The 56136-nt window shown below is 70.6% G+C and carries 49 protein-coding genes and 5 pseudogenes (1 of these 54 only partly in view); 25 read left to right on the top strand and 29 right to left on the bottom strand.

Annotation, left to right across the window (positions count from 1 at the left end; all coding sequences use genetic code 11):
• The 6 genes from ACFVXA_RS02745 to ACFVXA_RS02720 all read left to right on the top strand — a co-directional run.
• Positions 1-569: the 3' portion of a class I SAM-dependent DNA methyltransferase gene (locus tag ACFVXA_RS02745; protein ID WP_390023584.1), read on the top strand. It extends 85 nt beyond the left edge of the window; 569 of the gene's 654 nt are visible here — the last part of the coding sequence; its start codon lies beyond the left edge, outside the window; the stop codon is at positions 567-569.
• Between the two features lie 147 nt (positions 570-716).
• The gene (locus tag ACFVXA_RS02740; RefSeq protein WP_390023582.1) at positions 717-1919 is read left to right on the top strand and encodes an abortive phage infection protein; all 1203 of its coding nucleotides are present in this window, start codon (positions 717-719) and stop codon (positions 1917-1919) included.
• A 61-nt stretch (positions 1920-1980) separates the two neighbouring features.
• A complete protein-coding gene (locus tag ACFVXA_RS02735; protein ID WP_384019921.1) occupies positions 1981-2460 on the top strand; it encodes a nucleoside deaminase in 480 nt (159 codons plus the stop codon).
• Positions 2453-3436: an isopenicillin N synthase family dioxygenase gene (locus ACFVXA_RS02730; protein WP_390023580.1), complete on the top strand. Its 984-nt coding sequence runs from the start codon at positions 2453-2455 to the stop codon at positions 3434-3436. The genes ACFVXA_RS02735 and ACFVXA_RS02730 overlap by 8 nt, the downstream gene beginning before the upstream one ends.
• Before the next feature lie 133 nt (positions 3437-3569).
• Positions 3570-5660, top strand: a complete 2091-nt coding sequence (locus ACFVXA_RS02725) for a hypothetical protein (RefSeq protein ID WP_389934429.1) — start codon at positions 3570-3572, stop codon at positions 5658-5660.
• Between the two features lie 22 nt (positions 5661-5682).
• Positions 5683-7227, top strand: coding sequence for an ABC transporter substrate-binding protein (locus ACFVXA_RS02720; protein WP_390023578.1), 1545 nt, complete (start codon positions 5683-5685; stop codon positions 7225-7227).
• Here ACFVXA_RS02720 and ACFVXA_RS02715 read toward each other — a convergent pair.
• From ACFVXA_RS02715 to hemL, 9 genes are all read right to left on the bottom strand, one after another.
• A complete protein-coding gene (locus ACFVXA_RS02715) occupies positions 7224-7709 on the bottom strand; it encodes an SRPBCC domain-containing protein (protein ID WP_390023576.1) in 486 nt (161 codons plus the stop codon). The genes ACFVXA_RS02720 and ACFVXA_RS02715 overlap by 4 nt on opposite strands.
• A 38-nt stretch (positions 7710-7747) precedes the next feature.
• On the bottom strand, positions 7748-7936 hold the full coding sequence (locus ACFVXA_RS02710) for a hypothetical protein (RefSeq protein WP_390023574.1): 189 nt from the start codon (positions 7934-7936) through the stop codon (positions 7748-7750).
• Between the two features lie 156 nt (positions 7937-8092).
• The gene (gene ccsB, locus ACFVXA_RS02705; protein ID WP_362018513.1) at positions 8093-9187 is read right to left on the bottom strand and encodes a c-type cytochrome biogenesis protein CcsB; all 1095 of its coding nucleotides are present in this window, start codon (positions 9185-9187) and stop codon (positions 8093-8095) included.
• Entirely contained in the window at positions 9184-11007 is a 1824-nt protein-coding gene (locus ACFVXA_RS02700) for a cytochrome c biogenesis protein ResB (RefSeq protein ID WP_390023572.1), read from the bottom strand. Before ACFVXA_RS02700 ends, ccsB begins: the two co-directional genes overlap by 4 nt.
• Before the next feature lie 3 nt (positions 11008-11010).
• Positions 11011-11772, bottom strand: a complete 762-nt coding sequence (locus ACFVXA_RS02695) for a cytochrome c biogenesis protein CcdA (RefSeq protein ID WP_362018991.1) — start codon at positions 11770-11772, stop codon at positions 11011-11013.
• Between the two features lie 21 nt (positions 11773-11793).
• The gene (locus ACFVXA_RS02690) at positions 11794-12417 is read right to left on the bottom strand and encodes a TlpA disulfide reductase family protein (protein WP_362018509.1); all 624 of its coding nucleotides are present in this window, start codon (positions 12415-12417) and stop codon (positions 11794-11796) included.
• 66 nt (positions 12418-12483) lie between these two features.
• Entirely contained in the window at positions 12484-13731 is a 1248-nt protein-coding gene (locus ACFVXA_RS02685; RefSeq protein WP_389745504.1) for a hypothetical protein, read from the bottom strand.
• A gap of 242 nt (positions 13732-13973) precedes the next feature.
• On the bottom strand, positions 13974-14669 hold the full coding sequence (locus ACFVXA_RS02680; RefSeq protein WP_362018505.1) for a histidine phosphatase family protein: 696 nt from the start codon (positions 14667-14669) through the stop codon (positions 13974-13976).
• Positions 14666-15982, bottom strand: a complete 1317-nt coding sequence (gene hemL, locus ACFVXA_RS02675) for a glutamate-1-semialdehyde 2,1-aminomutase (RefSeq protein ID WP_383736609.1) — start codon at positions 15980-15982, stop codon at positions 14666-14668. The genes ACFVXA_RS02680 and hemL overlap by 4 nt, the downstream gene beginning before the upstream one ends.
• Before the next feature lie 386 nt (positions 15983-16368).
• Between hemL and ACFVXA_RS02670 the strand changes: the two genes are divergently transcribed.
• Positions 16369-17004, top strand: coding sequence for a hypothetical protein (locus ACFVXA_RS02670; protein WP_362018501.1), 636 nt, complete (start codon positions 16369-16371; stop codon positions 17002-17004).
• Between the two features lie 67 nt (positions 17005-17071).
• On the opposite strand, the pseudogene ACFVXA_RS02665 reads toward ACFVXA_RS02670, so the two are convergent.
• Positions 17072-17602 (bottom strand): annotated as a pseudogene (locus ACFVXA_RS02665) (tyrosine-type recombinase/integrase); the annotation flags it as partial.
• On the opposite strand from ACFVXA_RS02665, the pseudogene ACFVXA_RS02660 reads away from it, so the two are divergent.
• Positions 17601-17900: pseudogene (locus tag ACFVXA_RS02660) on the top strand (mobilization protein); the annotation flags it as partial. The pseudogenes ACFVXA_RS02665 and ACFVXA_RS02660 overlap by 2 nt on opposite strands.
• Here the strand turns inward: ACFVXA_RS02660 and ACFVXA_RS02655 are convergent.
• The 4 genes and pseudogenes from ACFVXA_RS02655 to ACFVXA_RS02640 form a co-directional block, all read right to left on the bottom strand.
• Entirely contained in the window at positions 17901-18455 is a 555-nt protein-coding gene (locus tag ACFVXA_RS02655; RefSeq protein WP_390023570.1) for a flavoprotein, read from the bottom strand.
• Complete coding sequence (locus ACFVXA_RS02650; RefSeq protein ID WP_390023568.1) at positions 18452-19264, bottom strand: WbqC family protein; 813 nt, start codon at positions 19262-19264, stop codon at positions 18452-18454. Before ACFVXA_RS02650 ends, ACFVXA_RS02655 begins: the two co-directional genes overlap by 4 nt.
• On the bottom strand, positions 19206-19895 hold the full coding sequence (locus ACFVXA_RS02645) for a YdcF family protein (RefSeq protein ID WP_389934444.1): 690 nt from the start codon (positions 19893-19895) through the stop codon (positions 19206-19208). Before ACFVXA_RS02645 ends, ACFVXA_RS02650 begins: the two co-directional genes overlap by 59 nt.
• Positions 19892-20566: pseudogene (locus ACFVXA_RS02640) on the bottom strand (hypothetical protein); the annotation flags it as partial. The pseudogene ACFVXA_RS02640 and the gene ACFVXA_RS02645, both read right to left, overlap by 4 nt.
• 18 nt (positions 20567-20584) lie before the next feature.
• On the opposite strand from ACFVXA_RS02640, the pseudogene ACFVXA_RS02635 reads away from it, so the two are divergent.
• A pseudogene (locus ACFVXA_RS02635) lies at positions 20585-21007 on the top strand (SAM-dependent methyltransferase); the annotation flags it as partial.
• A 168-nt stretch (positions 21008-21175) separates the two neighbouring features.
• Here ACFVXA_RS02635 and ACFVXA_RS02630 read toward each other — a convergent pair.
• On the bottom strand, positions 21176-22990 hold the full coding sequence (locus ACFVXA_RS02630; RefSeq protein ID WP_362018492.1) for an amino acid permease: 1815 nt from the start codon (positions 22988-22990) through the stop codon (positions 21176-21178).
• Between the two features lie 416 nt (positions 22991-23406).
• On the opposite strand from ACFVXA_RS02630, the gene ACFVXA_RS02625 reads away from it, so the two are divergent.
• Together ACFVXA_RS02625 and ACFVXA_RS02620 are read left to right on the top strand one after the other, a co-directional pair.
• The gene (locus ACFVXA_RS02625) at positions 23407-24393 is read left to right on the top strand and encodes a hypothetical protein (RefSeq protein ID WP_390023566.1); all 987 of its coding nucleotides are present in this window, start codon (positions 23407-23409) and stop codon (positions 24391-24393) included.
• 146 nt (positions 24394-24539) lie between these two features.
• Positions 24540-25253 (top strand): class F sortase, encoded by a 714-nt coding sequence (locus ACFVXA_RS02620; protein WP_362018488.1) that lies wholly within the window; start codon positions 24540-24542, stop codon positions 25251-25253.
• 7 nt (positions 25254-25260) lie between these two features.
• Here ACFVXA_RS02620 and ACFVXA_RS02615 read toward each other — a convergent pair whose 3' ends face one another.
• Both ACFVXA_RS02615 and ACFVXA_RS02610 read right to left on the bottom strand, forming a co-directional pair.
• Complete coding sequence (locus tag ACFVXA_RS02615) at positions 25261-26007, bottom strand: polysaccharide deacetylase family protein (RefSeq protein WP_390023564.1); 747 nt, start codon at positions 26005-26007, stop codon at positions 25261-25263.
• A complete protein-coding gene (locus ACFVXA_RS02610) occupies positions 26004-27827 on the bottom strand; it encodes a glycosyltransferase (RefSeq protein WP_390023562.1) in 1824 nt (607 codons plus the stop codon). Before ACFVXA_RS02610 ends, ACFVXA_RS02615 begins: the two co-directional genes overlap by 4 nt.
• A gap of 350 nt (positions 27828-28177) precedes the next feature.
• Between ACFVXA_RS02610 and ACFVXA_RS02605 the strand changes: the two genes are divergently transcribed.
• The 4 genes from ACFVXA_RS02605 (at position 28178) to ACFVXA_RS02590 (ending at position 32487) form a co-directional block, all read left to right on the top strand.
• Positions 28178-28657 carry a BlaI/MecI/CopY family transcriptional regulator gene (locus tag ACFVXA_RS02605; RefSeq protein ID WP_390023560.1) on the top strand — a complete coding sequence of 160 codons (480 nt, stop codon included), beginning with the start codon at positions 28178-28180 and terminating at the stop codon, positions 28655-28657.
• 14 nt (positions 28658-28671) lie between these two features.
• Complete coding sequence (locus ACFVXA_RS02600) at positions 28672-29670, top strand: M56 family metallopeptidase (RefSeq protein WP_390023558.1); 999 nt, start codon at positions 28672-28674, stop codon at positions 29668-29670.
• 397 nt (positions 29671-30067) lie between these two features.
• Positions 30068-30817: a response regulator transcription factor gene (locus tag ACFVXA_RS02595; RefSeq protein ID WP_362018479.1), complete on the top strand. Its 750-nt coding sequence runs from the start codon at positions 30068-30070 to the stop codon at positions 30815-30817.
• 128 nt (positions 30818-30945) lie between these two features.
• Positions 30946-32487, top strand: a complete 1542-nt coding sequence (locus ACFVXA_RS02590) for a sensor histidine kinase (protein ID WP_390023831.1) — start codon at positions 30946-30948, stop codon at positions 32485-32487.
• On the opposite strand, the pseudogene ACFVXA_RS02585 reads toward ACFVXA_RS02590, so the two are convergent.
• From ACFVXA_RS02585 to kdpF, 5 genes and pseudogenes are all read right to left on the bottom strand, one after another.
• Positions 32450-33131, bottom strand: a pseudogene (locus tag ACFVXA_RS02585) (winged helix-turn-helix domain-containing protein). The gene ACFVXA_RS02590 and the pseudogene ACFVXA_RS02585 sit on opposite strands and share 38 nt — an antisense overlap.
• A gap of 130 nt (positions 33132-33261) precedes the next feature.
• On the bottom strand, positions 33262-33930 hold the full coding sequence (locus tag ACFVXA_RS02580; protein WP_389934458.1) for a potassium-transporting ATPase subunit C: 669 nt from the start codon (positions 33928-33930) through the stop codon (positions 33262-33264).
• Positions 33931-33956: 26 nt separating this feature from the next.
• Positions 33957-36050 carry a potassium-transporting ATPase subunit KdpB gene (gene kdpB, locus ACFVXA_RS02575; RefSeq protein ID WP_389934461.1) on the bottom strand — a complete coding sequence of 698 codons (2094 nt, stop codon included), beginning with the start codon at positions 36048-36050 and terminating at the stop codon, positions 33957-33959.
• 44 nt (positions 36051-36094) lie between these two features.
• Complete coding sequence (kdpA, locus tag ACFVXA_RS02570; protein WP_389934464.1) at positions 36095-37759, bottom strand: potassium-transporting ATPase subunit KdpA; 1665 nt, start codon at positions 37757-37759, stop codon at positions 36095-36097.
• Positions 37760-37767: 8 nt separating this feature from the next.
• Positions 37768-37857: a K(+)-transporting ATPase subunit F gene (gene kdpF, locus ACFVXA_RS02565; protein WP_266456782.1), complete on the bottom strand. Its 90-nt coding sequence runs from the start codon at positions 37855-37857 to the stop codon at positions 37768-37770.
• 996 nt (positions 37858-38853) lie between these two features.
• On the opposite strand from kdpF, the gene ACFVXA_RS02560 reads away from it, so the two are divergent.
• On the top strand, positions 38854-40806 hold the full coding sequence (locus ACFVXA_RS02560; RefSeq protein ID WP_383736666.1) for an amino acid transporter: 1953 nt from the start codon (positions 38854-38856) through the stop codon (positions 40804-40806).
• Positions 40807-40863: 57 nt separating this feature from the next.
• Here the strand turns inward: ACFVXA_RS02560 and ACFVXA_RS02555 are convergent, their stop codons facing one another.
• The 4 genes from ACFVXA_RS02555 to ACFVXA_RS02540 all read right to left on the bottom strand — a co-directional run bounded on the left by ACFVXA_RS02555 (position 40864) and on the right by ACFVXA_RS02540 (position 45328).
• On the bottom strand, positions 40864-42336 hold the full coding sequence (locus ACFVXA_RS02555; RefSeq protein WP_390023556.1) for an ATP-binding protein: 1473 nt from the start codon (positions 42334-42336) through the stop codon (positions 40864-40866).
• 210 nt (positions 42337-42546) lie between these two features.
• Positions 42547-43269 (bottom strand): response regulator transcription factor, encoded by a 723-nt coding sequence (locus tag ACFVXA_RS02550; protein WP_362018469.1) that lies wholly within the window; start codon positions 43267-43269, stop codon positions 42547-42549.
• Between the two features lie 245 nt (positions 43270-43514).
• Entirely contained in the window at positions 43515-44237 is a 723-nt protein-coding gene (locus tag ACFVXA_RS02545; protein WP_390023554.1) for an FMN reductase, read from the bottom strand.
• Positions 44234-45328 carry an LLM class flavin-dependent oxidoreductase gene (locus tag ACFVXA_RS02540; protein ID WP_389745450.1) on the bottom strand — a complete coding sequence of 365 codons (1095 nt, stop codon included), beginning with the start codon at positions 45326-45328 and terminating at the stop codon, positions 44234-44236. Before ACFVXA_RS02540 ends, ACFVXA_RS02545 begins: the two co-directional genes overlap by 4 nt.
• A gap of 204 nt (positions 45329-45532) precedes the next feature.
• Between ACFVXA_RS02540 and ACFVXA_RS02535 the strand changes: the two genes are divergently transcribed.
• On the top strand, positions 45533-46348 hold the full coding sequence (locus tag ACFVXA_RS02535) for a DUF6597 domain-containing transcriptional factor (RefSeq protein WP_390023552.1): 816 nt from the start codon (positions 45533-45535) through the stop codon (positions 46346-46348).
• 136 nt (positions 46349-46484) lie between these two features.
• Here the strand turns inward: ACFVXA_RS02535 and ACFVXA_RS02530 are convergent, their stop codons facing one another.
• On the bottom strand, positions 46485-47375 hold the full coding sequence (locus ACFVXA_RS02530) for a zinc-binding dehydrogenase (protein ID WP_383736680.1): 891 nt from the start codon (positions 47373-47375) through the stop codon (positions 46485-46487).
• Between the two features lie 124 nt (positions 47376-47499).
• Between ACFVXA_RS02530 and ACFVXA_RS02525 the strand changes: the two genes are divergently transcribed.
• A complete protein-coding gene (locus ACFVXA_RS02525) occupies positions 47500-47898 on the top strand; it encodes a helix-turn-helix domain-containing protein (protein ID WP_362018460.1) in 399 nt (132 codons plus the stop codon).
• A gap of 245 nt (positions 47899-48143) precedes the next feature.
• On the opposite strand, the gene ACFVXA_RS02520 is transcribed toward ACFVXA_RS02525, so the two are convergent.
• A complete protein-coding gene (locus tag ACFVXA_RS02520) occupies positions 48144-48605 on the bottom strand; it encodes a hypothetical protein (protein ID WP_362018458.1) in 462 nt (153 codons plus the stop codon).
• 187 nt (positions 48606-48792) lie between these two features.
• Here ACFVXA_RS02520 and ACFVXA_RS02515 point away from each other — a divergent pair, with 187 nt between their 5' ends.
• The 4 genes from ACFVXA_RS02515 to ACFVXA_RS02500 all read left to right on the top strand — a co-directional run bounded on the left by ACFVXA_RS02515 (position 48793) and on the right by ACFVXA_RS02500 (position 51182).
• On the top strand, positions 48793-49128 hold the full coding sequence (locus ACFVXA_RS02515; protein ID WP_362018457.1) for a YnfA family protein: 336 nt from the start codon (positions 48793-48795) through the stop codon (positions 49126-49128).
• Positions 49129-49317: 189 nt separating this feature from the next.
• The gene (locus ACFVXA_RS02510; protein WP_383736684.1) at positions 49318-50097 is read left to right on the top strand and encodes an SDR family NAD(P)-dependent oxidoreductase; all 780 of its coding nucleotides are present in this window, start codon (positions 49318-49320) and stop codon (positions 50095-50097) included.
• Complete coding sequence (locus ACFVXA_RS02505) at positions 50097-50258, top strand: hypothetical protein (protein ID WP_362018454.1); 162 nt, start codon at positions 50097-50099, stop codon at positions 50256-50258. The genes ACFVXA_RS02510 and ACFVXA_RS02505 overlap by 1 nt, the downstream gene beginning before the upstream one ends.
• Before the next feature lie 159 nt (positions 50259-50417).
• Positions 50418-51182, top strand: a complete 765-nt coding sequence (locus ACFVXA_RS02500; RefSeq protein WP_384019981.1) for an SAM-dependent methyltransferase — start codon at positions 50418-50420, stop codon at positions 51180-51182.
• A gap of 57 nt (positions 51183-51239) precedes the next feature.
• On the opposite strand, the gene ACFVXA_RS02495 is transcribed toward ACFVXA_RS02500, so the two are convergent.
• Positions 51240-52433, bottom strand: coding sequence for an RtcB family protein (locus ACFVXA_RS02495; RefSeq protein WP_362018450.1), 1194 nt, complete (start codon positions 52431-52433; stop codon positions 51240-51242).
• Between the two features lie 203 nt (positions 52434-52636).
• Between ACFVXA_RS02495 and ACFVXA_RS02490 the strand changes: the two genes are divergently transcribed.
• From ACFVXA_RS02490 to ACFVXA_RS02480, 3 genes are all read left to right on the top strand, one after another.
• Positions 52637-53458, top strand: a complete 822-nt coding sequence (locus tag ACFVXA_RS02490) for a DUF3558 domain-containing protein (RefSeq protein ID WP_390023550.1) — start codon at positions 52637-52639, stop codon at positions 53456-53458.
• Between the two features lie 147 nt (positions 53459-53605).
• Entirely contained in the window at positions 53606-54487 is an 882-nt protein-coding gene (locus ACFVXA_RS02485; RefSeq protein WP_384019984.1) for a DUF3558 family protein, read from the top strand.
• Positions 54488-54679: 192 nt separating this feature from the next.
• On the top strand, positions 54680-56017 hold the full coding sequence (locus tag ACFVXA_RS02480) for a DUF2637 domain-containing protein (protein WP_383904378.1): 1338 nt from the start codon (positions 54680-54682) through the stop codon (positions 56015-56017).
• Positions 56018-56136: the final 119 nt, after the last annotated feature.

The following is a 56136-nucleotide window of genomic DNA, read 5'->3' as shown; positions in this document are numbered from 1 at the left end:
ACAAGCCCCTGGACCGGGCCATGCTGGCCGCCTTCGCGGAGCAGGTGCGGGCCGGTGGGGGCGGGGAGGTCGCGGACCTCGGCTGCGGGCCGGGACGGGTGACCGCCCACTTGGAGGGGCTCGGCCTGGACGCGTACGGGATCGACCTTTCCCCGGAGATGGTGGCGGTGGCCCGGCGCGACCATCCGCGTCTGCGGTTCGAGGTCGGCTCGATGAACGACCTCGCCATCAAGGACGACTCGCTCGCGGGGGCCCTGGCCTGGTACTCCACCGTGCACACCCCGCTGGATGAACTCCCGCTGTTCTTCCGGGAGTTCCACCGCGTGCTGGCGCCCGGCGGTCACCTGCTGATCGCCTTCAAGGTGGGCGACGAACGGGTGCGTCTGAAGCACGCGTACGGCCATGACCTGGACCTCGACGTGCACCGCTTCCCGCCCGAGCGCGTCGCCGGACTGCTGCGCGCGGCCGGGCTCGTCGAGGTCGCCCGCCTCGTTCGCGAGGCCGACGCCCGCGAGAAGACCCCGCAGGCCTTCCTCCTCGCCCGGAAACCGGAGACGACATCGCGGTGAGCTGAACTCCGCGCGGCGGCCGTGCTCGTAGGCGCGCGGACCGCACGGACAGGTCGTGACGTAAGTCGAGGGTGTTCATACCTTCGTCGGCCGTCCGTAGACCGACGGCGGACGGCAGGCCGCGGCACCGCTTCCCAGACTGAGGTCATGACGACGACGGGAGGCGCGATGCAGGGGATCAGCCGGGCTCGGTTCCTGGGGACGGCCGCGGCGGTCGGGGGCGCGGCGCTGCTGCCCGCGGGCCGGGCGGAGGCGACGGCCCCGCGGCCCGGACCGCCGAACGCGAGCCCAGAACCGACGACCGCGAACCCAGGACCGACGAACGGGACTCCTCCCGGGCTGACGCACCGGGGTGTGGTGTACGAGGTCGGCGCCGGGGAGACGCCGGCGACGGCCTGGAGCCCACGGCGGATGCGCGCGGACCTGCGCGCCATCACGCACGACCTGCACGCCGGCGCCGTCAAGGTGACCGGTGACGGCGTGGAACGGCTCACCGCGACCGCTGCCGAAGCGGCCGGGCTCGGCCTGAACGTCTGGCTCGAACCGACCCTCGGGGACGTGCCCGAGCACGAGATCCTCGACCATCTCGCGGAGACGGGCCGGTTCGCCGAGCGGATGCGGCGGCAGGGCGCCGGGGTGCACCTCAGCGTCGGCTGCGAGTTCGTGCTGTACGTCCCCGGCATCGTGCCCGGCGCCAACGCCCAGGAGCGCGTCGAGAACCTGCTCAAGGGCAACTTCGACCCCGTACGGGTCGCCCGCGGTCTGCGCCGGTTCACCGCGAAGGCGGCGGCGGTCGGCCGGTCCGTCTTCCACGGACGGCTGACGTACGCCGCCGCGCAGGACGAGGACGTCGACTGGGGGCTCTTCGACCTGGTCGGCATCGACTACTACTCGTACTTCCGGCGGCGTGCGGACCACGTACGCGAGCTCGCCGCCTTCCGCCGGTTCGGGAAGCCGGTCGCGATCATGGAGTTCGGGTGCTGCACCTTCAAGGGCGCCCCGGAGAAGGGCGGCATGGGCTGGGACGTCGTCGACCACACGAAGGAGCCGCCCGAGATCAAGGGCGGCCTGGTGCGGAGCGAGCGCACCCAGGCCGTGTATCTGACGGACGTGCTGTCGGTGTTCGAGTCGATGGGGCTGTACTCGGCGATGGCGTACACCTTCGTCACCCCCGACGCCCCGCACCGTCCCCGCGACCCGCGCCACGACCTCGACATGGCGAGCTACAGCATCGTGAAGGCGATCGAGGACCGCCGTCCCGGCGCCCCGGCCGCGTCCTCCGGCTGGCACTGGGAGCCGAAGGAGTCCTTCCACGCGCTGGCCCGGCAGTACGGTCGGGCCCGCTGCTGAGCCTGCCCGAGGGGGCTTTGCACACGTTGCCCTCGCGCTCCGGCCACTGGAGAGTGGAGTCATGGAGCGCAGGGAGCGCAGGGAGCAGGGACAGCCACCGGCACAGGCACGCGCATGGCTCGCCACCGCCGTCGCGGAGGCCCGCACCGGGCTCGCCGAGGGCGGCATCCCGATCGGGGCCGCGCTGTACGGCGCGGACGGCACCCTGCTGGGCCGCGGCCACAACCGCCGCGTCCAGGACGGCGACCCGTCGACGCACGCCGAGACGGCCGCCTTCCGCGCCGCCGGACGGCAGCGCACCTACCGGGGCACGACCATGGTGACCACCCTCTCCCCCTGCTGGTACTGCAGCGGTCTGGTCCGCCAGTTCGGCATCTCCCGGGTCGTGATCGGGGAGGCCGAGACCTTCCACGGGGGCCACGACTGGCTGGCGGAACACGGTGTGGAGATCGTGCTCCTCGACGACCCCGAGTGCGCCACGCTGATGCGCGACTTCATCGAGAACAACCCGGCACTGTGGAACGAGGACATCGGTGAGTGAGCCCAAGACCCCGCCCGGCCCCCGCATCCCCACCGTCGACCTGCGCCCCTGGCTCTCCGGGGACCCGGAGGCCCGCGCGGACATCGCCCGTACCGTCGACCGGGCCCTTCAGAGCGCCGGCTTCCTCCTGGTGACCGGACACGGCGTGGACGCGACCCTGCGCACCCGCATCCGCGAGGCCGCCCGCGCCTTCTTCACCCTGCCCGCCGAGGCGAAGCAGCCGTACGCCGCCCGGGTCGGCGGCCGCGGCTGGCTCGGCCCGGGCGCCGAGGCCAACGGCTACTCGGAGGGTACCCAGACCCCGCCGGACCTCAAGGAGTCCCTCACCTTCGCGACGCACGAGCCCTTCACGGACCCGGAGACCAACGCGGAGTGGTACGCGCCGAACGTCTGGCCCGCCGAAGTGCCCGAGCTGCGGAAACTCTGCGAGGAGTACCTGGCGCGGATGGGCGGGCTGGAGAACCACCTCCTCGCGCTCCTGGGCGAGGCCCTCGGCCTGGAGCCGGACTTCTTCACCAAGCACATGGACCATCCGACGTACGGCTTCAACATCAACTGGTACCCGGGGACGGAGATCATCGGCGAGCCCCGGCCGGGCCAGTTCCGCATCGGCCCGCACACCGACTTCGGCACGGTCACGATCCTCGACCGGCAGGCCGGCAAGGGCGGACTGCAGGTCTTCACGGATGACGGCGGCTGGGAGGACGCGCCGTACGACCCGGCGGCGTTCACCATCAACATCGGCGATCTGATGGCCCGTTGGACCGGCGACCGCTGGCGCTCCGGCCGCCACCGCGTCCTGCCGCCGCCCGCCGACGCACCCGCCGAGGAGCTGATGTCGCTCGTCTACTTCGGCGAGTGCACACCGGGGACGGTCGTGGAGTCCGTGCCCGCGCCCGTGGGCCGGGTCGCGTACGAGCCCGTGGACTCGCATGTCTACCTGCGCCAGAAGCTGGACTCGATCACTGTGGGGTAGCACGCGGAAACTTTTCGTAACCCAACGGACACCAGGCGCTCTATCCCGAATCAAGTCCCCCTTTTTACACTGGTGTTGATAGACCTCACAGCAGCACATCGGATCAGATCGGACCGCCCCGGGGGGAGATGCGGTGCACACAGGGCTGCACGGCCGGGGGGCGCTGTTCGACACCGATCCGCCCGGTCTCGCTCCGAGGCTCGTCGGCCTGCGTCCGTACCAGCTCCGCTCGTCGGCGCCGGAGCACCCCGGGGAGCTGCCGTTCGTGGTGTTCGCGGGCGGCCGGGGCCTCGGCAAGAGCGCCGTGCTGCGCGAGCTGTACGACGCCTATCGCGGGCACACCCCGGTCGCGCTGGTCGACGGCGAGGATCCGAAGTTCGCGGTCCCGCCGCCGGAGCGGCCGGCGGAGTCCTGGTCCCCGGTGGCACAGGCGCTCACCACCGTCGCGGAGCAGCTCGCCGAGCCGGTGACGGGCGCCGGGCGGATCGGTTTTCCCCGGCTGGCGTCCGGGCTGCTGGCCGTCGCGGCGGGCGGCTGGAGCAACCGTGACGTGCCGCGCATCCGGCAGGAGGCCGAGCGGATCCTGCTGCTGAACGAGACGGGATCATGGCTGTCCGGGTTCGCGGGCCGCTGGGTCAGCAAGGTCGTGGCCAAGCTCATCGCCTCGATGAGCGGGACGGGCCCCGTCATCGCACCGATCATCGAGGCCACCCTGGAGGCGTTCGCCGAGGGGATCGGCCCCACGCACCGCCGGCTGCGCCGGGCCGCCACCTGGTACCGCGACTATCCGAACGCGGGCGGCAACCCGAAACTCGGGCTGATCCTGCTCTCCGGCCACTTCCGGGCGGGCGGCGACTCCCGCAAGCACGCCGAGCGCTATCTCGTACGGGCCCTGCTGGCCGACCTCGACGACGCGTACGCGGGGCTGATGCAGCGCTCGCACCGGCTGGGCCGCCCGGTCGTACTCATCGACAACGTGCAGGAGCCCGCGGGCCTCGGCCTCATGGAGCCGGTGCTGCGCGACCGCAACGACGGCATCGCCGACCAGGTCGTCTTCTTCACGGCTCTACGCGGGTACACCCACCCGGCGCTGCGCAACGCGGGCCGCCACGCCCTGCCCGAGCTCGCCCGGCAGACCGACTGGGAACCGGGCTCCTCGCCGTCCTCCCGCGCGCTGCTCGTCTCGCTGCCGCCGCTGACGCCGGACGACACGCTGCACCTCCTGGGCGCCGCCACCCACGGCCCGGAGGTGCCGCCGCACCTCCCGCACGCCACCCACCGGCTCACCGGGGGCAGCCCCCTCGGCATCACCCTGCTCGCCGAGTCCGCGCGGCAGAACCTTCCCCAAGGCGCGACCTCCCTGGGCAAGTTGCTCACCACCGACGTCACCGTCCACGAGGACCACGACGGCCACCCCACCTACCAGGAACTCCTCGCCCGGCTCGTGCCCGGCGGCCGTCTCGACGAGCTGACCTTGCTCGCGGCGGCCCACGACCACACGTCGGCGTGCGTGCTCGCCGAGGCCCAGCTCCCGGACGACTTCGGCGCCTCGGGCGTCCTCGGCCTGGAGGAGCGGCTCGCTCAGGAGGGCTGGGCGCCGGCCGACGGACAGTTCGTGGGCGATCCGTTCCTGCGCGCGCTGCTCCTGCTGCGGCTGCACCACGGCGACGCGGATCACGAGCGGTGGCGGGCCGCCCACCGGACGCTCATCGACCACTACGGCGACGACGGCCCACCCGAGAGCGCCCGCTACCGGCTGCATCACGAACTGGCCCTGGGGAAAGCCGATTTCGCGGTGGCGCATCTGCGCGACACCTTCCCGCGCACCGACACCCGCGCCTGGCTGTCCACGCTGGTCTTCATCGCCTCCGCGCCGTACTACCACGCGCACGACCCCGACGGACGTGACTTCGACGGTCACGACCACCGGGCGTCGGTCGCGCTCGGCCACACGGACGCGGAGCAGCGCCCGCCGGACGGCGTGGACGCCGTACTCCATCTGCGGGTGCGCCGACTCCTGCACGCGGTCTGGCAGTTGACCGATCCGCTGGTGCTGCCGGACCCGAAGGTGACCGACCGGCTGCGGTTCGAGCTGGAGCAGCTGTCGAATCTGCTGCCCGCGGGCAACGCACTGCTGTGGCGGGCCTCCCGGGACTGGCCGTCGGACGCCCTCGCGGGCCGCCCCTTCCGCATCCCGGGCGACGACGAGGACGGGGTTCAGTAATGGCGCAGGACAGGGGCTGGTGATGGCACGCTTGTGGAGATGGCTGCGTGAGGACGTCTGGGAGATACGTTTTCGCCGGTACGTCGCCGTGACGCTCGCGGCCGTCCTCGTCGCCCTCGGCGTGTGGGGCGGCATGACGGCCACCAAGGTGGACCGCTCCTGCGCACCGGGGGTGGTCCAGCCGAAGGGCAGCGACGAGTGCGTGGGCGTCTCGTGGACGACGTACGCCTTCGGACGTCCTCAGTTCGCCGAGACGGTGCAGGCCATCAACCGCGAGAACCACCACCTGCAGCCCGGGAGTTACGTCACCGTCGCGCTGCTCGAACCCTTCACCGCGACCGACGCCGACAACCTGGGCGATGTGCTGCACGAGCTCCAGGGCGCCTATCTGGCCCAGTACCAGGCCAACCACGACACCAACGGCCTGAAGCCGAAGATCCGGCTGGTGCTGGCCAACCCGGGTGCCACCGGGGCCTATTGGCAGCAGACCGTCGACCAGCTGAAGCGCATGACGAAGACACCCGACCGGCTGCGCGCGGTGACCGGGGTCGGCCTGAGCACCGACAACAACAAGAAGGCCGTCAAGGAGCTGACCCGCCGCGGGATCCCGGTGATAGGGAGCTCGATCACGGCCGACGACCTCGCCAACGGCCAGGACGGCAAGGACCCCTACCCCGGGCTCGCCCGGGTCTCCCCCACCAACACCGACGAGGCCCGCGCCCTCGCCTCCTTCGCCAAGGTGTCGGCCACCAGCGCCTTCCTGGTCTACGACCGCACGGGCGACCCGTACACACGCACCCTCCAGAAGTCCTTCGAGAAGATGCTCAAGGGGTCGCGGTACGAGGCCCAGCCGTTCACCCCGCCCGCCGACCGCAGCAAGGAGGGCAGCACCGCCAACGTCTTCGCGCAGATCACCACCATCCTGTGCACCACGCCGAAGAGCACCGACACCATCCTCTTCGCGGGCCGGCACACCCAACTGCGGCAGTTCATCAACGCGTTGGGCGCCCGTGGCTGCGTCGACCGCCGCTTCACGGTGCTCACCGGCGACGAGGGCTCGTATCTGGCCGGCGACAAGGACCTCGACCCGCGCGCCCTCAAGGACCCCTTGCTGACCGTCCGTTACACGGCGCTCGCCCACCCGGACGCCTGGCTGAGCGACACCGCGAAGACCGGCGGCAGCGCGGCCGACGCCAAGGTGCTCCAGGAGCTGCTGGACAGCGCGGGGCGGGAACCGGTCGGCCCGATCGGCAAGGCCGCCCTGTACGACGGCCAGCTGATCATCGCGTACGACGCGACGCGGCTGGCCGTGCACGGCATCCGCGGGGCGTCGCCGACCGGGCAGATCCCGGCCCTCGCGGACGTGGGGCTCCAGTGGCCGCAGGTGAAGGGCGGACAGCTGCGGGTCAACGGGGCGAGCGGCTGGATCTGCCTGGACGCCCACGGCAACCCGTACGACAAGGCCGTACCGATCGTGGAACTGACCCCCGAGAGCCGCACGCGCTTCGTGAAGATCGCCTGGCCGGAGGGAAAGCCTCCGGCACGGGAGTGCCTGCCGCCGTCCTAGCCTCCGCCTGCGCCTTCCCCTTCCCCTTCACCTGAGGCTTCGCCCTCGCCTGCCCCCTCGCCCTCGCCCTCGCCCTCGCCCTCGAGGGCCTTGAGCAGGCGCTCGAAGCGGGCGCGCCACGGGGGCTCCCGCTCTCCCTCGACCTCATGGGTGAAGCGGACCGTGGTCCCGTCCGGCGTCCCGGGCTCCAGATGGAAACGGACCCGCCCGTGCCCCTCCAGGCTGTACTCGGCGACCCGCTCCACATCCCAGGCGGTGATCCGCCCGCTGCCCAGCCCGCGCAGGGTGACGTCCCCGCCGAGCCGGGGCTCGAGGACGTCGGCGGCGGCCAGCCACCCCCGCAGGCCTTCGGGGGTGGCCAGTGCCGTCCAGACTTCCGCCACAGGCTGGGGAAGCCGCAGCAGGTAGTGGAGGACCCGCGCGTCGCCCCGGTGCTCGGTGTCGCCCTCGTCAATCGATGGCCGGTCGATGGGTCGGATCATGAGACCAGGGTGGCCCGTGGGCGCGCGTTCCGCACCCCTTAGGGCCGCTGACCTGCCTTGTCGACGACCGTGCGGTTCAGGATGGCGCTGGTGCCGGTGATCTGTCCCTTCTTGAAGCCGCTGGGCAGATCCTCGACGGCGATCACCCGCTCGCCGAGGTATTCCTTGGTCTTCGTGTCGAAGATCAGCTCCTCGCGCTCCCCACCGTCCTCACGCGCAACCCCCACCCCACGCCGCCCCGCCGCGTCCACGGCGTCCAGCGTTTCCTCATAGTTTGTGACGTGCTCGGAGTCGTATCCACACCTTCCCCCTGTCCGTACGACGGAGGCCGGTTCCCGTGACTCAGGTCACGGGAACCGGCCTCGGCCGTACGGATGGTGGCGTCAGACGCCGGCGTAGGAGTGCTTGCCGCCCACGAAGATGTTGACCCCGTAGTAGTTGAACAGCCAGCAGCCGAAGGCGATCAGCGCGATGTAGGCGGCCTTGCGGCCCTTCCAGCCGGCCGTCGCGCGGGCGTGCAGGTAGCAGGCGTAGGCGACCCAGGTGATGAACGCCCAGGTCTCCTTGGGGTCCCAGCCCCAGTAGCGGCCCCATGCGTCGCCCGCCCAGATGGCGCCCGCGATGATCGTGAAGGTCCACAGCGGGAAGACGGCGGCGTTCACGCGGTAGGAGAACTTGTCGAGCGAGGCCGAGGCGGGCAGCCGCTCCATGACGGAGGTCGCGAAGCGGCCGGGCTGACCGCCGCTCGCGAGCTTGTTCTCGTACGAGTCCTTGAAGAGGTAGAGCAGCGTGCCGACGGCGCCCACGTAGAAGACGGCACCGCAGATGATCGCGGTCGAGACGTGGATGTAGAGCCAGTACGAGTGCAGCGCGGGAACCAATTGGTCGCTCGCGGTGTACAAGACAGTGACGGCGAGACCGAGATCGAGGAGGACCGTGGTGACCAGGGGGAGGCCGAGCCAGCGGACGTTCTTCTTCAGCACGAGCAGCGTGAGGAAGACCCCGACGGCCACGGTGGAGAAGGTGATGTTGAACTCGTACATGTTGCCCCACGGCGCCCGCTGCACCGACAGAGCGCGGGCGACCACACCGGCCGCCTCCACGGCCCAGGCGAGCACGGTGAGGGACACGGCGATACGCCCGTAGAGGTCGCCCTGCTCGTCCCCGCCGTGCGCGCCGGGCCCGTCGGGCACGTCACGCGCGCCGATCGCGGACCGGGTGACGACCTGCGGCCGCTCCAGGACGCTGGTGCCGCCCGCCGACTTCACGGTGACCGCGGGAGCCGCGGACTTGGCCTTCCCGGCCTGCTCCGTCGTGGAGGTGAGCGCGGCGGCCGTGCGGGCCACCTTGCTGCGACTGCCGAAGAGCCACTCGGCGATGTACGCGAAGAAGGCCAGTGTGTAGACGGCCATCGCGGAGTAGACCAGCGTGTTGCTGATATTGGCGAGGTGTTCGTTGGTGGCGGTGGCGAGAGTCACTTCTCAGCCCCTTCGGCAGGTACGGGGGGTTCGACGTCGGGGTGCGTTTCGTCTGCTGCGTCTTCGTCCACGTCGGTCTTGGTGGGCGCCTGTTCGTGCACGAGCGCGGCCAGGTCGCCGAGTTCCTCGGGAAGCTTCGCGGACTCGCTGCGGCCCAGGCCCGCCATCTCGACGACGGTGACACCGTCGGCGCCGGTGGTGGCCCGGACCCAGACGCGACGGCGCTGGATGAACAGCGACCCGGCGAGACCGAAGATCGCGGCGAAGGCTCCGGCCAGCGCCCAGTCGCTGCCGGGCTGCTGGGTGACCTGGAAGCCGGCCCACTCCTTGATCTCCTTGTCGAAGGTGATCGAGCCGGCGCCGTTCGGCAGCGTCATGGTCTCGCCGGGCAGCAGCCTCTTCTTGAGGATGTTGCCCTTCGAATCCTTGAACTGCTTCATCTGGGAGGTGTCGAGTTGGTACACGTTCTGCGGGATGCCCGAGTTGACCCCGAGGCTGCCGTGGAAGCCGGACACCGCGAGCACGGGGAAGTCGAGCGCGGGGAACTGGGAGAACATCGTGCCCTTGCCCGCACCCGCGAAGGTCGGCACGAAGAAGGCGGAGAAGCCGAGCTGTTCGCTCCGCCCCTGCCCGTTCCGGTAGCCGTCCATGACCTTGATCGCGCCCTGCGAGGTGACGTTCGAGTCCAGCGGCAGCATCGGCACCGCCTGGTGGAAGACGACCTTGCCCTTGCCGTCCCGGACGGTGACGACGGGCGCGTAGCCGTGGCTGACCAGGTAGACCTTCGAGTCGCCGATCTTCAGCGGCTCGTTGACCCTGACAGTGGTCCTCTTCTCCTTGCCGTAGGCGCCCACGCTGTAGGTGATGTCCGCCTGGTACGTGCGCGGGGTGCCCTTGTTCGGCCCGGTCCGCTCGTACGTGCCGGTGAACTTCTTGAGGTCGAAGCTGAACGGCGTGAGGTCGTCGTTGCTGAAGAGGTTGCCCGACTTGAAGTCGTCGTACTGGAGGAGGGTGTTGGAGAACCCGTCGCCCTCGACGATCAGCTTGTTGCCCTCGGACTTGAAGAGCTGGCCCCAGGCGAAGGCGACCAGCATGACGATCAGCGCGATGTGGAAGAGCAGGTTGCCGGTCTCGCGCAGATAGCCCTTCTCGGCGGCGACCGCGTCCCCGGCGACATGCGCGCGGAACCGGCGCCGCTTGAGCACCTTGAGGGCGGCCTCGCGGACCTGCTCGGGCTCGGCCGCGGTGCGCCAGGTCGCGTACGCGGGAAGCCGGGTCAGCCGCTTCGGCGCGCCCGGCGGACGACCGCGCAGCTGCCCCACGAACTGGCAGGTGCGGGGCACGATGCAGCCGATGAGCGAGACGAAGAGCAGGATGTAGATCGCCGAGAACCACACGGAGCTGTAGACGTGGAACAGCCCGAGCCTGTCGTAGACCGGCCCCAGCAGGCTGTGCGCGTCCTTGAAGTCCGCCACCTTCTGCGCGTCGGTCCCGGACTGCGGGATGAGCGATCCGGGGATCGCCCCGAGCGACAGCAGGAAGAGCAGGATCAGCGCGACCCGCATGGACGTCAGCTGCCGCCAGAACCAGCGGGCCCAGCCGATGACCTCCCGGGCGGTCCAGGTCAGCCATCCGGCGGCCCCGGGGCCCCGCACCCCGCCGAAGGAGCCGGGCATCGCCGTCTCCACCGGGGCGGTGGACAGCTGGGACCCGGCTTCGCCGAGTTCGCCGTCGGCGGCCACGCCGATGTGGCGCTTGGCGGCCACCGGATCGGGCGTCCTGGCGGTCTCGGGCGTCTCGCCGGTGTCAGTGGTGCTCATGGGTCAGATCCCTACCGTGAAGCCGTCGGACCAGGTTTGCATCTGCTGCACGATGCTGTCCCACGCACCGGTGAGCAGCAGCAGTCCGGTCGCGATCATCATGCCGCCGCCGATCCGCATCACCCACGTGTAGTGGCGCTTGACCCAGGTGAAGGCGCCGAGCGCCTTGCGGAAAGCGACCGCGGTGAGGACGAAGGGGATGCCGAGACCGAGGCAGTACGCGACGGTCAGTATGGCGCCTCGGCCGGCGCCCGCCTGGGTCATCGCGAGGCCCTGCACGGCGGCGAGGGTCGGGCCGAGGCAGGGGGTCCAGCCGATCGCGAAGAGCGCGCCGAGTATCGGAGCGCCCACCAGACCGCTCACCGGCCGCTTGTGGAAGCGGAATTCGCGCTGGGTGAGCCAGGGCATCAGACCCATGAAGAAGACGCCCATGAGGATCATGATTCCGCCGAGCACCTTGGACAGGAGGGCCTGGTGGTCGTGCAGGGTCGCGCCGAAGTACCCGAAGAGCGCGCCGCCGGAGACGAACACGACGGTGAAACCGAGCACGAACAGGCTCGCGCCCGCGGTCATCCGTCCCCGTCTGGCGTCCGCCAGATCCGTGCCGCTGACCCCGGTGACATACGAGAGGTAGCCGGGCACCAGCGGCAGGACGCACGGCGAGAAGAAGGAGACGAGTCCGCCGAGCACGGCGATCGGCAGGGCGACCAGCAGGGCGCCGCTGTAGACCGTCTCGTTCCTGCCGGTGGTCTCGGCCAGGGTCATGGCGAGAAGGGACACGTCAGGTCACTTCTCCGCGAGGACGGGGGCGAGCATCTTGCGCAGGCTGTCTTCGCTGAGGGCCTGGAGCGTCCGGGCCGCGACCTTCCCGTCCCGGTCGATGATGAGCGTGGAGGGGATCAACTGCGGGTTGAGCGTGCCCTTCTTGAAGCGGAGCATCAGCTTGCCCGTCGGGTCGTACAGGCTCGGGTAGGTGACCCCGAATTCCTTCTCGAACGCCACGGCCGGCCCGGTGTCGCTGTCGCGGGTGTTGATCCCGACGAACTGCACGCCCTGGCCCTTGGTGTCCTGGTACACCGTCTCCAGGTTCTTGGCCTCGGCGCGGCACGGCCCGCACCAGGATCCCCAGACGTTGAGGACGACGACCTTGCCCTTGTAGTCGCGGACGTCGAGCTGCCGGCCGTCGATGGTCTTGCCCGAGAGGTCGGGGACGTCGGACCGGTGGCCCTTGGCCGCGGTGTCGACACCGTTCTTGCCGGCGACGAAGTTGGTGTTGCCCGCTCCCCCGGAGGTACCCCCGGAGCCACAGGCGGACAGGACGAGCGCCGCGACGGCGGCCCCGGCGGTGAACAGGGCGGCGCGGCTACGGGTGCGGTTCGGGCGCTGGTCGGCACGGCAGGCGGCACTCATGTGAAAAGTTTCGCATGCCCGTTTCGGGGATCTTCCGCACCCCCCTTGCGGACGGAAACCCGCATATCAGGCGGCCTGTCCACCCAGGTAGGACTTCCAGCCGCCGGCCGGCTGCTGCCCCACGTCCAGCGACTGGAGCTTGGCGAGCACCTCGGGCTTCTGCACATCCAGCCAGTCGGTGAACTGCCGGAAGGACACGAGCCGTACGTCCGCACCCTCCTCCTTCTCGCGCGCGATGTGCTTGAACGCCTCTTCCACGGCGTCCATGTAGATGCCGCCGTTCCACTCCTCGAAGTGGTTGCCTATGAAGAAGGGTGCGCGATTTGTCTTGTATGCCCGCTTGAAACCGGCGATGTAGGACTGGGCCGCCTGGGTGCGCCAGGCCGGGTAGTTGTACGAGGGCGCCCTGGTCGTGTTGACCGACTGGTTGGCGAGGATGTTGTAGTCCATCGAGAGCACCTCGAACCTGTGCCCCGGGAACGGCATCGCCTGCAACGGGAAGTCCCACAGCCCCTGGTTCTTCTGCGGCCAGCGCTGGCGGCCGCCGGGCGAGGAGGCGTCGTAACGCCAGCCGAGCTCCTTGGCGGTGGGCAGCAGGTTGTTCTGGCCGAGCAGACAGGGGGTGCGGCCGCCGACGAGTTCCTTCTCGTAGTCGAAGGGCAGCGCGGGCAGATCGGTCCAGCCCGTGTTGGTCCGCCACTCCTTGACGAAGGACTTCGCCTGATCTATCTCGCTGCGCCACTGCGCGGACGTCCAGTTGGCGACCGTGCCGGAGCCGGCGCAGAAGTGGCCGTTGAAGTGGGTGCCGATCTCGTGGCCGTCGAGCCAGGCCCGGCGGACGAGCTTCAGCGTCGACCTGATGTGCTCGTCGGTGAGATAGCCGATGTCCGAGGCGCCCCGGGGGTTGTTGGGCGGCAGGTACATGCGCTTCTTCGACTCGGGGAGCAGATACAGCCCCGAGAGAAAGAACGTCATGTGGGCGTCGTGGTCCTTGGCGAGTTCGAGAAAGCGGTCGAAGAGACCGGTCCCGACCTCTCCGGCACCGTCCCAGGAGAAGATCACGAACTGCGGAGGGGTCTCGCCCGGCTCCAGCGGCTCGGGCGACTTCGGCTGGTTCAGCTGCTTGCCGGTGAAGGATGTGGAGCCGTCACCGATGGGACGTGCGGTGGCCTTGGGCACGCCGGGCCGCCCGCTCTTGGAACCGCCGCCCCGGCTCGGCCCGTCTAGCTGTGCGGTACCGCACGCGGCAAGTCCCAGCGCGGCCGTGGCACCTGCCCCGAGGCCGATCATTCCCCTCCGGCTGATGTCCCGCATGCGGTCCCCATCTCATCGCGCCCTCTCAGCTGGCTCCCAGCTGGCACCTAGTGAGAGGGCGCGGCGAAGATAGCGGTTCCGCCAAACCGACGCATATTCATCTGATTTTGCGAAGAAGCGCTCATATGGAATGAATCCATACGCTTGGTGACGGGGCGTACGCCTTGCAGGCAGCCGTACGCACTCCCCCGAGGACCGGCCGCCAGGCCCGGCCGGTCAGCCCCAACAGCCCGTCGGAGCCGTCACGCTCCGAATGCCTTGTCCTTCCCCTTCACCGGCTTGGCGCCCGCGAGGAGATGGGCCGGGACGAGATCGCGGGCGGGCTCGGTATAGCCCACGGACACGATCTTGTCGCCGCGGTAGGTGAAGGTCGTGAGGGACGCCAGCGTGCACTGCCGCTTGCGCGGGTCGTGCCACAACCGCCGCTTCTCCACGTAGCTGCGCACGATCCAGATCGGCAACTGATGGCTGACCAGCACCGCTTCATGCCCGCGGGCGGCGTCCTTGGCGGCGTCCAGCGCCCCCATCATGCGGACGACCTGGTCGACGTACGGCTCACCCCACGACGGCTTGAAGGGGTTGACGAGGTGCTTCCAGTTCTCCGGCCGCCGCAGCGCGCCGTCGCCGACTCCGAAGGTCTTGCCCTGGAAGACGTTCTCGGCCTCGACGAGCCGCCCGTCGGTCGCCAGGTCCAGCCCGTGCGCCTTGGCGATCGGGGTGGCGGTCTCCTGCGCCCGCTCCAGCGGCGAGGCGACGACATAGGTGACGTCGCGCGAGGTGAGGTGGTCGGCGACCCGGTCGGCCATCTGCCGCCCGAGCTCGGAGAGGTGGTAGCCGGGCAACCGCCCGTACAGCACCCCGTCGGGGTTGGCGACCTCGCCGTGCCGCATCAGGTGGACGACGGTGATGTCCTGGTCGCCGTTGATGTTGTCGCTCATGCGCCGGCCTCCGCCGCTGCCCGCGCCGCCGCCGGAAGGGCGTCGGCGATCCGCTGAACCGCCTGCTCGTCATGGGCCGTGGACACGAACCACGACTCGAAGGAGGACGGCGGCAGATACACGCCCTGCGCCAGCATCGCGTGGAAGAACGCCGTGTACCGGAAGGACTCCTGTGCCTTGGCGTCCTCGTAGTCGCGCACCTCGCGCCCGGTGAAGAAGACGGAGAACATGTTGGAGGCGTGCTGCAGCCGGTGCGCCACGCCCTCCTTGGTGAGCGCCTCGGTCACCAGCGCCCGGATCCGCTCCGACACCGCGTCGACCTTCTCGTACGCGGCGTCGTCGAGCAGCCGCAGCTGGGCGAGCCCGGCGGCGGTGGCGACGGGGTTACCGGACAGCGTGCCCGCCTGGTACACCGGCCCTGCGGGGGCGAGGTGCGCCATGACGTCCTGCCGGCCACCGAAGGCGGCGGCGGGGAAGCCACCGCCCATGACCTTGCCGAAGGTCATGAGATCCGGACGTACACCATCGATCCCGTACCAACCGGCCTTGCTGGTACGGAAGCCCGTCATGACCTCGTCGGAGATGAACAGGGCGCCGTTCTTCGCGCAGGCGTCCTTGAGCCCCTGGTTGAACCCGGGCCTCGGCGGCACGACCCCCATGTTCCCGGGCGAGGCCTCGGTGATCACACAGGCGATCTCGCCGGGGTGCGCGTGGAAGGCGGCGTGCACGGCTTCGAGATCGTTGTAGGGGAGGACGATGGTGTCGCCGGCCTGGGCCCCGGTGACACCGGGAGTGTCGGGCAGCGCGAAGGTCGCCAGCCCGCTCCCCGCCGCGGCGAGCAGCGAATCGACATGCCCGTGGTAGCAGCCGGCGAACTTGATCACCTTGGCCCGCCGGGTGAAGCCGCGGGCGAGACGGATGGCGGACATGGTCGCCTCGGTGCCGCTGGAGACGAGCCGGACCTGCTCGACGGGCTCGACGCGCGCGACGATCTCCTCGGCGAGAGCGACCTCGCCCTCACCCGGCGTACCGAAGGACGTACCGCGGGAGACGGCCTCCTGGACGGCGGCGATGACCTCGGGGTGGGAGTGTCCGAGGATCATCGGCCCCCAGGAACAGACGAGGTCGACGTATTCACGGCCGTCGGCGTCGGTCAGGTACGGACCGGTGCCGGACACCATGAACCGGGGCGTACCGCCCACGGCGCGGAAGGCGCGCACAGGAGAGTTCACGCCGCCGGGTGTGACGGCCGCCGCACGGTCGAACAGCGACTGCGAGACTGGGGCTTCGTAGGGATAAGGCAGTTCGGTCATGACCTGCGACGTCTCCGACTCCGGGGGGCTAGTGACCTCCTCAGGGTAGGCCAGCGGCCCGGGACGGCCGTGAGCGGAGAGCGGAGGGCCGGTGAACGCGGGATCCCGACGCCACGTACGGCTCCTCGTACGGAAGATCCCGGCCATCGCGGGGTCCGGTGGAGCCGATCCCGGGTACGACGACCGGGCGTCGCCCCCGGCCATCTGCGAAACTGGGGCCTGGTACGGACAGCTCACATGAATCAGGGTGTTCAGAGGTCGCGTAGATCCTGCGGACAGGTGTTTCAGCGCACGTTTCGGCGTGCGGCCGTGGGGGAGGTCACTGTCACGATGATCGGGTTGCGTGGCGGGGGTCGCGCGCCTTAGAAAAGCAGTCGGGTGGAGATATGCATCGCGGTGGCGGACTGGGCGAGGGGACCGATGACCTCGGTCCTCGGCGTGCCCGGCGGGGAAGGCACCGACGCGAGGCGGAGGAAGCGGCCGAGACCCGGGCTGGGCAGACACAAGGATCGCAGGCTGGTGACGCCGAGCGGCTCGACCGCACGGTCGAGCGACTGCGGGCGGGGAGCGGGAATGGTGGCCGGGTGGGGGTGACGTACAAATACTTCGGCGCGCCGGACGGAGCGACGGCGGCCCGCGTCCCGATCTCGATGCGCCCCGAGGAGCTCGGCGGCGACGAACTCGGCATGAACGGCATGTTCACCAAGATCAAGCCGGAGACGATGGCCGCGATGGTCCTCACCGGCATCGAGGGCGTCCCCCTCCACAAGGTGCCCCCGCTGGAGCTGGTCGTCCTGCACCCCGACTACGCCGTGGTCAAGCTCCCCATGACCGTCGTCGACCCCCTCCGCGGCATCGGCGAGGAGGCCGTCGGCGCGGCCGCCTTCATCTGGTCCACGGTCCCCGACCGCGGCGGCCCCCGCGACGCCTTCAACGTCTACCAGCTGCTCCACGAGTGGCAGGATTTCAGCCATCGTCTGCACGAGGCGGGGCACCAGCCCTATTGTCTTGTTTGGCCGTGATCTGGGGTTTCACTGGTTGCGGGCGGGGTCTTCGGGCCTCGCCCTTTTCGGTGCGGGGGAGGGGCCGTCACGCGGCCAGGGCACATTGAGGGCCCATGGGTTTCGCTGGGGGCGCTGATGTGCCCTGGGCGCCGGGCCGGTCGTCCTCGTCCTCTGCCTCGGCTTCTCCCTCGGCTTCTGTGAAGGCGTCGTCGATCGCCTTGCGGGTGCGGGTCTCGCTGGACGGCAGCAGGTGCGTGTACGTCCGCAGCGTGAAACCCGGGTCCGAGTGCCCGAGATACTCGGAGAGCGCCTTGATGCTCTCCCCTGCGTCCAGGAGCGCGGAGGCGTAGGCGTGCCGGAGAGCGTGCATGCCATCCTCCGGGGCCGCTTGGAGGTACCTCGCTCCGCGCTCGCGAGGAGGTATGACGCCAGCAGCGGCAAGGGCGCGTTTCCAGTCGCCCATGTTGAAGACGCTGCGGTTGTAGGCCCGCCCCTTTTTATCGACGAAGAGGAGGCGGAAGGACTTCGGCTCACCATCCGGCTTGCCCCAGGGCAGGGTGGCCTCGACCGGCGGGAACTCCTTCATGTGAGCCTTGAGGACCGAGGCGAGCTGAAAGCGCATCCTCAACGACCCCGCCTGGGACGCACTCGCCACCGTGCTCGCCGAGGCAGAAGCGGCAGGACACAACGCGGCCACCGTCCTCGATCGAGCGCTCGGCCAGCGCACCCTGGACGACGCCCACAGCCCCGCCCGCGCCCTGACTTGGCGCATCCGCCGCCTCGGCGAACGCCACGCCCCGGGTCCGCAAGCAGAGGCAGCCAGGGCTCGCAGCGTCACACAACGCCAGGCAGCTCCTGTCCAACCGGGGGCAGCCCCTCCAGCGCCGCAGCCACCACCAGGACGGCGGCGCTGATTACGGCCGCGCGGACACCTTGGGAGTGAGCAGATCCAGCGCCTCTTCCCAGCGGTAACGGTCGGCCCCGCCGCCGGCCTTCGGTCGATGCGGCTCGTACGAGCCGATCAGGACGCCCATCTCGCGCAGTCGCTCCAGGCTCTCCCGGTATGCGGGATGGGCGGCCTGGGCCGAGTTCACGTACGGCAGGACGGCGGTGGGGACGCCCATGCCGTACGCCTCGCACAGGATGCCCAGGGCAAGGGTGTCGGAGATCCCTGCCGCCCACTTGTTGACCGTGTTGAAGGTGGCCGGCGCCACCGCGATGGCGTCCGCGGGCGGCAGCGGACGAGGATCGCCGGGCGAGCGCCAGGCAGAGCGGATCGGGTAGCCGGTCTGGGCCTCGACCGCCTCCGTGTCGATGAAACCCAGGCCCTGCGGAGTGGCCACCACGCCGACGTCCCAGTTTGCCTCTTGAGCGGCCGTGATCAGCTTGCCGACGTCGCCGGCGACCCCGGCCGCGCACACTACGACGTACAGGAACGGCTTCTTGCCCGGCACCTGCGGCTCGGTCACGTGAAGCCCCCCAAAAGCCGATGGTCTCGTTGGGCCGCCAGCAGGGCAGCCAGGGCTTCCGGCCCGATCCGGCTCAGCGCCCAGAGGCTGCTGATGTGGCGGCCCCACCGCCAGAGTGGGTCGCCCGTGTCTGCAGGGGTGTGGAAGGACAGCACCTGGATGTCGTGGGCATCGAACGCCTGAGTGTCGAGGTAGCGCCAGCCGCCCGTGCCGCAGAGGTAGTGGGTGCTGCTGGTGGCCGCAGCGAGGTCGGCGAGTCTCTCTGACCGGCCCGACCGGGTCGGAATCGCGCTGCTGCGCAGTATCTCGCCGCTCCAGCCCAACGCGGCGAGCAGGGCGACCGTCGACGCCTCGGCAACGTCGGATACATGGTCGGTGTCCTCGAACTGATCGAGAACCGCGTCCAGGACGTCGCGCACCGCGGGCCAGTAGCGGCTGCGGCCGTAGTACTGGCGTGTCAACAGGCTGACGGTGCGACGGGATTGGCCGGGTTCGGCGAGCCGTGCCTGGTCGATCGGTGTCGGGCGCCCGTGAGGAAGGCGGGTCGGGAGCGTGAGCCACTGCTGCCGAGCGGGCTCGTCCAGGGCCGCCAGACGAGCCCGGTGCTGGTAGTCGCGCCGGGCGAACTGGACGTTGTCGAGGACGATCCACCGGTCTGCGGCGTACAGCTTCGCCACCGTGGACAGCCGCGGGAACAGGTTCGGTTGGTGGATCGCGCACACCCCGCCCGGCGAACCGGCGTGGGACGGGTCAGGTGCCGATGAGGCGGCTATCGAATCCGTCGCGCAGAAGGCGCTCGTAAGCGTCATACACATCCCCCGGTACGCCCTGCTCGACGGCGAAGCCGAGCTTCGGGTACTCGATCACCCGTTGCAGGTCGCCAACGAGCATGTCGACGACGAGCTTCTCGTCGCCGATGGACTTGATGTAGTCGTCCAACTCCAGTGGCTCGGAGGCGCAGACGACGTCCGCCTCAGGCCACAGCTGGCGGCACGTCGCGTACGAGCGGCGCTCCATGTACGGCTTGGAGATCAGCAGCAGCGACTCCACCGCGATGCCGGCCTCGGCCAGCAGCTCGCGGGAGAACGTGATGTTCTGACCAGTGTTGGCTGCCTTCGGCTCGACCAGGATCGCTTCGTCCGGCATACCCAGGCTCAGCGCATGCTCGCGGTAGTGCACCGCCTCGCCGCGCGGGAAACGGGCGCGGGTGGTGGGGCTGTTGCCGCCGCTGAACACCACAACCGGGAAGAGGCCCACCCGGTACAGATCGGCGGCCGCGGTAGCCACCCCGAGGTCGTGGCTACCCAGGCCGATCGCCGCCGAGCAGGGCCGCTGCTCGTGGCCCATCTGGTGGTAGTTCCAGATCAGCGTCGCGTCGTGGAACTGCTCGTCGGTGATCTGGCGCTGCTCGTGCTCCGGCACTGGCACTCCCTGGCTCATCCCTGCTGGTCCTTGCGGATGCCCTCGATGCTGCGCAGCTGGTGGCTCAGCCCGTACTGCCGGGCCACGTGTGCCGCCTGATCGAGGACGGACAGCCCATCATTCCGGGTCGCCGCATCTGACAGAAGGATGTGCCCGTACGCGGTGTCCAACCGCACCCGCTGCATCGGGGAGTCGACCGTGCCGGTCGTGCGCGCGATGCCGAGGTAGTGCAGGGCCTGCTTCAGGTCGCCGGCGCCGCGGTGGGCAAGGGCAAGCTTCTGGTGGGCGACCGACCAGTCCTCCGGCTCGCCAAGGTCCTCGAAGTAGCGAGTGGCCTCGACCATGACGCCGGTCGCGTACTCGTTGTCGCCCTCCTTGCTCAGCGCCGTACCCACCCAGAGCCGGGCCCTGGCGCGGTCGCGCAGGCTCAAGCGCTCGTCCTCGGCGAGGAGTTCGTAGTGGCGGGCGGAGGATTCCAGCTGGCCCGACATCTCCTGGACGACAGCGAGGGACAGCTCGATCTGGGCCACCCGGCGCGGGATGTCGAGCTCGGTGAACATGCCGCGAGCGGTCAGATAGGAGTGCCGGGCTGAGAGTGGGCCAAGGATCGCGCCCTGATCGCGCTGGAGGTCGCCAAGAAGCACGAGGGAACGGCCGTACAAATAGAGGCCCTTGTCGTCCAGTTGGTGGGGTGCACGGCTGCCCAGGCCGACCTGCGGGATCCCCGGGCCGTCCTCGACCACCCCGAGGTGCGCGAGGCCATCGACTTCGGCCGGCCGGTGGTGCTGCTGCTGGTGGCCGTCGTGCACTTCCTCTCCGACGCGGACGACCCGGACGGCATCGTCGCCACCCTGCGCGACGCGCTGCCCACCGGTTCCTACCTCGTCCTGTCGCACGCCACGGGCGACATCCACGAGGACCGGCGCGAGGACGCGGCCTCCGTCTACAACAGGGCCACCGCCACCCTGAACCTCCGCTCCCACGCCCGGGTCCTGGACTTCTTCGGCGACTTCACCCTCGTCGAACCGGGCCTGGTCCAGGTCCCGGACTGGCGGCCCGACGAGCCCCCGAAGCGGGACGCTCCGCCGATCGGCATCTACGGCGGAGTGGCCCGCAAGAACGGCCGGTGATCCCGCCGGCCCGCACCATGGCCTCCGGGGGCGTGGGCCACACCGCACCATGGCCTCCGGGGCCGTGGGCCACACCGCACCATGGCCTCCGGGGGCGTGGGCCACACCCGCACCATGGCCTCCGGTGGCGTCGTCCGCACGTATCCGGCGGCCTGCGCCTGGACCGGCTCAGAACCCCAGCCGGTACGGCAGCACGCACACGACGACATCGGTGCGGGAGCGGAGCACGGCGGCCAGCAGGAGGCCGCGCTGGTTCTGGAGGATCTGGTGGCGGCGGTGGACAGGTTCCACTTCCGGGATGAGGACGGCGATCTGGTGGCCGGACCGGGCGGCGCGTTCCACGTACTCGACGATCGGCTGGACCAGTGAGCGCTGCGGGCTGTCGATGATGTCCAGGCGTACGCCCGGGTCCCAGCGGGCCCACGTCTCCTCCAGAGCGCGGGCCTTGGCGGGGTTTCCGTGCACGGCGACCGCGACGACCTCGTCGCCGAGGGCGCGGGCGGCCGTCAGGGCGTGCTGGGTGAGTCTGCTGACCTCGCCGACCGGCACGATGACGAGGGAGCCGGTGACGCGCGGGGGCGGCGGGATCTCCCCGAGGCCCAGCTCCCGGCCGACCGCCGTGTAGTACCGCTGAATGCGGGCGAACAGCAGCATCAGCAGTGGGATGGTGGCGACCACCACCCAGGCGCCTGCCAGGAACTTGGTGGTCAGCAGGACCAGGCCGGCCACCGTGGTCAGCACCGCACCGGTTCCGTTCAGCACGGCGCGCCGCAGCCAGCCGGGCGGACGCTCCCGTGCCCAGTGCCGTACGAGCCCGATCTGGCTGATGGTGAAGCCGATGAACACGCCGATCGCGAACAGCGGGATCATGCGGTGGGTGTCGGCGTTCACCGCGATCAGCAGCACCGCGGCCAGCAGGGCGAGGGCGACAACTCCCCAGCGGTACACGGGCCGTTCCGTACGCAGCCCGAACAGATGCGGCAGCCGGTGGTCCTTGGCGAGCAGGCTCATCAGGACGGGCAGCCCGCCGAAGCTGGTGTTGGCGGCGAAGGCGAGCGCGAGGGTGACGATGAGATTCGTCGCGTAGTACGGCCATCCCGTCCCGTACGAGCCCGCCGTGAGCTGCGCGAGTACGGTCACGCCGCCGCGCGGGGCCACATGGTCGCGGCGGATCAGCAGGGCCAGGCCGATCAGCATCACCCCGAGCAGCGCGCCCAGCATCAGCTCGGTCCGCTGGGCCCGCTTGACGCGCGGCTCACGGAACGAGGGCACCCCGTTGGCGATGGCCTCGACGCCGGTGAGCGCGGAGCAGCCGGAGGAGAACGCCTTGAGAAGGAGGAAGACGCCCAGGGCCTCGGTAGCGTGCACCGGCTGCGGATGGCCCACGACCGCGACGGGGTGGGCCCGCACCAGCCCCAGTACGACGATGCCGAGGATGCTCGCGATGAACAGCACCGTCGGCAGCATCAGCACCCGGGCGCTCTCGGCCACGCCCCGCAGGTTCACCGCCGTGAGCAGCGCGAGCCCGATGAGGCAGATGCCGAGGAGGTGCGAGCCGAGAGAGGGGAAGGCGGAGGCGAGACTGGCGGCGCCGGCCGCCAGGCTGACGGCCACGGTCAGCACGTAGTCGACGACGAGACTGGCCGCCGCGAGCAGACTGACGGTCGGCCCGAGGTCCTTCTTGGCGACGGCGTACGCGCCACCGCCGTCCGGGTGCACGGCGATCACCTGCCCGTACGACACGACGAGCACCGCCAGCAGCGCGGCGATGACCAGCGTGACGGGGAGCGTCGCGCTCAGCGCGCCCGTCCCGGCGGCGACCAGCACCAGCACGATCGCCTCGGGCCCGTACGCGACCGAGCTCAACGCGTCCAGCGACAGCGCGGCCAGCCCTTCGAGACTGGTGAGGTGGTACTTGTCGCCCTCCCCGTGCCGCAACGGGACTCTCGGCCGCAGTTCGCGGCGGGCCAGGCCGTACGCCATCGGGGACCTCGGGGGTGGGGGGCTGTTGGGGGTCAGTGTGACCGGCCCCCGCCGCGCCGGGCGGCAAGGACGCGCCCGGGCGGGGGCGCGCCGGGACACGGTGACTCCCCCTGCCCCAGCCGGTCCTGACGCCCTCTCGTGTGCGCAGTCGTGTTGCCACCGATCGGGTTATACGTACGGCGTGGCGCGGGCCGGACGGCGGCTGCTGAGCTACTGCGAAACTCCAGGTCAGAAGTCATCCAGGTGGCCCCCGCGCAGGCTCCGGCAGGGCGGGAGGGCGACCGGGGGCGTGCGCCAGGTGCGCGGCTCGAGTGGTGAGCGGCGCGGGACGGATTGACGGTGGATCACGTCGGGACCGGGTTCCCCACACGCTGACGCGGGGTCAGCTGCCCGGCTGCGACGGAAGGACTCCGACGATGCGATCTGCCCGCATGCTCCTCGCTACCGCGACGGCCACCGCCGCCCTCGCGATCGGCGCTCCTGGCGCCTATGCCGCCACAGCGGGCGACTGGAGCGACGATGACTCTTCCTACAGCAAGGAGCAGGACAAGGAAAGCAACGACGACAAGCCGGGCGGTCAGATGCACACGGCTGGCGGTGCGCTGACCCTCGTGAACAGTGACGACTGGAGCAAGAGCGACGACGAGAAGAAGGACGACTCCGGCTCCGACCACGGCAGCGGCAGCGGCTCCGACGAACACAGCAAGGACGACTCCAGCTCCAGCCACGGCAAAGACGACTCCGGCTCCGACCACGGCAAGGACGACTCCGGGTCCGACCACGGCAGCGGCTCCGACGACGACTCCGGCTCCGACCGCGGCAGGCCGAGCGGCGGCATGCACACCGGCGGCGGCGCCCTGACCCTCGTGAACAGTGACGACTGGAGCAAGAGCGACGACGAGAAGAAGGACGACTCCGGCTCCGACCACGGCAGCGGCAGCGGCAGCGGCTCCGACGAACACAGCAAGGACGACTCCGGGTCCAGCCACGGCAAGGACGATTCCGGCTCCAGCCACAGCAAGGACGACTCCGGCTCCGACCACGGCGACAACTCCGACGACGACTCCGGCTCCGACCGCGGCAGGCCCAGCGGCGGCGTGCACACCGGCGGCGGTGCGCTGACCCTCGCGAACGGAGACGACTGGAACAAGGACGACGAGAAGTTCGACCCGGAGACCTACAAGGACAAGGACTCCTCGGACTCCGACCGCGGTGGCAAGGACGACTCCGACGACAACTCCGACGACGACTCCGAGCGCGACAAGCCGAGCGGCGGTGTCCACACGGGTGGCGGGGCGCTGGCCACGCCGGGTGTCACGGCCGGTGGGCTGGCGGTGCTCGGGGTCGCCGCGGCCGGCGGCTACGCGCTGCGCCGCAGGAACACGGGGGGAGGTGTGTCGTGACCCATGCCTGACGACATACAGCCCGGGCCGCCGCCGTGCCCCTCGCGGCGGCCCGGCCGGACCTTCTCCCGCCGCTGCCCTTCTGACGCTGTGCCCGTTTTGTGCTGTGTCCGCTCTGCTGCCCTGTCCTAGTGAGGTGGTACCCCATGGCAGCCAGATTGCCTTCCCCCGCCGAGACCACGTCCGGGCCCTCCGCGCCGTCCGGGCTGACCGGGCTGTCCGGGCCTCCCGGTCAGGGCTCCCGGCCTCGCGTGCCGCTGTTCGTGTGGTGCCTTGGAATCGTCTTCCTGGCGATGAGTCTGTTCGGCAGCCACGACAAGACGGTGGACGGCTCCGCCAAGCCCGGTACCGCGGCGGCGCCGGCGTCGTCGCCGGGCGCGCACGCCCCGGGCAAGGCGGGGAAGCCGCTGCCGCATTCCAGGCCGACGCGGCTGCTCATCCCGAAGATCGACGTGGACGCCCCGTTCACCGCTCTCGCCATCGGCTCGTCGGGCAGGCTCCAGCCTCCGCCGGCCGGCGACACCAACCTGGTCGGCTGGTACGCCAAGGGCGTGTCTCCGGGGGAGGCCGGTACGGCGATCATCGCCGGGCACGTCGACACGGCGACGTCCGCGGCCGTGTTCGCGGGCCTCAGCGACCTGGAGAAGGGGGACAAGTTCAAGGTCAAAAGGGCCGACGGGCGTACCGCCACGTTCGTGGTCGACAGCGCCGAGACCTTCGAGAAGGACGACTTCCCCGACAAACGCGTCTACGCCGACACCCCCAACGCCCAGGTCCGGCTGATCACCTGTGCCGGCGACTACGACCACAGTGCGAAGGACTACACCGAGAACCTGGTGGTCTTCGCGCACCTCGTCTGACCACCGGTCAGCGTGTGTGCGGCAGGCCGTGCTCGCGCAGCGGGCCGATCCCCCAGCCGTGGCTCTCGCAGGTGTCGAGGATGCGGGGCAGCGCGGCGAGCGTGGTGCGCCAGGAACCGGGGGCGGAGGTGCAGTCGGAGTCGTGCAGCAGAACGGTGCCGCCGCCGGTCAGGTCCCGGGTGACGGTGCGGTGGACCGAGTCCGGGGTGGCCCGTTTGCGCCAGTCCTCGCCCCAGGCGGTCCACAGGACGGGGGTCAGCCCGAGGCGGCGGCAGGCGAGGTGGGCGGAGGTGTTCATCACCCCGTACGGGGGCCGGAACAGCGTGGGCGGCCGGCCGGTGACCTCGGTGACGGCGTCGCGGGCGCGCGCGAGGTCGTCGTACGTGGCGCGGGGGCCGCGCAGCAGCAGCGGGCGGTGGTGCCAGCCGTGGATGCCCGTCTCGTGCCCCTCGGCGGCCAGTTCCTTGGCCAGGCCCGGTGCGCGGTTCAGCATCGAGCCGAGCAGGAAGAAGGTGGCGCGGATGCCGCGGGCGTCCAGCAGCCGCAGGAAGTGCGGGGTGGACAGCGGGTCGGGGCCGTCGTCGAAGGTGAGGGCGATGTGATCCGGCCGGCCGCGTCCGGCGAGCCGGGGCATGGTCCGGTTGCGGAGCGGGCCGAAGGTGGAGACCACGGGTGCGGCGTGGGCGACGGCGAGTGCGGGCAGGGCACCCGCCCCGGCCCACCGCGCGGCGCGCGCGAGCTGGTCCGCCCTCATCGGTCGTCGTCCTCCAAGTAGTGGGTGAGCGCTCCGAGGTGGTGGGCCGGCGCGTCGCCGTAGGCGTCGGCGAGCGGCGCGCCGATGCCCAGCGAGACGGTGGCCGCGACGGCGGCCAGCATGAGAGTCGTCCGGCGCCGGGTCCGCCGGGTCCGCCGGGTCGAGGGGCGGGGCCGGGCGACGGCCGACGCGCCGAGCCCGGTTGCCGCCGACTCAGTGAGCACCGGCGCGGCGGACCCCGCGGCGGGGCGAGCCGGCATGACACGCCGCAACACGGCGTGAAGGCCCGGCTCCACGCGCCCGTTACCTACCGGGAGACCCGGCTCGGCACGCCGGTTACCTGTCGGGAGACCCGGCTCCACGCGCCGGTAACCTGCCGGGAGACCCGGCTCGGCACGCCGATTACCTACCGGGAGACCCGGCTCCGCGTGCCGTGCGGCGGCCGGAAGACCCGGTATCGCGCGGCGCACGGCAGCCCGTCGGCGCACCTGATCGGGCACTACGCGGGCCGCAGGGCCCGGCGCCCCGGACGGTACGGCGCCCGGGAGGCCCGGCGCCCCGGGCCGTACGGCAGCCGTGAGCCCCGGCCCCTCGGAGGGCACCGCAACCGTACGACCCCACGCCCTCGCTCTCGCTCTCGCCTTCGCCCGTACGACGGACGGCGGGCGTCCGGCCACGGCGGCGACGGTCTGGGCGGGCCCGGCCGCGGCGGAGGCGTACAGGGCCAGACCGGCCGCGCGTTGGGTCTCGCGGCGCGGGCCGTGCAGGAGTTCGGCCAGGATCGGTGCCAGGTGGTCGGGTTCGCGGATCCAGGGGGCCAGGCCCGCCTCCTCCAGCGCTGCGGCGTTGGTGTGGCCGTGGCCGGGGATGCAGCGGTAGCTGACGACCGGGAGTCCGCTGGCGAGCGCCTCCAGGGAGGTGAGCCCGCCGGCGTTCTGGACGAGGACGTCGCAGGCGTGCATGAGGCCGGGCATGTCGTCGACCCACTCGTGGACGTGGGTGATGCCGTCCGCGCGGAGCCGTTCGGCGAGGGCGTGGTTGCGGCCGCACACCACGACGGGCTCGGCGACTCCGGTGTCGCGGATCTCGGCGGCGGCCTCCCGCACCGGTCCCACCCCCCACGAGCCGGCGACGAGCAGGGCCAGCGGCGCGGCCTCGGGCAGAGCGAAACGGGCGCGGGCGGCGCGCCGGTCGGCCTCGGTGGCGGGGGTGAAGCGCGGGTCGGTCAGGGGCCCGGTCACGGTGACGCCCACGGCCCCCTGCTCGTGCGCCTGGGCGGCGGGTACCGCGTGCGCGGCGAGGTGCGCGTCGATGCCGGGCGCGACCCAGAGGGAGTGGACGGAGAAGTCCGTGAGGTAGGTCAGGGCCGGTATCGCGAGCCGGCCGCGCAGCCGCAGCGCGCCGAGGACCTGGCTGGCTCCGGGGTACGTCGACACGACCGCGCGGGTGTCGGCGGTGACGGTGGCGAGAGTGCGGCGGCGCGCCCCGCGCAGCAGGACCCGTACGGCGGGGCTGGGACGGCGGTCGTGCTCGGTGGCGGCGTAGAGGCGCTGGTAGCCCGCGGGGACCCAGGTCAGCAGGCGGTGGTAGGAGGCGCAGAGCAGCTTGCCCGTGCCGGCGGGGAGGAGGTCGAGGAAGTCGTGCCGGTCGACGTGGAAGCCCAAGGCCGCGAGGTGGCGGGTGAGTTCCGTCGCGGCGCCGTCGTGCCCGGCGCCCATGCCGGCGGATATGACGGTGATCCGCCGCGGTCGCGGTCCGCCGATATCCACCGCGGACGGCACACCCGGCTGTCCGTCCGCCGGATTGTCGAGGTACGGCACAGCAGATCAGCCTCCGAGGTGGTACGGGAGTGACACGAGCGCGGCGAAGCAGGACGGGCAGACAGGACGGAGCAGGTCAGGTCAGGACAGGTCAGGAGAGGACAGAGCAGGTCAGGGCGAGGCAAGGCGTGGTGACGCGGGGCGGTCGCGGCAGGCGTGCGGGGTTGCCGCGGCTCCTGGGGCCCGCCCGGGAGTTCGGAGTCGGTCTCCGGGATCCCGGCGCCCGCCCTGGGGGACGGAGCTTTCCCCCCGGCACACGCGCATGGCAGACTCGGACCACGGCAGCATTTACACCGCCGTAGAAGTTCTACACGACTGTAGAAGACGGGCGAGGGAACGGCAAACAAACGATGAGTGGCGACATCCAGGGGCGGGGCCCGAAGCGGGCCAACGGCGAGCGGGAGAACGAGATCCTCGGCCTGCTCCAGCGTGCCGAGGGCGCGCTGACCCCGGGCGAGGTCACCGAACGACTCGGCGGCGAGCTGACGTACAGCAGCGTGGTCACCATCCTCACCCGCATGCACACCAAGCAGCTGCTCAACCGCACCCGGCGCGGCCGGGCCTACGCCTACTCCCCCGTCACCGACGACCCCGGCTTCGCCGCCCGCCGGATGCGCACCGTGCTGGAGGAGCGCCCCGACCGCGCGGCGGTGCTGGCCCGCTTCGCCGACGGCCTGTCCGACACGGACGCGGACCTGCTGCGCCAACTGCTGGGACCCGACGCGGACAGCGACCGGCCGCTGGGACCCGACGCGGACAGCGACCGGCTGCTCGGACCCGACGCGGGCAGCGACCGGCTGCTCGGACCCGACGCGGGCAGCGACCGGTAGAGGGGCCGGCCCGGATGCGCATCTACGTCTATCTCCCGCTGCTGCTGTCCGTGATCGCGCCGCTCGGCGCCCGCCCGCTCTCCGAACGCTGTGAACCCCGCCTGGCCACCTGGCTGCTCACCGCCTCCGCGCTGATACTCGGCACGGCGACCACCATCTCCCTGGGCCTGCTGGCCATCACCGGGCTGACCGGCATCCCGTTCCTCGCCGGGCTCGGCCACTGGTCGGCCAGCACCGCCCGGTTCTACGACCCCGCAGAACCGCCCGTCGCCCTGCTGGCCGGGCTGCTGCTCGGCGGCGCGCTGGTCACCGCGGCCCGCATGCTCTGGCGGCGCGCCCGTTCCCTCGCCGCCGCCGTCTGGGAGGCCGCGTGCATGCCCGCCCACAACGGGCTGGTCATCGTCGAGGACGAGGCGCCCGACGCGTACGCGCTGCCCGGACTGCCGGGCCGCGTTGTCGTCTCCACGGGGATGCTGCGCACGCTGGACGAGACCGAGCACGACATCCTGCTCGCCCACGAGCGCGCCCATCTCGCCGCCCACCACTACCTCTTCGTCGCCTTCGCCGGGCTCGGCGCCGCCGCCAATCCGCTGCTGCGCCCCCTCGCGACCGCCGTCAGCTACACCGTGGAACGCTGGGCCGACGAGCAGGCGGTCCGCGCCACCGGCGATCGCGTCCGCGTCGCCCGCGCGGTCGGCAAGGCCGCCCTGGCCGCCCACGGCACGGCTCCGCGCCTCTCCGCCACCCCGCTCCTGGGCATCCTCGGCCGCCGCAACCCGCTCGCCGGCGCGGGACCGGTCCCGCGTCGCGTCGCCGCCCTCCTCGCCCCGCCGCTCGCCCGGCGCCCCGAACTCGTCCTCGCCACCACGGCGGTCCTCGCCCTCACCGTCCTGTCCACCGTCGCCGCCACCCACGACCTCCACGCCTTCCTGGAAGTGGCAGGCGTCGCCCACCACGAGCACCATCACCTCGACATGGACGGCCCGCACCACATCGCCCTGCCCGCCCGCTGACCCGGTACGGGACGCCGGCGTGCGGCGGCTCACCCGCTTCTCCTCCACCGGGATTTCTTCCACCGGCTTTTCCGCCACGCACTTTTCCTCCACCGGGATCGTCCACAGGGATTTCGTCCACCGGGATTTCGTCCACAGGGATTTCCCAGCGTTCGTCCCGGCGTCTCCCACGCGGCGTCCTTAGCGTGCGAGTCGCCCGTGCGTCCCGTCTCAGTCAAGTGCGGGCAGGTCCCGGGCTCCCACAGTGGAGGAGCCCGGGGCCTTCCGGTCAAGGGCCGGCACGGACCGTCGAGGCCCCCGCACAGGCCCCCGCACAGGCCCCCCGCATGGGCGGCTCTCAGCGAACCCCCAGGTTTCTGCAAGCCGCCCCTCATGAACACCGGGGAGAGTCGGCACCATGGCCGACCACTCCACGCCCAAGCACCGGCTCCTCGTCGTGGAGGACGAGGCGAGTATCCGCGCCCTGCTGGAGTCCACGCTGCGGCTCACCGGCTTCGAGGTGAGCAGCGCGGACTCCGGTGCGGCCGCCCTGCGGGAGGTCGAGCGGTTCGGACCCGATCTGGTCCTGCTCGACGTGATGCTGCCGGACCTGGACGGTTTCGAGGTGACCCGGTCGATGCGGGCGGGCGGCATCACCACCCCCGTGCTGTTCCTGACCGCGCGCATCGACGTGTCCGACCGCATCGCCGGGCTGCGGTCCGGCGGGGACGACTACGTCACCAAGCCGTTCAGCATCGAGGAGGTGCTGCTGCGGATCCGGGCGATCCTGCGCCGTACCGGCGCGGAGGAGTCGCCGTCCGGCGAGGCGGGCGAGAACATCCTGCTCTTCGCCGACCTCCGGCTCGACGAGGACGCGCACGAGGTGCACCGCGCGGACCGGTATGTGCCGCTCTCCCCCACCGAGTTCCAGCTGCTCGGCTATCTCATGGCCAACGCCAACCGGGTGCTGAGCAGGACGCAGATCGTGCAGCACGTGTGGGGCTACGACTTCGCGGGCGACTCACGCATCGTCGAGACGTACGTGAAGTATCTGCGCAAGAAGATCGACTGCGTCGGGCCGCCGCTCATCCACACCGTCCGCGGGATCGGCTACTGCCTGCGGCTGCCCCGCGATCACGGCCAGCACGCCCAGGCCGCCGACCGGTGAAGCGGCGTTTCCCGCCACGCCGGGCGACGCGCACGGGGCCGCACGGGGCACCCCGCACAGGGCCGCGCGCGGCACCGCGCACGGGGCCACGCCGCACACCGCGCACGGGGCCGCGCCGCCCCACCTCCCTGCGGCGCCGTCTCGTCCTCGGCATCAGCGTCGTCGCCACCGCCGCCGTGCTGGCCGCCGAGGTCGTCGGCTTCGTCGTGCTGCGGTCCTGGCTGATGGACAGCCTCGACAACCAGCTCACCGGCTTCCGCACACCCCAGAAGGCGTACGGCGACGCGGTGAGCGGACACGGGTTCCCGAGCAGGTTCACCACCCCCGGCTCCCTGCCCTCCGACTTCCGGGTCTCCTTCTACGACTCCGACGGCCGCCTCCTGGCCGCCACGCTCGGCGACCCGCAACCCTCGGCGCCCGCTCTGTCCTCCTCCGCCGACGGCCTCGGCCTGACGCCGGGACGGCCCACCACCGTCTCCGCCACGTCGGGCGGCGGGCACTGGCGGGTCGTCCTGCGCGGCGGTCCCGACGGTATGAAGGCGGTCGTCGCCCTGCCCATGGACACCGTGGACGGCGCCACCTCCAAGATCCTCCTGGTGGACGGCGTCCTGCTCGCCCTGACCATCGCCTGCGTCGTGCTGCTCGGCCGCTGGGTCGTCCGGCTCGGGCTGCTTCCCCTGACCCGGATGGAGCGCACGGCCGAGGACATCACCGACGGCAATCTCGACCTGCGGCTGCCCGACACCGACGGGCGCACCGAGACCGGGCGGCTCGGCCGGGTCCTGAACACCATGCTCGAACGGCTCCAGGGCGCCCTGCGCGAACGCGAGACCTCCGAGGCCAGACTGCGCCGCTTCGTCGCCGACGCCGGCCACGAACTGCGCACCCCGCTGACCACGATCCAGGGCTTCGCCGAACTCGCCCTGCGCCACGAGCACCAGTCCGCCGAGGGCCGGCGGGAGGCGAACCGGCTGATCGCCCAGAACGCCGAACGCATGGGCCTGCTCGTCGACGACCTGCAACTGCTCGCGCAACTCGACCAGGAGCCGTCCTACCGCCGGGACCCCGTCGACCTGCTCTCGCTGGCCGCCGACGCGGTGAGCGCCGCCGCCCTGGGCGCTCCGGGCCGCCCGATCGGTCTGGAGCCCCTCTGCAAAGGCACGTCCACGGGCGCGTCCACGGGCGCGTCCACGGGGATGTCCACGGGGACGGAGGAGCTGGAGCTGGTGGAGACCGTCGGCGATCCCCACCGGCTGCGGCAGGTCGTCGAGAACCTGCTGTCCAACGCGCGGACGCACACCCCCGCGGACACCCCCGTCCATGTACGCGTCGGAACGGGCCTCACCGGTCCGGACACCGGTGGCGTGGACCGCCCGGGCCGTACCAGCGCGACGCCACCGCTTCCGTACGGCATCCCCGTCAGCGTGCTGGAGATCGCCGACGAAGGGCCGGGCCTGGAACCCGAGGACGCCCAGCGCGTCTTCGAACGCTTCTACCGGGTGGACCGCTCCCGCTCCCGCAGCCAGGGCGGCAGCGGGCTCGGGCTCGCCATCGCCGCCGCGATCGCGCGGGGCCACGGCGGCCGCCTGGAACTGGACACCGCCCCCGGAGAGGGCTGCACGTTCCGCCTGCTCATGCCTCGAAGCGGTAGCCCATGCCGGGCTCGGTGACGAGGTAGCGGGGGTGGGAGGGATCCGCTTCCAGTTTGCGCCTGAGCTGGGCCATGTAGACCCGCAGATAGTTGGTCTTGTTGCTGTAGGGGACGCCCCACACCTCCTCGAGGAGCCGGCGCTGCGTGACGAGGCGGCCCGGGTTGCAGACCAGGATCTCCAGCAGATGCCACTCGGTCGGGGTGAGGCGTACGTCGTGCCCGGCGCGGGTGGCCTTCTTGGCGGCCAGGTCGACGGTGAAGTCGTCGGTGGTGACGAGAACGGTCTCGGGGGCGACCGGCAGGGCGTCCGTACGGCGGACGGCGGCGCGCAGCCGGGCCAGTAGCTCGTTCATGCTGAACGGCTTCGTGATGTAGTCGTCGGCGCCCGCGTCGAGCGCGGCGACCTTCTCGTCGGAGGCCCGGCGCACGGACAGCACCAGGATCGGCACACGGGTCCAGCCGCGCGGGGCCTTGATGACGTCCCGTCCATGTCGGGCAGCCCCAGGTCCAGTACGAGCACGTCGGGCCGGCGCGCGCGGCGGCGAGCCGCAGCGCCGTGGCGCCGTCGGGGGCCGCGTCGACTCCGTACCCGCAGGCCTGCATGTTGATCACGAGCGCACGTACCAGCTGTGGATCGTCCTCGACCACCAGCAACCGAGTCATCGGTGTGCGCCTTTCCTGTCGTACGGGAGGCCGGTGAGCGAGCAGCAGCAACCGGCTTCATGGCTGCGGGAGTCGGCGGGCACGAGGGTGGTCCTCGGCCGCCAACTCCCGCGTGGTGCGCGCAAGGCCATCAGCTCTTCGCCACGAGTGCCTTGAGCGCGATGTTGAGTTCGAGGACGTTGACGCGAGGCTCACCGATGAAGCCGAGGGTACGGCCGTCGGTGTGCTCGTCGACCAGCTTCTGCACCTGGGCGACGGGGAGGTCGTTCTTCTCCGCGATGCGGTGGACCTGGATGTCCGCGTAGGCCGGGGAGATGTCCGGGTCCAGGCCGGAGCCGGAGGACGTCACCGCGTCGGCGGGGACCTCGGAGGGCTTGACCTTGTAGTCGGCGGTCGAGTTGTCCTTGACGACCGCGGCCTTGGCGTCCTTGACCCACTTGATCAGCTCGGCGTTGTCCCCGGCACGGTTGGTGGCGCCGGACAGGATCAGCGTGTACTGCGTGTTGACCGAGTTCACACCCAGCCCGTTCGCCGGACGGCCCTGGAACCACTTCAGGTCGGGCTCCGGGGTCTCCTGACCCTTCTTCAGCGGCAGGTTGTAGGACTGGCCGATCAGCGAGGAGCCGACGACCGTACCGTTCGCCCTGATCTCCGAGCCGTTCGCCTTGTCCGGGAACAGGCCCTGGGTGACGCCGGTGACGGCGAGCGGGTAGAGGACACCGCAGACGACGGTGAGGACGAGCAGGGCCCGCAGGCCGGCCCAGAGCAACCGGGCAGTGTTCGTAACCGAGTTGTTCATGGTGATCTCAGCACGCTTTCAAAAAATTACAGCCCGGGGATGAGGGAGATGATCAGGTCGATGATCTTGATGCCGATGAAGGGCGCGACGAGGCCGCCGAGGCCGTAGATCCCGAGGTTGCGGCGGAGCATCCTGTCCGCGCTGACCGGCCGGTACTGCACACCCCGCAGGGCGAGCGGCACCAGCGCGATGATGATCAGCGCGTTGAAGATGACCGCCGAGAGGATCGCGGAGTCGGGCGAGGACAGGTGCATGATGTTGAGCTTGTCCAGGCCCGGGTAGACCGCCGCGAACAGCGCCGGGATGATCGCGAAGTACTTCGCGACGTCGTTGGCGATGGAGAACGTCGTGAGCGCGCCCCGGGTGATCAGCAGTTGCTTGCCGATCTCCACGATCTCGATGAGCTTGGTGGGGTTGGAGTCCAGGTCCACCATGTTCCCGGCCTCCTTGGCGGCCGAGGTACCGGTGTTCATCGCCACGCCGACGTCGGCCTGGGCGAGCGCGGGCGCGTCGTTCGTGCCGTCACCGGTCATCGCGACGAGTTTGCCGCCCGCCTGCTCCCGCTTGATCAGCGCCATCTTGTCCTCGGGAGTCGCCTCCGCGAGGAAGTCGTCGACGCCCGCCTCATCGGCGATCGCCTTGGCCGTCAGCGGGTTGTCGCCCGTGATCATGACGGTCTTGATGCCCATGCGGCGCAGCTCGTCGAACCGCTCCCGCATGCCCTCCTTGACGACGTCCTTGAGGTGGATGACGCCCAGCACCCGGGCGCCTTCCGTGTCGTCGACGGCCACGAGGAGCGGGGTACCGCCCGCCTCGGAGATCCGGTTGGCCAGGGTGTCGGCGTCCTCGGACACCTCGCCGCCCTGCTCCCGGACCCAGGCGATGACCGAACCGGCCGCGCCCTTGCGGATCCTGCGTCCGTCGACGTCCACACCCGACATCCGGGTCTGGGCGGTGAAGGCGATCCACTCGGCGCCCGCGAGCTCGCCCTGGTGGCGCGCGCGCAGTCCGTACTTCTCCTTCGCCAGTACGACGATGGAGCGGCCCTCGGGCGTCTCGTCGGCCAGCGAGGAGAGCTGGGCGGCGTCGGCCGCCTCGGCCTCGGTGGTGCCGGTCACCGGCACGAACTCGGAGGCCTGACGGTTGCCGAGGGTGATGGTGCCCGTCTTGTCGAGCAGCAGGGTGGAGACGTCACCGGCGGCCTCGACGGCACGGCCGGACATCGCCAGTACGTTGCGCTGGACCAGCCGGTCCATGCCCGCGATACCGATCGCGGAGAGCAGCGCGCCGATCGTCGTCGGGATCAGACAGACCAGGAGGGCCACCAGCACGACCAGGGTCAGATGCGTGCCCGCGTAGTCCGCGAAGGGAGGCAGCGTGGCCACCGCGAGCAGGAAGACGATCGTGAGCGACGCGAGAAGGATGTTCAGCGCGATCTCGTTGGGTGTCTTCTGCCGTGCGGCGCCCTCGACGAGGGCGATCATGCGGTCGATGAAGGTCTCGCCCGGCTTGGTCGTGATCTTGATGACGATCCGGTCGGAGAGGACCTTCGTGCCGCCGGTGACGGCCGAGCGGTCGCCGCCGGACTCGCGGATGACCGGGGCCGACTCACCGGTGATGGCCGACTCGTCCACGGACGCCACGCCCTCGACGACGTCACCGTCGCCCGGGATGATGTCGCCCGCCTCGCAGACGACCAGGTCGCCGACGCGCAGCTCGGTGCCGGGCACCTGCTCCTCGCGGTCTTTGGCCAGACGGCGGGCGACCGTGTCGGTCTTGGCCCTGCGCAGGGTCTCCGCCTGCGCCTTGCCGCGTCCCTCGGCCACCGCCTCCGCCAGGTTGGCGAAGATCACGGTCAGCCACAGCCAGGCGCTGATCGCCCAGCCGAACCAGTCGCCCGGGTCATTGAAGGAGAAGACCGTCGTCAGCACCGAGCCGACGAGGACCACGAACATCACGGGGGACTTGATCATCACCCGCGGGTCGAGCTTGCGGAAGGCGTCCGGCAGCGACTTCAGCAGCTGCTTCGGGTCGAAGAGACCCGCGCCGACACGTCCTTCGTCCTTGTGGCCGGTCGGCACCTCGCTGTGCGGCGCCCGGGTCGCAGTGGCTGTGGACATCGAGTCCTCTTGGTTCTCTGAGCGGGTCTTCTCTGTACGAGTGGTCATGACGCCAGCCCCTCGGCCAGCGGACCCAGTGCCAGGGCGGGGAAGTAGGTCAGACCGGTGATGATCAGGATCGCGCCCACGAGGAGACCCGTGAACAGCGGCTTCTCGGTCCGCAGGGTGCCCGCGGTCGCCGGGACCGGCTTCTGCTCGGCGAGCGAGCCGGCCAGCGCCAGCACGAAGATCATCGGCGCGAAGCGGCCGAGCAGCATCGCGATGCCGATGGTGGTGTTGAACCACTGCGTGTCCGCGTTCAGACCCGCGAAGGCGGAGCCGTTGTTGTTGGCAGCGGACGTGTAGGCGTAGAGGATCTCGGAGAATCCGTGCGCCCCGCTGTTGGTCATCGAGTGGCCCGGGGTGGGCAGGGCCATCGCCACGGCGGTGAAGACGAGCACCAGGGCCGGGGTGATCAGGATGTAGCAGGCCGCCAGCTTGATCTCGCGGGTGCCGATCTTCTTGCCCAGGTACTCGGGTGTACGGCCGACCATCAGACCGGCGATGAACACCGCGATGATCGCCATGATCAGCATCCCGTAGAGGCCGGAGCCGGTACCACCGGGTGCGATCTCGCCGAGCTGCATACCCAGCATGGTGATGCCGCCACCGAGGCCGGTGAACGAGGAGTGGAAGGAGTCCACCGCACCGGTCGAGGTCAGCGTGGTCGCCACGGCGAAGATCGACGAGGCACCGACGCCGAAGCGGTCCTCCTTGCCCTCCATCGCCCCGCCGGCGATCTGGAACGCCGGGCCGTGGTGGGCGAACTCGGTCCACATCATCAGGGCGGTGAAGCCGATCCAGATGGTGACCATCGTGGCGAGGATCGCGTACCCCTGGCGCAGCGAGCCGACCATCCGGCCGAAGGTGCGGGTCAGGGAGAACGGGATGACCAGGAGCAGGAAGATCTCGAAGAGGTTCGAGAACGGGGTGGGGTTCTCGAAGGGGTGCGCGCTGTTGGCGTTGAAGTAACCGCCGCCGTTCGTGCCCACCTCCTTGATGGCCTCCTGCGAGGCGACCGCGCCGCCGTTCCACTGCTGCGAGCCGCCCATGAACTGGCCGACGGCGTGGATCCCGGAGAAGTTCTGGATGGCGCCGCAGGCGACCAGGACGATCGCGGCGACGACGGAGAGCGGCAGCAGGATACGGATCGTGCCGCGCACCAGGTCGGCCCAGAAGTTGCCGAGCTCACCGGTGCGAGCGCGTGAGAAGCCGCGTACGAGGGCCACCGCGACGGCGATACCGACCGAGGCGGAGAGGAAGTTCTGCACCGCCAGGCCGCCTGTCTGCACGACGTGGCCCATGGCCTGCTCGCCGTAGTACGACTGCCAGTTGGTGTTCGTCACGAAGGACGCGGCGGTGTTGAACGCCTGGTCCGGGTCGATCGAGGAGAAGCCGAGCGAGCCGGGCAGCGAGCCCTGGACGCGCTGAAGCACGTACAGGAAGAGCACGCTGACGGCGGAGAAGGCGAGGACGCCACGCAGGTACGCGGGCCAGCGCATCTCGGTGTTCGGGTTGGCGCCGATGCCCTTGTAGATCCACTTCTCGACACGCAGGTGCTTGTCGGAGGAGTAGACCTTGGCCATGTAGTCGCCGAGGGGACGGTAGGCGAGTGCCACTGCCGCTATGAGGGCGAGCATCTGGAGCACACCGGCGAGGACGGGGCTCATAGCGGCGCTCAGAACCTCTCCGGGAAGACGAGGGCGAGGATGAGATAGCCCAGCAGGGCGACGGCCACGATCAGGCCGACGATGTTCTCGGCGGTCACAGCTTCGTCACCCCCTTGGCGACGAGGGCCACCAGCGCGAACACCGCGATCGTGGTGACGACGAAGGCCACGTCGGCCATCGTGAGCTCCTAGCTGAGGTTCGGATCGAACGGACGATTAGAGGAAAGCGCCTCTCTGGCCGGATTCAGCCGTCGTTGACGGCTCCCTTACGGGGCGCGGTGCGCCTTTGACGCATCTCTGACGGGCCGCTGCGGAACCCCGCCTCGGGACAGGCTCGGGACAGGCTCAGGACAGCCGGAAGCGCAGCCTGCAGATGACCGCGTCCGTGTCCTTCCCCAAGCCGAACGAGTGGGACTCCGGGGTTGGCGCTCGCCGGTATCCGGGGGTTCCTCGTCGCCGGGGGCGGCGCCCGGGGCGGCGGTCAGGACGGACTTGGGGCATGGGCTCCTTCACTCGCGCACAGCACGACACGAAGAGAGCCGCGTACGCGGGGAGGCGGTGCCCGTGCCTCATTCATCCCCCTCAGCCAACTCCCCGGCACCCCGCCCCGGTACGGATCTTGACGACACCCTGGTGCCGCTCACCTGGACGTTGACACCGCCTTGACGGGCCCTGTCCGGACGGGGTCTCCTCATCACCCGTGGGTTCGCGTTCCCGCCGGCCGGTGCGGTTCTCAGAACCGGACCGGCAGACCGACCGGGTAGGTGCCGTCGCCCGCGAACCCGACGCGTTGGGCGATGCGCTCGATCCGCGGCCGCAGCGCGGCTGTCCGGCGCGGCGCGAAGGCCCGCATCACATGCGTCCGCAGCCGGGTGTGCTCTGTGCGCTGCTCCGCATCGTCCGGGGAGGCCGGATCAGCACGGTTTCACGGCGGTTTCACGGCCTCGGGGGTGCGTGGCCGGCCGGTCTTGACGCAGTCTTGATGCGTTCGGCCCAGCTGTCCGTGGGCCCGGGAATCACTCTCTGCATAGGCTGGTTCCGCCGTGTCCTCGATGGCCGGAAACGCTCGAAGAGCCGCACGTCAGGAGCACGCCGATGGCCGCCGCCGACCACGACGCCCGCCCGAGCCGCCTGCGTGCGTGGATGCTGGAGGGCCTGTCCGACATGGCCAAGGTCCCGCAGGGACCGCACGCCCCGCCCGAGCCCGCGCACAAGGGCCAGCGGTGGTGGCGGGTGATGTGCCTGACCGGCGTCGACTACTTCTCCACCCTCGGCTACCAGCCGGGCATCGCCGCCCTGGCGGCAGGGCTGCTGTCCCCCGTGGCCACCATCGTGCTGGTCATCGTCACCCTGGCGGGCGCACTGCCCGTCTACCGGCGGGTGGCCGAGGAGAGCCCGCGCGGCGCGGGGTCGATCGCCATGCTGGAACGACTGCTCTCCTTCTGGCAGGGCAAGCTGTTCGTCCTCACCCTGCTGGGCTTCGCCGCCACCGACTTCCTGATCACCATCACCCTTTCGGCCGCGGACGCCTCCACCCACCTGGTGGAGAACCCCCACCTCAACGCGACCCTGCACAACCAGCAGATGCTGATCACCCTGATCTTCGTCGCCCTGCTGGGCGCGGTCTTCCTCAAGGGCTTCCTGGAGGCGATCGGCGTCGCGGTCGTCCTGGTGGGGATCTACCTGGCGCTGAACGCCGTGGTCGTGGTCGCCGGCCTCTGGCACGTGGCCACCGCCGGGCACGTGGTCGCCGACTGGTCGGCCGGCCTCACCGCCGAGCACGGAAACGCCCTCGCCATGGTCGGCGTGGCCCTGCTGGTCTTCCCCAAGCTCGCCCTCGGCCTCTCCGGCTTCGAGACCGGCGTGGCGGTCATGCCGCATGTCGAGGGCGAGTCCGGCGACACCGAGGAGAAGCCGGCCGGCCGCATCCGGGGCACCAAGAAACTGCTCACCACCGCCGCCGTGATCATGAGCGTCTTCCTGATCTGCACCAGCTTCATCACCACGCTCCTCATCCCGGCGCAGGAGTTCAAGCCGGGCGGCCAGGCCAACGGCCGCGCGCTGGCCTACCTGGCGCACCAGTACCTCGGCGGCGCCTTCGGCACGGTCTACGACGTCTCGACGATCGCCATCCTGTGGTTCGCCGGCGCCTCCGCCATGGCCGGACTCCTGAACCTCATGCCCCGCTATCTGCCCCGGTACGGCATGGCACCGCACTGGGCACGCGCCGTCCGTCCCATGGTGATCGTCTTCATCCTGGTCGCGTTCCTGGTCACCTGGATCTTCAACGCCAGCGTCGACGCCCAGGGCGGCGCGTACGCCACCGGTGTCCTCGTCCTCATCAGCTCCGCCGCCATCGCGGTCACCATCGCCGCCCGCAAGGCCCAGCAGCGGGGCTGGACGATCGCCTTCGCCGTCATCTCGGCGGTCTTCCTCTACACGACCGTCGTGAACGTCATCGAACGCCCCGACGGCGTCAAGATCGGCGCCTGCTTCATCACCGGCATCATCCTCGTGTCGTTGTTGTCCCGGCTGGCGCGCGCCTTCGAGCTGCGCGTCACCAGCGTGACCCTGGACGACCTGGCGGAACGTTTCGTACGGGACATCGCCAGCCGGCGGATCCGCTTCATCGCCAACGAGCCGGACAAGCGTGACATCACCGAGTACCGGGAGAAGATCGAGCAGATCCGGGCCGACAACGACGTCCCGGCCCAGGAGGACTTCGTCTTCCTCGAGGTCACGGTCCTGGACCCGTCGGAGTTCGAGGCGGGCCTGACCGTACGCGGTGAGGTCCTGCACGGCCGCTACCGCGTCCTGACCCTGGAGTCGTCCTCCATCCCCAACGCCCTCGCCGCGCTCCTGCTCTACGTCCGCGACGCCACCGGCTGCACCCCGCACATCTACTTCGAATGGACCGAGGGCAACCCCTTCGCCAACTTCCTCCGCTTCTTCCTCTTCGGCCAGGGCGAGGTCGCCCCCGTCACCCGAGAGGTCCTCCGCGAAGCCGAACCGAACCGCACCCGCCGCCCACGGGTCCACGTCGGCTAGGGCCGGTCCGGCGGCTCATGCCGGAGACGCGGGGTCCAGCACGCCCTCCTCCGCCCCTCAGCCCTCCTCCGCCGCCGCGCCCCCACCCACCGTGAACCCGATCACCGCGCCGCCCCCGTCCCGCCGGAAGGCGAACGGCTTGCCCCCATGAGCGGCAGCCACCTCCCGCACGATGGACAGCCCCAGCCCGGACCCGGGCAGACTGCGCGCCTCGGCGGCGCGATAGAAGCGGTCGAACACCCGCACAAGGTCACCGTCGGCGATCCCCGGCCCCCGGTCGAGCACCTCGACCCGGACCGTCCCGGCCCGCCGACCGGCCGTCGCGCCGGCGCCGGCGCCCGGGCCGGATTCGATCCCGCCCACGGCACTCGCCCCCGTCCCCATGCCCACCACCGCGATCTCGATCGGCCCCTTCCCGTCCCGATCGAACTTGGCCGCGTTCTCGACGAGATTGGAGATCGCCCGCTGAAGGGCGGTGGGCCGCCCGTCCACCGAGGTGTCACCGCTCACCCGCACGGCGATCTCCCGTCCGCTGCGCCGCCGCGCGACGATCGCGACGTCCTCCGCCAGCTCGGCGAGATCGAGCGGCCGCACCGGCTCGGTGTCGGACCGCCCGGCCGCGAGCGCGACCAGCTCGTTGACGAGGTCGGTCAGCTCGCGGGACTCCAGCGCGAGGTCGGCGACGAGCTCCTCGCGGGCGGCGGGCGGCAGCTCGTCGATACGGCGGAGCATGGAGATGTTCGTACGCAGCGAGGTCAGCGGCGTACGCAGCTCATGGCCCGCGTCCTGGACCAGGCGCCGCTGGTCCTCCTCGGACTGGGCGAGCCGGCCGAGCATCCGGTCGAAGGAACGCCCGAGCCGGGCCACCTCGTCGTACCCGGTGACCGGCACCTGAATGCCGAGCCGCCCGGTGCGCGCGACATCCTCGGCGGCCCCGGCCAGCCGTACCAGGCGCCGGGTGATCCGCCGGGCCAGCCACCAGCCGAACAGCCCCGACGCGATCACCACCGCCCCGACGAGCAGCACGGTCCGCTGCTGCAACTCCCGCAGCAGATCCTCCGTGTCGCTGAACTGCTGGGCCACCTGCACCGCGCCCCGCCCGCCGCCGAGCGCGACGGTCGCCACGCGGTAGCGGTCGCCGCCGACGTCGACCTCCTTGTGCTCCTCCACCTTGCCGGCCTTCGCGTCGTCGGCGATCGCCCGGTCGTGACCGTCCACGGGCAGCACGGGCTTCCCGTGATCATGGATCGCGCCCGCGGGCCCGAGCACCTGCACATCCGTACGGCTGGGCCGGATGATGTCGTCGAGCGGCCCGTCGTGGTCGGGATCGGTGGACGAGAAGTCGGCCGGGCTCAGCGACTGCTCGCGCACCTGGCTGCGCAGGTCCTGCACGACCCCGGCGAAGACGGTCTGCTGGTCCACGCGCACCAGCCGGGCGGCCGCGTCGTAACTCAGGAACCCGACGAGGACCGTGACGGCGGCTGCGACGGCCGCGAAGGACACGGTGAAGGTGGCCCGCAACGAGGACATACGCCGCAGCCGGGGCCGGGAAAACCGAGACGGCAGCCGAAACCGGGAGAACCTGCCGGAGCCGGTGGATCTGCTGGAGCCGGTGGAGCCAGTGGATCTGTTGGAGCCGTCGGAGCCAGGGGAGCCAGGGGAGCTGCTGGAGCCGGTGGATCTGTTGGAGCCAGGGGAGCCGTTGGAGCCGTTGGAGCTGCTGGAGGCGGCGGGGGCCACTCAGTCCTCCCTCAGGACGTACCCCACGCCCCGCACCGTGTGGATCAGCGCCGGTGCCCCCGGCTCGTCGAGCTTGCGCCGCAGATACCCCACGTAGACGGCGAGGTTCTTGGAACCGGGACCGAAGTCGTAGCCCCAGATCCGGTCGTAGATGGTGGCGTGGTCGAGGACGATGCCCGCGTTGCGGACGAGCAGTTCGAGAAGCTCGAACTCGGTCCGGGTCAGCTCCAGCTCCCGCTGCCCGCGCCAGGCCCGGCGCGCCTGGATGTCCATGCGCAGCCCGGCCGCGGCGACCTGCCCGTCCGAGGCCTGGACCTCCTTCGACGCGGCTCCCGGCACCTCGTCGAGGGCGCCGTTGCCGGTGCGGCGCAGCAGCGCGCGCAGCCGGGCGAAGACCTCCTCGACGTCGAACGGCTTGACCACGTAGTCGTCGGCGCCCGCGTCCAGGCCCGCGATGCGGTCGGCGGTCTCGACCAGGGCGGTGAGCATGAGGATGGGCGTACGGTCCCCTTCGGCGCGCAGCACACGGCAGACCTGGAGCCCGTCGATGCCGGGCATCATGACGTCGAGGACCAGCACGTCCGGTGGGGTGCGATGGGCCTGGGCCAGCGCCTCCACCCCGTCGGCGACGGCCGTCACCTCATAGCCCTCCAGCGTCAGTGCCCTTTCCAGGGCATGGCGGATGGCACGGTCGTCCTCGGCGAGCAGCACATTCTGGGGCACCCCACCAGTCTGCCAAGCCTCCGCCCGCATACCACCTGATGAACGGACCTCCATCCGCCCTTCTTACCGCCCTCTCACCGCCCCCGGTGTGTCGGAGGGCGGCAGAATCAGCCCCTCCCGGGTCCGAGAAGCGGGTGTCCGGGGGCAGCGCCCCCGGTACGGGACGGGTAGGGACGGAGGGGACGAAACCCCTCCCACGACCGCCCTACGGCCCTACCGCCCTACAGCGCTACCGCCGTGCAGCCCTACCGCCGCAACGCCGCCAGCTGCTCGGCGAACGGCACGACCTTGAACTCGTCCTTGAGCCCGTCCGTGAGCCCATCCTTGAACTCATCCTTGAGCTCGTCCTTGAACTCAAGCCCGTCCTTGAGCTGATGCCCGTCCCTGACCTCACGCCCGTCCTCGCCCTCGCGCCCGTCCTCGACCTCAAGCCCGTCCTGGACCGGCTGCGCGGTCGACAGGCCCCGCATCAGCCCCGCCAGCTCCCCCGCCGCCCGCTCGATCCGGCTCTCCAGCCCCTCGGCGCCCCAGTCCTCCGAGGCGGCGTACACGCCGGTCGGGACCACCACGGCCCGCAGATACGCGAAGAGCGGACGCAGCGCGTGCTCCAGCACCAGCGAGTGCCGCCCCGACCCACCGGTCGCCGCGATCAGCACCGGCTTCCCGGCCAGCGCATCCTTGTCCAGCACGTCGAAGAACGACTTGAACAGCCCGCTGTACGAAGCGGAGAACACCGGCGTGACGACGATCAGCCCGTCGGCCTCCGTCACCGCGTCGAGTGCGGCGCCGAGGGCACGCCCCGGGAACCCGTTCGTGAAGTTGTGCGCGATCTCCACGGCGAGCTCACGCACCTCCACCACCTGCACCTCGACCGGTGTCAGCCGGCCCACGGCGGCGGCCAGCCGATCGGCCAGCAGCCGCGTGGAGGACGGGACGCTCAGTCCCGCCGAGACGACGACGAGTTTCATACGGCGGTCACCTCCTCGGAGTCCTTCGCGGCGAGCAGCGACTGATGGGTCGGCGCCTCCGGCGCGTCCGCCGACCGCCCCTTGGCGAACTCCTCGCGCAGCACCGGCACAACCTCCTCGCCCAGCAGGTCGATCTGCTCGAGGACGGTCTTCAGCGGCAGCCCCGCGTGGTCCATCAGGAAGAGCTGGCGCTGGTAGTCACCGGCGTACTCCCGGAAGGACAGGGTCTTCTCGATGACCTGCTGCGGCGAGCCGACGGTCAGCGGGGTCTGCTCGGTGAAGTCCTCCAGGGACGGCCCGTGCCCGTACACCGGCGCGTTGTCGAAGTACGGCCGGAACTCGCGCACCGCGTCCTGCGAACTGCGCCGCATGAACACCTGACCGCCCAGCCCGACGATCGCCTGCTCGGCCGTGCCGTGCCCGTAGTGCGCGTACCGCTCGCGGTAGAGCTCGACCATCCGCTTCGTGTGGTCGGCGGGCCAGAAGATGTTGTTGTGGAAGAAACCGTCGCCGTAGTACGCGGCCTGCTCGGCTATCTCCGGCGAGCGGATCGAGCCGTGCCAGACGAACGGGGGTACGCCGTCCAGCGGGCGCGGCGTCGAGGTGAACGACTGGAGCGGCGTACGGAACTTGCCGTCCCAGTTCACGACGTCCTCGCGCCACAGGCGGTGCAGCAGGGCGTAGTTCTCGATGGCGAGGTTGATGCCCTGGCGGATGTCCTGCCCGAACCAGGGGTAGACCGGCCCGGTGTTCCCGCGGCCCATCATCAGATCCATCCGGCCGTCGGCCAGGTGCTGGAGCATCGCGAAGTCCTCGGCGATCTTCACCGGGTCGTTCGTGGTGATGAGGGTCGTGGACGTGGAGAGGACGAGCTTCTCCGTGCGCGCGGCGATGAAGCCGAGCATGGTGGTCGGCGACGAGGGCACGAACGGCGGGTTGTGGTGCTCGCCGGTCGCGAAGACGTCGAGCCCGACCTCCTCGGCCTTCTGCGCGATGGCGACCATGGCCTTGATGCGCTCGTGCTCGGTCGGCGTCCGTCCCGTGGTCGGGTCCGGAGTCACATCTCCGACGCTGAAGATCCCGAACTGCATGGTCGCTCATCCTCCAGGTTGTTGACGATTCAACTATACCCTCGAACCATCACCCCGCCGCAGGTATTCCGGGCCGGCATTCCGGCCCCCATTCCGGTCCGTATTCCGGCCCGCCTTCCTGGCCTCGTTCCGGCCCCCATCCCCGTCCGCATTCCGGGCCGCATTCCGGGCCGGATTGTCAGTGGGCCGTCCTACGATCCCCTCATGGCCGCCCCACGCCGTGACACCCGAGGCATCGTCGACGCCGCGGAGCTCTTCGCGCGCGTGAGATTCCGGCGCCGCGAGCCCGCCGAGCCCCTGCGCCCCTACCTGGAGCACTACTGGCTGATCGACTGGGACCTGCCCCAGCCGTACGCCTCCCATGTCGTCCCCCACCCGTCCGTGAACGTCGTCTTCCAGCAGTACGAGGGACACGAACCCTTCGGCGAGGTCTCCGGCATCGGACTCGACCTCTTCACACAGAAGCTGGAGGGGCGGGGACGGGTGTGCGGCATCCAGTTCCGGCCGGGCGGCTTCCGCCCCTTCGCCCCGGAGCACCCGGTGACGGAGTGGACCGGCCGGCGCATCAGACTCCCGGAGGTCTTCCCGGCGCCCGGCACCGCCCCCACGGCGATCCTCGCGCCGGACGACGAGGACGCCCGCGTCGCCGCCCTCGACACCTTCCTCCTGAGCCTGAAGCCCGAGCCGGACCCCCAGGCCGACCTCGCCATGGCCCTGGTCGACCGCATCCGCACCGACCGCACGATCCGGCACGTCGGGGACTTCGCCGACACGGAGGGCATGACGGTCCGCGCCCTCCAGCGCCTCTTCGCCGCGTACGTCGGCGTCGGCCCGAAGTGGATCATCCTGCGCTACCGCATCCACGAGGCCCTGGAGCGCGCGGAGACCTCCGGCTCCCTGGACTGGGCGGGCCTGGCAGCCGACCTCGGCTACGCCGACCAGGCCCACCTGGTACGGGACTTCACGGCGACGGTGGGCGTCCCACCGACGGCGTACGCGAGCGCGGTCCAGCATCCGTAGACGCACCCACTACGACACCGCACCCACCACCGCCCCCAACACCGCCGGCACCGCCGTACTCACCGCGCCCGCCGCGTCCGTGGGCGTGCCCGCCGCGGAGTAACCACTTCAACGGGCCACCCCGCGGGCTCGGCGTTCAGGGCTGAAGGACCAGCCGCCCGCGCAGCCCGCCCTCCGCCAGCCGGGCGTGCGCCTTGGCCGCCTCGTCCAACGCGTACGTCTCGGCGACCCGAAGGGTCAGCACCCCCTCATCGACGAGCGCCGCCAGCTCCGCGAGCCGCGCCCCGTCGGCGGCCACCTCCACCGCGCCGGTCCGCACCCCTCGTACGGATGCCGGCTGGGCCCCCGGAATCACGCCCACGAACGCACCGCCGTCCCGCACCCACTCCAGCGCCGTCTCACCGAGGAGAGCCGCGTCCAGCACCCCGTCCACGCTCCCCGCCGCCACGGCATCCGGCACGAACCGGGCCGCCCCCAGCGACCGTACGAGCTCCTCGTCGGCCTCCCGTGCCAGGGCGGTCACCGACAGGCCGCGATGCACGGCAAGCTGCACCGCGTAACCACCGACCGCACCCGCCGCACCCGTGACCACCAGACTCTGCCCCGCCGCCAGCCCCAGCAGGTCGAGCGCCTGCACGGCGGTCAGGGCATTGAGCGGCAGGGTCGCCGCGTGCGCCACGTCGACCGAGGCGGGCGCCGCGGCCACCGCGTCGGCGTCGACCACCACAAAGTCGGCGTGCGTACCAAGGGACTTGGCGGCGCCGTATGCCAGCGCCACCACCTGATCGCCCACGTTCCACCCCGTGGCCACGCCCGCCGCGTCTACGGTCCCGGCCACGTCCCATCCCAGCCCCAACCGCTTCCCGGCACCCCCGAAGACGCCCGCGCGCACCCCCGCGTCGACCGGATTGAGCGCGGCGGCCGCGACCTTGATCCGCACCTGCCGGGCACCCGGCTCCGGCACCTCGACCTCGACGATCTCCACGACTTCCGGACCGCCGAAGGCCGTCACCACCGCTGCACGCATGTCAACTCTCCCTCTTCGCAAGCGTTGTGCTCGGGTTCCTTTTCCGTTGCAACAACCCTATGAAGAGTTACTATCTTTCGGTAAGTAGGCACCTGAAGGTGCGTACGTCACCCGGAGGTGAGCCATGGCGACCACGACGGCGGCCCAGCGGCGCGAGCAGGCACGCGTCGAGTACGACGCGTTCATCAAGAGCTGCCCCACCAACCAGCTCCTCGACCGCATCAGCGACAAGTGGGTCAGCCTGATCGTCAGCGCCCTCGCCGAAGGGTCGATGCGCTACAGCGACCTGGGCCGCAAGATCGCGGGCGTCAGCCCCAAAATGCTGACGCAGACGCTGCGTTCACTGGAACGCGACGGCATCGTCGCCCGCACCGTCACCCCGTCCGTACCGGTCCGGGTCGACTACGAACTCACCCCCCTGGGCATGAACCTGAGCTGCCTGCTCTCCGCCGTCAAGGACTGGGCGGAACGCCACATCGAGGAGGTCAACGAGGCCCGCGACCGCTACGACGCGTCCTCCTGAAAGCCCGCACCCGTCGACGCACGGGAGGGGCCGTGCCGGTACATCCCATGCCCGTCGCGTACGTGGTCACAGCCAAGCCCCACCATGACAACGAACAGAAGTGTCCATCAGGCGACGGGCAGGATGTACCGGCACGGCCCCGACCCACCCACCGGCGGAAGGACGACCGGCGGAAAAGGGACCGCCACAAGCGCCCCCGACAGCACCCAGCGCACCCGCACCCGCACCCGGCAAGAAGCGCCCCGCTAGAACACGTACGAATCCCCGGTATCGAGCGCCAGTACCCGCTGTCGATCATTCCCATGGTTACGATCCGCGGCTCCCCCGCTCCACACCGTCTCGATCTCCATCGCCACCTCGGACGGCACCCCCCGCAGCCGCACCGTCAGCCCGATCGCCGCCCCAAGGCCGTCCGCCGCCAGCGCCCCCGTCCGGCACACCACCGCCCGCGCCCCCACCCGCGCACACGCACCCGGCAACCGCTGCGCGTCCGTGAGCGCCGCCGACCAGCTCAGCCGAACCGTCGCATCCTTGACGGCGCTCGGCCCGTGGTTCTGCGGGATCAACCGCACGTCGACGATCCCGCGGGTCATGGACACGCGCCCGTGATAGGCGAGATCGGCCTCGGGAGCGAGGACGGCCCCGGCGGGCGACGCCGCGCCCACCACCAGAACGGCCCCCACACCCACCGCACAGAGAATCCGCATGACGTCATTCCTTCGCTAGAAGCACCGCAGAAGTACCGCAGAAGCAGCGGAGAAGCACCGGAGAAGCACCAGGTCGATCCCCCGATGTATCCCACCCCTGACCACGGACAGGCGCCGTCCATCAGGTGACGCGATCCCCCACAAGGTCCCCCCGCGACCGCCCGCGACCGCATGCGAAAGTGACCGCATGCTGATCGTCCGCTCCGCCGCCCTCTTCGTCCTCGCCGCCCTCTTCGAGATCGGCGGCGCCTGGCTGGTCTGGCAAGGCGTGCGCGAACACCGCGGCTGGCTCTGGATCGGCGCCGGCGTCATGGCCCTCGGCGTCTACGGCTTCGTGGCGACCCTCCAGCCGAACGCCGAGTTCGGCCGCATCCTCGCCGCGTACGGCGGAGTCTTCGTCGCCGGCTCCCTCGCCTGGGGCATGGTCGCGGACGGCTACCGCCCCGACCGCTGGGACGTCACCGGAGCCGTGATCTGCCTGGCCGGAATGGCCGTCATCATGTACGCGCCACGCGGCAACTGACCCCACCGGACCGCGCCCCGCGACTCACCGGACCACGCCCCGCGACTCACGGGACCACCCTCCGGGCCACGTCCCGCAACTCGCCGGACCACCCACCGGGCCGTTCGACGCCGACGCCCACCTCCTGCCTATCCTGGCCAGGACTGCCGTACCAGCCCGAGAACACCGCGCACCGCCCGAGGAGCCCACATGACCGCGCCCGCCGCGCCCTCCGCCAACTCCCGCATCGCCGTCGTCACCGGTGCGAGCAGCGGTATCGGCGCGGCGACGGCCCGGCAGCTCGCCGCGGCCGGCTACCGCGTCGTCCTGACCGCGCGCCGCAAGGACCGTATCGAGGCGCTGGCGGAGGAGATCACCGCGGCGGGCCACCAGGCGACGGCGTACGCGCTGGACATCACGGACCGCGCCGCGGTCGACGAGTTCGCGACGGCCTTCAAGACGGTCGGCGTCGTGGTCAACAACGCGGGCGGCGCCCTGGGCGCCGACCCCGTCGCGACGGGCGACCCGGCCGACTGGCGGCAGATGTACGAGACGAACGTCATCGGCACCCTGAACGTCACCCAGGCCCTCCTCCCCGCCCTCACCGCGAGCGGCGACGGCACGGTCGTGGTGCTCTCCTCCACCGCGGGCCACGGCACGTACGAGGGCGGTGGCGGCTACGTCGCCGCGAAGCACGCCGAGCACGTCCTCGCCGAGACGCTGCGGCTGGAGATCGTCGGCCTGCCGGTCCGGGTCGTCGAGATCGCGCCCGGCATGGTCAAGACGGACGAGTTCGCGCTGACCCGCTTCGGCGGCGACACGGAGAAGGCGGCGAAGGTGTACGCGGGCGTGGCCGAACCGCTGACCGCGGACGACGTGGCCGACACCATCGCCTGGGCGGTCAGCCGCCCGAGCCACGTCAACATCGACCTGCTGATCGTCCGCCCCCGCGCTCAGGCGTCGAACACGAAGATCCACCGGGACGCGTGATGACGGAGGCCGGACCGGAAGCGACCGCCGACGGCGAGAAGAACCACCTCGCCTTGGAGAAGAAGCGCGAGCGCATGGTCTGGTACTACCTCGCGTACTTCCTCTTCGGTATCCACGTCGTGGCGTTCGTCATGATCTACGCGGTGACACACGCCAAGTGATCGCGGGCGTCCGTCCCAGTGATCGCGGGCGTCCGTACGGTCGCCGACCTCCGCGAGGCGGACCGACTGTTGCCGCGCCGTGCCACGTGGGCGGAGAGGCGAAGCGGTGAGGCGAAATCGGGTTGTGCCCGGGTCGATCATCGGCTTGGGTTCGTGCTCGTGGCTGCCTTGAGTGATCTCGTACGTCCGGACCGCTATCCGCGCTCTTCTCGCTATGACCCCGCCTGGTTGCTCGACCTCGACATGGGGCCGAACCCGTTGTGGCTGCTCGAGGACCTCGCCCGGGATCTTGATCTGCGCCCAGGGATGCGGATTCTCGACCTCGGCTCCGGCAAGGGCGCCACGTCGGTGTTCCTGGCCCGCGAGTACGGCGCCCGAGTCGTCGCGGCCGACTGGTGGATCGCCCGTGAGGACGCGGCAGCCGTCTTCGCCGACGCGGGTGTCGGCGACCAGGTGGAGGCCGTGCGAGCGGAGGCGCACGCCTTGCCGTTCGAGGAGGAGAGCTTCGACGCCATCGTGAGCGTCGACGCGTTCGAGTACTTCGGTACGGCGGACAGCTACCTGCCCTACTTGGTGCGGTTCCTTCGCCCTGGCGGACAACTGGGCATGGCGACTCCCGCCATGACGCGGGAGGCCCGTGAGCTCGGGGTCATCCCGCCCCACATCAAGGAGGTGGTCGGCTGGGAAGCGATCGCCTGGCACACGGCGGAGTGGTGGCGCTTCCAGTGGGAGATCACCGAGTTGGTGGAGGTCACGTCCGCGCGACTGCAGCAAGAAGCCTGGCGGGACTGGCTGCTGTGGGTCCGGGCGTGTGCCGAGCACCAGCCGGACGGTCGGAGCGCAAACCAGCCCGTCATCGACATGCTCACCACAGACGGCGGGGAGTTCCTCTCCTTCGCTCTGGTGACCGCACGCAAAAACTGAGCGGACGTCACTCCGTCGGTAATTCTGTCTCTCCGATCGTGATCGGAGAGACAGAACCTAGCCCTTCACGCAGATGAACTGCTTCAGCTTGGCCACGACCTCCACGAGGTCGCGCTGCTGGTCGATGACCTTCTCGATCGGCTTGTAGGCCCCCGGGATCTCGTCCACGACACCGGAGTCCTTGCGGCACTCCACGCCCTGCGTCTGGTCCTCGAGGTCCTTCGTCGAGAAGCGACGCTTCGCCGCGTTGCGGCTCATGCGCCGACCCGCGCCGTGCGAGGCCGAGTTGAAGGCCTTCTCGTTTCCAAGACCCTTCACGATGTACGAACCCGTCCCCATCGAGCCCGGGATGATCCCGTACTCACCGGAACCCGCGCGGATCGCGCCCTTGCGGGTGACGAGCAGGTCCATGCCCTCGTAGCGCTCCTCCGCCACATAGTTGTGGTGGCAGGAGATCTCCTGCTCGAAGGTCGGCTTCGCCCTCTTGAACTCCTTGCGGACGACGTCCTTCAGGAGCGCCATCATCAGGGCACGGTTGTGCTTCGCGTACTCCTGCGCCCAGAACAGGTCGTTGCGGTACGCCGCCATCTGCGGGGTATCCGCGACGAAGACCGCGAGGTCGCGGTCGACCAGACCCTGGTTGTGCGGGAGCTTCTGCGCCACACCGATGTGGTGTTCGGCCAGCTCCTTGCCGATGTTCCGCGAACCGGAGTGCAGCATCAGCCAGACAGATCCGGCTGTATCCGTACACATCTCGACAAAGTGATTCCCGGACCCGAGCGTGCCCATCTGCTTCACGGCACGCTCCTCCCGGAACTTCACCGCGTCCGCGACCCCGTCGAAGCGCCCCCAGAAGTCGTCCCATCCCGCCGTGGCGAGCCCATGGAACCGACCCGGCTCGACGGGGGACTCATGCATCCCCCGCCCCACCGGAATGGCCTCCTCGATCTTCGACCGAAGCCGCGAAAGATCCCCCGGCAGATCATTGGCCGTCAGAGAGGTCTTGACGGCGGACATCCCGCACCCGATGTCGACCCCCACCGCCGCCGGGCACACCGCGTCCCGCATCGCGATGACGGACCCGACCGTCGCGCCCTTCCCGTAATGCACGTCCGGCATCACGGCCAGCCCCTTGATCCACGGCAGCGTCGCCACGTTCTGGAGCTGGCGCAGGGCGACGTCCTCGACGGACGCCGGGTCGGTCCACATACGGATGGGGACCTTCGCCCCCGGAACCTCTACGTACGACATATCGTCCTCATTCCCCCGAAAAACCAACAGAAGTTTTAGATCGCAAAACTGGCGCCAAGGTCGACATATGGGACAACGGACCGGCGTGCACAGCAGTGCGTGCGATACACATTGTCTCCAGGGGCCGCCCCCACGCGGCAACCGAATAACCACAGGACACCCGGGCCGCAGCGCTGTCGGGAACCGTCGAGAGGAGCCTGACCGTGCAGCGGAAGGCGTATGTACCCGGCGTCGCCGTGCTCCTCGCGGCACTGCTGGCGGGCTGCACGAGCGGTTCGGCGAACGGCGGCACGGCGGACGACTCCAAGGGGAGCAACACCGGCACGACGGCGTCCGCGGCCGAGCCCGGCAAGTACCGCACGCTCCCCGAGGCCTGCGGCTCGGTCCCGCACGACACCCTGGACTCGCTCCTCCCCGGCATCAAGCAGATCACCGACGAACAGCAGCGCGAGAAGGCGTACGCGGGCGACGCCACGCTCACCTACGACACGGACCGGCGCGACGGCTGCCAGTGGAAGGTGGAGTCCACGACCGCCACCGACCACCTCCTCGTCGACTTCGAGCGCGTGGTCTCGTACGACAACGCGGTGAGCGACGACGCCAAGGCCACCGGCGTCTTCGCGGGCAAGGAGACGGCGGCCCACCTCCCCGAGCCCTCCGCCTCCAGCTCCGGCACGGACACCAGCCCGTCGGACACCGCCACCCCCTCCTCCCCGGCGTCGTCGTCCGGCTCCGCCTCCGACTCCGGCTCGGACTCCGCCTCCGCGAGCGAGACCCCCGCCGATCTCCAGCCGCGTACGCTCGACGGTCTCGGCGACGAGGCGTTCCTGAACGACAAGCTGAGCTCCGCGTCCTCGGCGGCCCGGCAGCGCACGGTGACTGTGGTGTTCCGCACGTCGAATGTGATCGTGACGATCGAATACGCCGAGCAGCCGACCGCGTCCACCGACGCTCCGGACAGCAAGGAAATGCAGGACAGGGCCCGGAAACTGGCCCAGAAGCTGGCGGACGCGCTCAACGGATAGCGGCACCGGGCCACCTCCCGGCCCCCTCGCTCAAACCCCTCGAACCGGAAACGCACAGCCGACTCACCGCGTACCGTGGCCCCTCGGACCCGACCGGTCGCACCCTCCATGTGCGGCCGCACCACGAGCGCCACGAGTGAAGGAACCATGCACCGACCAGTACAGCGAGTAGGCCGAGCACCACGACTCACCCGCATCCTCGTCAGCGCAGCCGCCGTCCCGGTGATGCTCGTCGCCGCAGGCTGTTCCTCGGACTCCGGCTCCGGTGGCGACGCGAAGAAGGGCACGGGCGCGAGCCCGGACGCGAAGGCGTCCGCGAGCGCCTCGGCGAACGCCGTCCAGCCGGCGGCGTACAAGACGTTGCCCGAGCCCTGCTCGGTGGTGTCGAAGAAGACGCTGGGCGAACTGGTCCCGAAGGGTGCCAAGTCCGGCAAGGAGGGCAAGTCGGACGATGTCGCGACGCGCGGCAACTGCTACTGGAGCAGCCTCGACAACAACGGCGTGAAGGGCTCGCAGTTCCGCTGGCTGAACGTGGCGCTGCTGCGGTTCGAGTCGAACTCGCGTGGCGAGGGCGACCAGCTCGCGCAGACGTACTACGAGAAGCAGGTCACGGGCGCGCGGTCGGCGACGGACGCGAAGAACATCAAGTCGGAGCCGGTGTCCGGGACGGGCGATCAGGCGACGGCGGTGAGCTACGACCTGAAGAAGAAGGAAGGCGCCTTCAAGCAGCAGACGATCGTGGCCCGCGTCGAGAACGTCGTCGTCACGCTCGACTACAACGGCGCCGGTCTGGCGGGCGAGAAGACCCCGAACGCCGCCGACCTGCTGAAGGCCGCCCAGAAGGCCGCGAAGGAGGCGGTGGCCGCGGTGTCCGCCGCGAACCAGGGTGGGGGCGGGGGCGCCAAGACGAGCGCCTCCCCGTCGAAGTCGCCCTCCTCGAAGCCGGCGTCCCCGTCGAAGTCGGCCTCCCCTTCCGCATCGGCGTCGAAGTCGGCCTCCCCGTCCAAGTCCGCGACGAAGAAGAGCTAGACGAGCCGGACGAGCGGCCGAAAGGCCGACCCGGTTCCAGCCGGGTCCGGGGGCCAACTCGCCTCCCCGTCAAGCCATTTGCAGGAGCCCGGCCCCCACGGGGACCGGGCTCCTTCCATACCGCGCGCCCGTACGCCGCACACATGTGCCACCCTGTTGGCCGCAACAACACGCAAGGGGAGGGGAGTACGGGTGGCCGCGCCCATTCAGCTCACACGTATGCACCGGGTGCTCATCGGCGTGGTCGTCACCGGTGCGGTCTTCATCGCCGGTATCGGCTTCGCCGGTTCGTACGCCGCCGTCCGCGAGCTCGCCCTCAAGAAGGGTTTCGGGAACTTCGCGTACGTCTTCCCGGTCGGTATCGACGCGGGCATCTGCGTCCTGCTGGCCCTTGACCTGCTCCTGACCTGGATCAGGATCCCGTTCCCGCTGCTGCGCCAGACGGCATGGCTGCTGACGGCCGCGACGATCGCGTTCAACGGCGCGGCGGCCTGGCCGGACCCGCTGGGCGTCGGCATGCACGCCGTGATCCCGGTGCTGTTCGTCGTCTCGGTCGAGGCGGCCCGGCATGCGATCGGCCGGATCGCCGACATCACCGCCGACAAGCACATGGAGGGCGTCCGCCTCACCCGCTGGCTGCTCTCCCCCCTCCCCACCTTCCTCCTGTGGCGCCGCATGAAGCTCTGGGAGCTGCGCTCCTACGAGCAGGTGATCAAGCTGGAGCAGGAACGTCTCGTCTACCAGGCCCGCCTCCGCTCCCGCTTCGGCCGCTCCTGGCGCCGCAAGGCCCCGGTGGAATCCCTGATGCCCCTGCGCCTGGCGCGCTACGGCGTCCCGTTGGCGGAGACGGCACCTTCGGGCCTGGCGGCAGCGGGCATCGAGCCCGCGCTGCTTCCCCCGGCCCCACGCCAGCCGGAACTGGACGCGGCCGCGGGCAGTCGTGCCGCTGGGGCGGCGCCCGACCCGCAGAGAGCGGCACCTCACAGCGAGCAGCGCCACATCCCCGACGCGGGCGAGGCCGCCGGGCGACTGGAACACGTACAGCAGGACCAGCAGCAGTACCAGCCGGACGGCAGCCCCTGGTTCGCGGCCCCCACTCCCCAGGAGATCGTCTACGAGGGCGGCTACGACCCCTCGTACGTCCCCGAGGAGCAGTACCAGGAGTGGTACGAGGAGCAGCAGGCCCAGGCGTACGAGCCGGGGCCGGAGGAAACGGGCAGCTTCCCCATCCCGGCGGGCCCCGGCCGTACCCGCCAGCTCGGCGAGGGCGGCGCTCCCGAACCCGAGCAGCTTCCCATCCCCGCCCCGCGGGAGGAGCAGTCGCCGCTCTCCGACGAGAAGGCCCAGGAGGAGGCGTACTACCAGGTGTTCCGCCAGTCGATAGACGGCAGCTTCCCCACGCCGCGCGTCCTCGGCGACAACATCGAGGCCACGTACGGCACCACCCTCAGCCCCAGCTCGCTGAAGAACCTCACGGACCGCTTCCAGAACCGCTTCAACGCGGAGCTGGAGGAGGACCACATCGCCTAGGCACGTCCGCTCGCAGGAGCTGGTACGAGGAGGGGGGGGGCGGGGGGGCGCCCGGGGGCCCCCCCCCGGCCCCCCGGGGGGAGTAACAAAAACCCCCCCCCCCCCCCCCCCCAGGGGGC

The sequence above is a fragment of the Streptomyces sp. NPDC058246 genome (genome assembly GCF_042881985.1).
Lineage (GTDB): Bacteria > Actinomycetota > Actinomycetes > Streptomycetales > Streptomycetaceae > Streptomyces.
Note: the sequence above shows the minus strand (reverse complement) of the source record. Positions and strands in the feature narration are given on the sequence as shown.

Coding starts and splice junctions, on each gene's coding strand:
- ACFVXA_RS02740 (WP_390023582.1), top strand. CDS start 717: ATGACGACGACGGGAGGCGCGATGCAGGGGATCAGCCGGGCTCGGTTC.
- ACFVXA_RS02735 (WP_384019921.1), top strand. CDS start 1,981: ATGGAGCGCAGGGAGCGCAGGGAGCAGGGACAGCCACCGGCACAGGCA.
- ACFVXA_RS02720 (WP_390023578.1), top strand. CDS start 5,683: ATGGCACGCTTGTGGAGATGGCTGCGTGAGGACGTCTGGGAGATACGT.
- ACFVXA_RS02715 (WP_390023576.1), bottom strand. CDS start 7,709: ATGATCCGACCCATCGACCGGCCATCGATTGACGAGGGCGACACCGAG.
- ACFVXA_RS02700 (WP_390023572.1), bottom strand. CDS start 11,007: ATGAGCACCACTGACACCGGCGAGACGCCCGAGACCGCCAGGACGCCC.
- ACFVXA_RS02695 (WP_362018991.1), bottom strand. CDS start 11,772: ATGACCCTGGCCGAGACCACCGGCAGGAACGAGACGGTCTACAGCGGC.
- ACFVXA_RS02690 (WP_362018509.1), bottom strand. CDS start 12,417: ATGAGTGCCGCCTGCCGTGCCGACCAGCGCCCGAACCGCACCCGTAGC.
- ACFVXA_RS02685 (WP_389745504.1), bottom strand. CDS start 13,731: ATGCGGGACATCAGCCGGAGGGGAATGATCGGCCTCGGGGCAGGTGCC.
- ACFVXA_RS02680 (WP_362018505.1), bottom strand. CDS start 14,669: ATGAGCGACAACATCAACGGCGACCAGGACATCACCGTCGTCCACCTG.
- hemL (WP_383736609.1), bottom strand. CDS start 15,982: ATGACCGAACTGCCTTATCCCTACGAAGCCCCAGTCTCGCAGTCGCTG.
- ACFVXA_RS02670 (WP_362018501.1), top strand. CDS start 16,369: ATGCATCGCGGTGGCGGACTGGGCGAGGGGACCGATGACCTCGGTCCT.
- ACFVXA_RS02650 (WP_390023568.1), bottom strand. CDS start 19,264: ATGACGCTTACGAGCGCCTTCTGCGCGACGGATTCGATAGCCGCCTCA.
- ACFVXA_RS02645 (WP_389934444.1), bottom strand. CDS start 19,895: ATGAGCCAGGGAGTGCCAGTGCCGGAGCACGAGCAGCGCCAGATCACC.
- ACFVXA_RS02630 (WP_362018492.1), bottom strand. CDS start 22,990: ATGGCGTACGGCCTGGCCCGCCGCGAACTGCGGCCGAGAGTCCCGTTG.
- ACFVXA_RS02625 (WP_390023566.1), top strand. CDS start 23,407: ATGCGATCTGCCCGCATGCTCCTCGCTACCGCGACGGCCACCGCCGCC.
- ACFVXA_RS02620 (WP_362018488.1), top strand. CDS start 24,540: ATGGCAGCCAGATTGCCTTCCCCCGCCGAGACCACGTCCGGGCCCTCC.
- ACFVXA_RS02615 (WP_390023564.1), bottom strand. CDS start 26,007: ATGAGGGCGGACCAGCTCGCGCGCGCCGCGCGGTGGGCCGGGGCGGGT.
- ACFVXA_RS02605 (WP_390023560.1), top strand. CDS start 28,178: ATGAGTGGCGACATCCAGGGGCGGGGCCCGAAGCGGGCCAACGGCGAG.
- ACFVXA_RS02600 (WP_390023558.1), top strand. CDS start 28,672: ATGCGCATCTACGTCTATCTCCCGCTGCTGCTGTCCGTGATCGCGCCG.
- ACFVXA_RS02595 (WP_362018479.1), top strand. CDS start 30,068: ATGGCCGACCACTCCACGCCCAAGCACCGGCTCCTCGTCGTGGAGGAC.
- ACFVXA_RS02580 (WP_389934458.1), bottom strand. CDS start 33,930: ATGAACAACTCGGTTACGAACACTGCCCGGTTGCTCTGGGCCGGCCTG.
- kdpB (WP_389934461.1), bottom strand. CDS start 36,050: ATGTCCACAGCCACTGCGACCCGGGCGCCGCACAGCGAGGTGCCGACC.
- kdpA (WP_389934464.1), bottom strand. CDS start 37,759: ATGAGCCCCGTCCTCGCCGGTGTGCTCCAGATGCTCGCCCTCATAGCG.
- ACFVXA_RS02560 (WP_383736666.1), top strand. CDS start 38,854: ATGGCCGCCGCCGACCACGACGCCCGCCCGAGCCGCCTGCGTGCGTGG.
- ACFVXA_RS02555 (WP_390023556.1), bottom strand. CDS start 42,336: ATGTCCTCGTTGCGGGCCACCTTCACCGTGTCCTTCGCGGCCGTCGCA.
- ACFVXA_RS02545 (WP_390023554.1), bottom strand. CDS start 44,237: ATGAAACTCGTCGTCGTCTCGGCGGGACTGAGCGTCCCGTCCTCCACG.
- ACFVXA_RS02540 (WP_389745450.1), bottom strand. CDS start 45,328: ATGCAGTTCGGGATCTTCAGCGTCGGAGATGTGACTCCGGACCCGACC.
- ACFVXA_RS02535 (WP_390023552.1), top strand. CDS start 45,533: ATGGCCGCCCCACGCCGTGACACCCGAGGCATCGTCGACGCCGCGGAG.
- ACFVXA_RS02530 (WP_383736680.1), bottom strand. CDS start 47,375: ATGCGTGCAGCGGTGGTGACGGCCTTCGGCGGTCCGGAAGTCGTGGAG.
- ACFVXA_RS02525 (WP_362018460.1), top strand. CDS start 47,500: ATGGCGACCACGACGGCGGCCCAGCGGCGCGAGCAGGCACGCGTCGAG.
- ACFVXA_RS02520 (WP_362018458.1), bottom strand. CDS start 48,605: ATGCGGATTCTCTGTGCGGTGGGTGTGGGGGCCGTTCTGGTGGTGGGC.
- ACFVXA_RS02515 (WP_362018457.1), top strand. CDS start 48,793: ATGCTGATCGTCCGCTCCGCCGCCCTCTTCGTCCTCGCCGCCCTCTTC.
- ACFVXA_RS02510 (WP_383736684.1), top strand. CDS start 49,318: ATGACCGCGCCCGCCGCGCCCTCCGCCAACTCCCGCATCGCCGTCGTC.
- ACFVXA_RS02505 (WP_362018454.1), top strand. CDS start 50,097: ATGACGGAGGCCGGACCGGAAGCGACCGCCGACGGCGAGAAGAACCAC.
- ACFVXA_RS02495 (WP_362018450.1), bottom strand. CDS start 52,433: ATGTCGTACGTAGAGGTTCCGGGGGCGAAGGTCCCCATCCGTATGTGG.
- ACFVXA_RS02485 (WP_384019984.1), top strand. CDS start 53,606: ATGCACCGACCAGTACAGCGAGTAGGCCGAGCACCACGACTCACCCGC.